Source organism: Arthrobacter sp. TJ-263 (assembly GCF_058269155.1).
In genome coordinates, this window is sequence record NZ_JBZCNE010000001.1 from 686,590 (window position 1) to 742,389 (window position 55,800).

At 69.3% G+C, this 55,800-nt stretch carries 53 protein-coding genes, 5 tRNA genes and 1 other RNA gene (2 of these 59 cut by a window edge); 25 read left to right on the top strand and 34 right to left on the bottom strand.

The genetic code is table 11. The features are described from left to right. A protein-coding gene (gene valS, locus AC4D2F_RS03200; protein ID WP_490909470.1) for a valine--tRNA ligase crosses the window boundary here: on the top strand, positions 1–1,886 show its 3' portion. 739 nt of this gene lie to the left of the window's left edge; only the last 1,886 of its 2,625 coding nucleotides appear in the window; its start codon lies beyond the left edge, outside the window; its stop codon occupies positions 1,884–1,886. 65 nt (positions 1,887–1,951) lie between these two features. Here valS and AC4D2F_RS03205 read toward each other — a convergent pair whose 3' ends face one another. Beyond that, positions 1,952–2,569 carry a mycothiol-dependent nitroreductase Rv2466c family protein gene (locus AC4D2F_RS03205; protein ID WP_490909471.1) on the bottom strand — a complete coding sequence of 206 codons (618 nt, stop codon included), beginning with the start codon at positions 2,567–2,569 and terminating at the stop codon, positions 1,952–1,954. A 273-nt stretch (positions 2,570–2,842) separates the two neighbouring features. Between AC4D2F_RS03205 and AC4D2F_RS03210 the strand changes: the two genes are divergently transcribed. Beyond that, a complete protein-coding gene (locus AC4D2F_RS03210; RefSeq protein ID WP_490910513.1) occupies positions 2,843–4,255 on the top strand; it encodes a glyceraldehyde-3-phosphate dehydrogenase in 1,413 nt (470 codons plus the stop codon). Between the two features lie 55 nt (positions 4,256–4,310). On the opposite strand, the gene clpX is transcribed toward AC4D2F_RS03210, so the two are convergent. The 5 genes from clpX to AC4D2F_RS03235 all read right to left on the bottom strand — a co-directional run bounded on the left by clpX (position 4,311) and on the right by AC4D2F_RS03235 (position 9,041). Next, a complete protein-coding gene (gene clpX / locus AC4D2F_RS03215; protein ID WP_490909472.1) occupies positions 4,311–5,603 on the bottom strand; it encodes an ATP-dependent Clp protease ATP-binding subunit ClpX in 1,293 nt (430 codons plus the stop codon). A gap of 162 nt (positions 5,604–5,765) precedes the next feature. Beyond that, positions 5,766–6,440: an ATP-dependent Clp protease proteolytic subunit gene (locus AC4D2F_RS03220; RefSeq protein ID WP_490909473.1), complete on the bottom strand. Its 675-nt coding sequence runs from the start codon at positions 6,438–6,440 to the stop codon at positions 5,766–5,768. Between the two features lie 46 nt (positions 6,441–6,486). Continuing rightward, a complete protein-coding gene (locus AC4D2F_RS03225) occupies positions 6,487–7,113 on the bottom strand; it encodes an ATP-dependent Clp protease proteolytic subunit (RefSeq protein WP_306738385.1) in 627 nt (208 codons plus the stop codon). A 246-nt stretch (positions 7,114–7,359) separates the two neighbouring features. Continuing rightward, a complete protein-coding gene (tig, locus tag AC4D2F_RS03230; RefSeq protein ID WP_490909474.1) occupies positions 7,360–8,898 on the bottom strand; it encodes a trigger factor in 1,539 nt (512 codons plus the stop codon). 69 nt (positions 8,899–8,967) lie between these two features. After that, positions 8,968–9,041, bottom strand: a tRNA-Pro gene (locus tag AC4D2F_RS03235). A 114-nt stretch (positions 9,042–9,155) separates the two neighbouring features. Here AC4D2F_RS03235 and AC4D2F_RS03240 point away from each other — a divergent pair. Next, positions 9,156–9,226: transfer RNA gene (locus AC4D2F_RS03240), tRNA-Gly, on the top strand. A 55-nt stretch (positions 9,227–9,281) separates the two neighbouring features. Here AC4D2F_RS03240 and AC4D2F_RS03245 read toward each other — a convergent pair. Continuing rightward, positions 9,282–10,163 (bottom strand): Fpg/Nei family DNA glycosylase, encoded by an 882-nt coding sequence (locus AC4D2F_RS03245; RefSeq protein ID WP_490909475.1) that lies wholly within the window; start codon positions 10,161–10,163, stop codon positions 9,282–9,284. After that, complete coding sequence (locus AC4D2F_RS03250) at positions 10,156–10,626, bottom strand: ribose-5-phosphate isomerase (RefSeq protein WP_104166680.1); 471 nt, start codon at positions 10,624–10,626, stop codon at positions 10,156–10,158. Before AC4D2F_RS03250 ends, AC4D2F_RS03245 begins: the two co-directional genes overlap by 8 nt. Before the next feature lie 217 nt (positions 10,627–10,843). On the opposite strand from AC4D2F_RS03250, the gene pepN reads away from it, so the two are divergent. From pepN to AC4D2F_RS03270, 4 genes are all read left to right on the top strand, one after another. Then, a complete protein-coding gene (pepN, locus tag AC4D2F_RS03255; protein ID WP_490910514.1) occupies positions 10,844–13,396 on the top strand; it encodes an aminopeptidase N in 2,553 nt (850 codons plus the stop codon). 80 nt (positions 13,397–13,476) lie between these two features. Beyond that, on the top strand, positions 13,477–13,956 hold the full coding sequence (locus AC4D2F_RS03260; protein WP_104165307.1) for an OsmC family protein: 480 nt from the start codon (positions 13,477–13,479) through the stop codon (positions 13,954–13,956). A gap of 110 nt (positions 13,957–14,066) precedes the next feature. Further along, positions 14,067–14,702: a mechanosensitive ion channel family protein gene (locus AC4D2F_RS03265; RefSeq protein WP_490909476.1), complete on the top strand. Its 636-nt coding sequence runs from the start codon at positions 14,067–14,069 to the stop codon at positions 14,700–14,702. Continuing rightward, positions 14,699–15,193 carry a globin gene (locus AC4D2F_RS03270; protein ID WP_490909477.1) on the top strand — a complete coding sequence of 165 codons (495 nt, stop codon included), beginning with the start codon at positions 14,699–14,701 and terminating at the stop codon, positions 15,191–15,193. Before AC4D2F_RS03265 ends, AC4D2F_RS03270 begins: the two co-directional genes overlap by 4 nt. 10 nt (positions 15,194–15,203) lie before the next feature. Here AC4D2F_RS03270 and AC4D2F_RS03275 read toward each other — a convergent pair whose 3' ends face one another. Together AC4D2F_RS03275 and AC4D2F_RS03280 are read right to left on the bottom strand one after the other, a co-directional pair. After that, positions 15,204–15,860 carry a DUF8185 domain-containing protein gene (locus AC4D2F_RS03275; protein ID WP_490909478.1) on the bottom strand — a complete coding sequence of 219 codons (657 nt, stop codon included), beginning with the start codon at positions 15,858–15,860 and terminating at the stop codon, positions 15,204–15,206. Further along, positions 15,857–16,330, bottom strand: a complete 474-nt coding sequence (locus tag AC4D2F_RS03280; protein WP_490909479.1) for an acyl-CoA thioesterase — start codon at positions 16,328–16,330, stop codon at positions 15,857–15,859. The genes AC4D2F_RS03275 and AC4D2F_RS03280 overlap by 4 nt, the downstream gene beginning before the upstream one ends. A 179-nt stretch (positions 16,331–16,509) precedes the next feature. Between AC4D2F_RS03280 and tesB the strand changes: the two genes are divergently transcribed. Further along, positions 16,510–17,430 (top strand): acyl-CoA thioesterase II, encoded by a 921-nt coding sequence (gene tesB, locus AC4D2F_RS03285; protein WP_104165316.1) that lies wholly within the window; start codon positions 16,510–16,512, stop codon positions 17,428–17,430. 105 nt (positions 17,431–17,535) lie between these two features. Here the strand turns inward: tesB and ettA are convergent, their stop codons facing one another. From ettA to ssb, 3 genes are all read right to left on the bottom strand, one after another. Next, positions 17,536–19,218 (bottom strand): energy-dependent translational throttle protein EttA, encoded by a 1,683-nt coding sequence (ettA, locus tag AC4D2F_RS03290; RefSeq protein WP_104165318.1) that lies wholly within the window; start codon positions 19,216–19,218, stop codon positions 17,536–17,538. A 117-nt stretch (positions 19,219–19,335) separates the two neighbouring features. Beyond that, positions 19,336–19,878 carry a DUF6993 domain-containing protein gene (locus AC4D2F_RS03295; protein ID WP_490909480.1) on the bottom strand — a complete coding sequence of 181 codons (543 nt, stop codon included), beginning with the start codon at positions 19,876–19,878 and terminating at the stop codon, positions 19,336–19,338. Positions 19,879–19,914: 36 nt separating this feature from the next. Beyond that, a complete protein-coding gene (gene ssb / locus AC4D2F_RS03300) occupies positions 19,915–20,505 on the bottom strand; it encodes a single-stranded DNA-binding protein (protein ID WP_490909481.1) in 591 nt (196 codons plus the stop codon). A 239-nt stretch (positions 20,506–20,744) separates the two neighbouring features. Between ssb and AC4D2F_RS03305 the strand changes: the two genes are divergently transcribed. Then, entirely contained in the window at positions 20,745–21,725 is a 981-nt protein-coding gene (locus tag AC4D2F_RS03305) for a glycosyltransferase family 2 protein (protein WP_490909482.1), read from the top strand. Here AC4D2F_RS03305 and AC4D2F_RS03310 read toward each other — a convergent pair. The 4 genes from AC4D2F_RS03310 to mptB form a co-directional block, all read right to left on the bottom strand. Continuing rightward, positions 21,631–22,398 (bottom strand): DUF8692 domain-containing protein, encoded by a 768-nt coding sequence (locus AC4D2F_RS03310; protein ID WP_490909483.1) that lies wholly within the window; start codon positions 22,396–22,398, stop codon positions 21,631–21,633. The genes AC4D2F_RS03305 and AC4D2F_RS03310 overlap by 95 nt on opposite strands. A gap of 139 nt (positions 22,399–22,537) precedes the next feature. Next, positions 22,538–22,610: transfer RNA gene (locus tag AC4D2F_RS03315), tRNA-Arg, on the bottom strand. A 68-nt stretch (positions 22,611–22,678) separates the two neighbouring features. Then, positions 22,679–23,098 carry a DUF3224 domain-containing protein gene (locus AC4D2F_RS03320; RefSeq protein WP_490909484.1) on the bottom strand — a complete coding sequence of 140 codons (420 nt, stop codon included), beginning with the start codon at positions 23,096–23,098 and terminating at the stop codon, positions 22,679–22,681. A 49-nt stretch (positions 23,099–23,147) separates the two neighbouring features. After that, a complete protein-coding gene (mptB, locus tag AC4D2F_RS03325; RefSeq protein ID WP_490909485.1) occupies positions 23,148–24,668 on the bottom strand; it encodes a polyprenol phosphomannose-dependent alpha 1,6 mannosyltransferase MptB in 1,521 nt (506 codons plus the stop codon). 260 nt (positions 24,669–24,928) lie between these two features. Here mptB and orn point away from each other — a divergent pair, with 260 nt between their 5' ends. The 4 genes from orn to def all read left to right on the top strand — a co-directional run bounded on the left by orn (position 24,929) and on the right by def (position 27,645). After that, positions 24,929–25,531, top strand: a complete 603-nt coding sequence (gene orn / locus AC4D2F_RS03330; RefSeq protein WP_104165327.1) for an oligoribonuclease — start codon at positions 24,929–24,931, stop codon at positions 25,529–25,531. 138 nt (positions 25,532–25,669) lie between these two features. Then, positions 25,670–25,742: transfer RNA gene (locus AC4D2F_RS03335), tRNA-His, on the top strand. A 152-nt stretch (positions 25,743–25,894) separates the two neighbouring features. Next, positions 25,895–27,067, top strand: a complete 1,173-nt coding sequence (locus AC4D2F_RS03340) for an acyl-CoA dehydrogenase family protein (RefSeq protein ID WP_104165329.1) — start codon at positions 25,895–25,897, stop codon at positions 27,065–27,067. Positions 27,068–27,072: 5 nt separating this feature from the next. After that, positions 27,073–27,645, top strand: a complete 573-nt coding sequence (gene def / locus AC4D2F_RS03345) for a peptide deformylase (protein WP_490909486.1) — start codon at positions 27,073–27,075, stop codon at positions 27,643–27,645. A 29-nt stretch (positions 27,646–27,674) separates the two neighbouring features. Here def and AC4D2F_RS03350 read toward each other — a convergent pair whose 3' ends face one another. Further along, positions 27,675–28,967, bottom strand: a complete 1,293-nt coding sequence (locus AC4D2F_RS03350; RefSeq protein WP_104165333.1) for an MFS transporter — start codon at positions 28,965–28,967, stop codon at positions 27,675–27,677. A gap of 562 nt (positions 28,968–29,529) precedes the next feature. Next, positions 29,530–29,928, bottom strand: an RNA gene (gene rnpB, locus AC4D2F_RS03355) — RNase P RNA component class A. Between the two features lie 80 nt (positions 29,929–30,008). Here rnpB and AC4D2F_RS03360 point away from each other — a divergent pair. Next, positions 30,009–30,770 (top strand): YaaA family protein, encoded by a 762-nt coding sequence (locus AC4D2F_RS03360; RefSeq protein ID WP_490909487.1) that lies wholly within the window; start codon positions 30,009–30,011, stop codon positions 30,768–30,770. Positions 30,771–30,778: 8 nt separating this feature from the next. On the opposite strand, the gene AC4D2F_RS03365 is transcribed toward AC4D2F_RS03360, so the two are convergent. The 3 genes from AC4D2F_RS03365 to AC4D2F_RS03375 all read right to left on the bottom strand — a co-directional run bounded on the left by AC4D2F_RS03365 (position 30,779) and on the right by AC4D2F_RS03375 (position 33,491). Beyond that, on the bottom strand, positions 30,779–31,750 hold the full coding sequence (locus tag AC4D2F_RS03365; RefSeq protein WP_306738388.1) for a reverse transcriptase-like protein: 972 nt from the start codon (positions 31,748–31,750) through the stop codon (positions 30,779–30,781). After that, a complete protein-coding gene (locus AC4D2F_RS03370; RefSeq protein ID WP_104165337.1) occupies positions 31,747–32,496 on the bottom strand; it encodes a zinc ribbon domain-containing protein in 750 nt (249 codons plus the stop codon). The genes AC4D2F_RS03365 and AC4D2F_RS03370 overlap by 4 nt, the downstream gene beginning before the upstream one ends. Positions 32,497–32,582: 86 nt before the next feature. Continuing rightward, the gene (locus tag AC4D2F_RS03375; RefSeq protein WP_104165339.1) at positions 32,583–33,491 is read right to left on the bottom strand and encodes a Nif3-like dinuclear metal center hexameric protein; all 909 of its coding nucleotides are present in this window, start codon (positions 33,489–33,491) and stop codon (positions 32,583–32,585) included. A 105-nt stretch (positions 33,492–33,596) separates the two neighbouring features. On the opposite strand from AC4D2F_RS03375, the gene msrA reads away from it, so the two are divergent. From msrA to epsC, 3 genes are all read left to right on the top strand, one after another. Beyond that, on the top strand, positions 33,597–34,121 hold the full coding sequence (gene msrA, locus AC4D2F_RS03380) for a peptide-methionine (S)-S-oxide reductase MsrA (protein WP_104165340.1): 525 nt from the start codon (positions 33,597–33,599) through the stop codon (positions 34,119–34,121). A 111-nt stretch (positions 34,122–34,232) separates the two neighbouring features. After that, positions 34,233–35,168: a cysteine synthase A gene (gene cysK, locus AC4D2F_RS03385; protein ID WP_104165342.1), complete on the top strand. Its 936-nt coding sequence runs from the start codon at positions 34,233–34,235 to the stop codon at positions 35,166–35,168. Between the two features lie 45 nt (positions 35,169–35,213). Then, positions 35,214–35,801, top strand: a complete 588-nt coding sequence (gene epsC, locus AC4D2F_RS03390) for a serine O-acetyltransferase EpsC (protein ID WP_104165343.1) — start codon at positions 35,214–35,216, stop codon at positions 35,799–35,801. Between the two features lie 77 nt (positions 35,802–35,878). Here epsC and gnd read toward each other — a convergent pair whose 3' ends face one another. Then, positions 35,879–37,315 carry an NADP-dependent phosphogluconate dehydrogenase gene (gnd, locus tag AC4D2F_RS03395; protein WP_490909488.1) on the bottom strand — a complete coding sequence of 479 codons (1,437 nt, stop codon included), beginning with the start codon at positions 37,313–37,315 and terminating at the stop codon, positions 35,879–35,881. 229 nt (positions 37,316–37,544) lie between these two features. Here gnd and rlmN point away from each other — a divergent pair, with 229 nt between their 5' ends. After that, positions 37,545–38,771, top strand: coding sequence for a dual-specificity RNA methyltransferase RlmN (gene rlmN, locus AC4D2F_RS03400; protein ID WP_490909489.1), 1,227 nt, complete (start codon positions 37,545–37,547; stop codon positions 38,769–38,771). Between the two features lie 90 nt (positions 38,772–38,861). Beyond that, positions 38,862–38,937 (top strand) — tRNA-Val (locus tag AC4D2F_RS03405). Between the two features lie 90 nt (positions 38,938–39,027). On the opposite strand, the gene AC4D2F_RS03410 is transcribed toward AC4D2F_RS03405, so the two are convergent. From AC4D2F_RS03410 to AC4D2F_RS03435, 6 genes are all read right to left on the bottom strand, one after another. Then, positions 39,028–40,059 carry an acyltransferase family protein gene (locus AC4D2F_RS03410; protein ID WP_490909490.1) on the bottom strand — a complete coding sequence of 344 codons (1,032 nt, stop codon included), beginning with the start codon at positions 40,057–40,059 and terminating at the stop codon, positions 39,028–39,030. A 511-nt stretch (positions 40,060–40,570) separates the two neighbouring features. Continuing rightward, complete coding sequence (locus AC4D2F_RS03415) at positions 40,571–40,783, bottom strand: hypothetical protein (protein WP_146067370.1); 213 nt, start codon at positions 40,781–40,783, stop codon at positions 40,571–40,573. Between the two features lie 46 nt (positions 40,784–40,829). Continuing rightward, complete coding sequence (locus tag AC4D2F_RS03420; protein ID WP_490909491.1) at positions 40,830–41,426, bottom strand: hypothetical protein; 597 nt, start codon at positions 41,424–41,426, stop codon at positions 40,830–40,832. 115 nt (positions 41,427–41,541) lie between these two features. After that, entirely contained in the window at positions 41,542–42,477 is a 936-nt protein-coding gene (locus tag AC4D2F_RS03425) for an NAD-dependent protein deacetylase (protein WP_104166688.1), read from the bottom strand. A 23-nt stretch (positions 42,478–42,500) separates the two neighbouring features. Continuing rightward, a complete protein-coding gene (locus AC4D2F_RS03430) occupies positions 42,501–42,965 on the bottom strand; it encodes a redoxin domain-containing protein (RefSeq protein WP_104165355.1) in 465 nt (154 codons plus the stop codon). Positions 42,966–42,968: 3 nt separating this feature from the next. Then, complete coding sequence (locus AC4D2F_RS03435) at positions 42,969–43,388, bottom strand: DUF3052 domain-containing protein (RefSeq protein ID WP_104165356.1); 420 nt, start codon at positions 43,386–43,388, stop codon at positions 42,969–42,971. Positions 43,389–43,735: 347 nt separating this feature from the next. Between AC4D2F_RS03435 and aceE the strand changes: the two genes are divergently transcribed. The 6 genes from aceE (at position 43,736) to fabF (ending at position 51,690) form a co-directional block, all read left to right on the top strand. After that, complete coding sequence (gene aceE, locus AC4D2F_RS03440; RefSeq protein ID WP_490909492.1) at positions 43,736–46,489, top strand: pyruvate dehydrogenase (acetyl-transferring), homodimeric type; 2,754 nt, start codon at positions 43,736–43,738, stop codon at positions 46,487–46,489. A 115-nt stretch (positions 46,490–46,604) separates the two neighbouring features. After that, a complete protein-coding gene (locus AC4D2F_RS03445; RefSeq protein ID WP_490909493.1) occupies positions 46,605–47,921 on the top strand; it encodes a PucR family transcriptional regulator in 1,317 nt (438 codons plus the stop codon). 78 nt (positions 47,922–47,999) lie between these two features. Next, the gene (locus AC4D2F_RS03450; protein WP_490909494.1) at positions 48,000–48,965 is read left to right on the top strand and encodes an ACP S-malonyltransferase; all 966 of its coding nucleotides are present in this window, start codon (positions 48,000–48,002) and stop codon (positions 48,963–48,965) included. Continuing rightward, positions 48,962–50,017: a beta-ketoacyl-ACP synthase III gene (locus tag AC4D2F_RS03455; RefSeq protein ID WP_104165363.1), complete on the top strand. Its 1,056-nt coding sequence runs from the start codon at positions 48,962–48,964 to the stop codon at positions 50,015–50,017. Before AC4D2F_RS03450 ends, AC4D2F_RS03455 begins: the two co-directional genes overlap by 4 nt. Before the next feature lie 76 nt (positions 50,018–50,093). Continuing rightward, positions 50,094–50,339 (top strand): acyl carrier protein, encoded by a 246-nt coding sequence (locus AC4D2F_RS03460; protein WP_104118510.1) that lies wholly within the window; start codon positions 50,094–50,096, stop codon positions 50,337–50,339. Positions 50,340–50,454: 115 nt separating this feature from the next. Then, a complete protein-coding gene (gene fabF / locus AC4D2F_RS03465; protein WP_104165365.1) occupies positions 50,455–51,690 on the top strand; it encodes a beta-ketoacyl-ACP synthase II in 1,236 nt (411 codons plus the stop codon). 71 nt (positions 51,691–51,761) lie between these two features. On the opposite strand, the gene AC4D2F_RS03470 is transcribed toward fabF, so the two are convergent. The 5 genes from AC4D2F_RS03470 to AC4D2F_RS03490 form a co-directional block, all read right to left on the bottom strand. Beyond that, positions 51,762–52,265 carry a DUF3145 domain-containing protein gene (locus tag AC4D2F_RS03470; protein ID WP_104165366.1) on the bottom strand — a complete coding sequence of 168 codons (504 nt, stop codon included), beginning with the start codon at positions 52,263–52,265 and terminating at the stop codon, positions 51,762–51,764. Positions 52,266–52,490: 225 nt separating this feature from the next. Beyond that, positions 52,491–53,423 carry a tyrosine recombinase XerC gene (locus AC4D2F_RS03475; RefSeq protein WP_490909495.1) on the bottom strand — a complete coding sequence of 311 codons (933 nt, stop codon included), beginning with the start codon at positions 53,421–53,423 and terminating at the stop codon, positions 52,491–52,493. Positions 53,424–53,574: 151 nt separating this feature from the next. Next, on the bottom strand, positions 53,575–54,198 hold the full coding sequence (locus AC4D2F_RS03480; RefSeq protein WP_490909496.1) for a methylated-DNA--[protein]-cysteine S-methyltransferase: 624 nt from the start codon (positions 54,196–54,198) through the stop codon (positions 53,575–53,577). A gap of 93 nt (positions 54,199–54,291) precedes the next feature. Next, positions 54,292–55,491, bottom strand: coding sequence for a DNA-processing protein DprA (gene dprA, locus AC4D2F_RS03485; RefSeq protein ID WP_490909497.1), 1,200 nt, complete (start codon positions 55,489–55,491; stop codon positions 54,292–54,294). Then, on the bottom strand, positions 55,488–55,800 hold the final stretch of the coding sequence (locus AC4D2F_RS03490; protein ID WP_490909498.1) for a YifB family Mg chelatase-like AAA ATPase. 1,223 nt of this gene lie beyond the right edge of the window; the window shows 313 of its 1,536 coding nt (coding positions 1,224–1,536); its start codon lies beyond the right edge, outside the window — the gene reads right to left on this strand; its stop codon occupies positions 55,488–55,490. The genes dprA and AC4D2F_RS03490 overlap by 4 nt, the downstream gene beginning before the upstream one ends.

A 55,800-nucleotide genomic window follows, 5' to 3' on the forward strand; every position in this document is an offset into this window, starting at 1 on the left:
TCCACATCGAGACCACGCGCCCCGAGCTGCTGCCCGCCTGCGTGGCCCTCGTGGCGCACCCCGACGACGAGCGCTACAAGCCGCTCTTCGGCACCAGGGTCACCAGCCCGCTGTTCGACGTCGAGGTCGAGATCAAGGCGCATCCCCTGGCGAAGCCCGACAAGGGCAGCGGTATCGCCATGATCTGCACGTTCGGCGACCTGACCGACGTCACCTGGTGGCGGGAACTGCAGCTGCCCACCCGCGCCGTCGTCGGCCGCGACGGCCGGCTCCGCGCCGAGGCCCCCGAGTGGATCACGACCGAGAAGGCCCGCGAGAACTACACCCGGCTGGCCGGCAAGACCATCTTCAGCGCCAAGGAGGCCGTCGTCGCCCTGCTCCGCGAGAGCGGGGACCTCGAGGGCGAGCCGAAGAAGATCATGCACCCGGTCAACTTCTACGAGAAGGGCGACAAGCCCCTCGAGGTCGTGACCAGCCGCCAGTGGTACATCCGCAACGGCGGGCGCGACGCCGGCAAGCGGGAGGCGCTGATCCAGCGGGGTCGCGAGATCGATTTCCACCCCTCCTTCATGCGGTCCCGCTACGAGAACTGGATCGAGGGACTGAACGGCGACTGGCTCGTCTCGCGACAGCGCTTCTTCGGCGTCCCCGTCCCCGTCTGGTACCGCCTCGACGGCGACGGCGAACCGGAGTACGAGGACCCGATCATCCCGGCCCTCGAGTCCCTGCCCGTCGATCCGGCCGCCGACCCGGCTCCGGGGTTCGAGGAATCCGCCCGCAACCGGCCCGGCGGCTTCATCGGCGACAGCGACGTGCTGGACACCTGGGCGACGTCGTCCCTGACCCCGCAGATCGTGGGCGGCTGGGCGCGGGACGAGGATCTCTTCGGGAAGGTGTTCCCGTTCGACCTGCGCCCGCAGGGGCACGACATCATCCGCACCTGGCTGTTCTCGACGGCGGTCCGCGCGGATGCGCTCCAGGACTCGGTGCCCTGGAAGCATGCGGCCCTGTCCGGCTGGATCCTCGACCCCGACCGCAAGAAGATGTCGAAGTCCAAGGGGAACGTCGTGGTCCCCACGGACGTCCTGGAGCAGTTCGGCGCTGACGCCGTGCGGTACTGGGCCGCGTCGGCGAAACTCGGCGCGGACACCGCCTACGAGGTGAACCAGATGAAGATCGGCCGCCGCCTGGCGATCAAGCTGCTCAACGCCTCGAAGTTCGTCCTCAACCTCGGCGTCACCGAGGCGTCCATCGGCTCCGGTGCACTGGACCGTGTCTCGAACGCGCTGGACACCTCCCTGCTCGTCCAGCTCCGCACGGTGACCGAGCAGGCCACGGCAGCCTTCGAGAAGTACGACTACGCCCGTGCCCTCCAGCTCACGGAGTCCTTCTTCTGGACCTTCACGGACGACTACGTGGAACTGGTCAAGGACCGTGCCTACGGCGACGCGGGTGACGCCGGGACGCAGTCGGTCCAGGCCGCGCTGGCGACGACGCTGGACGCCCTGCTGCGCCTGTTCGCGCCGTTCCTGCCGTTCGCCACCGAAGAGGTCTGGAGCTGGTGGCGCGAGGGATCGGTGCACCAAGCGGCCTGGCCCGGCGCCGACGCGCTCACGGCCCTGCCGGACACGGCCGACGCCGGCGTCCTCACCTCCGTGGCCCTGGCCCTCGGGGGTATCCGCAAGGCCAAGTCCGAGGCCAAGGTCAAGCAGCGCACCGAGGTGGAGCGCGCCGTCGTCACGGCGTCCGCCGCCCAGGTGGGGCAGATCCGTGCGGGCCTGGCAGACCTCCTCGCGGCCGGCAACGCCCGGGACCTCCAGGTCGTCGAAGGGGACGGCGCACTGAGCGTCTCCGAGGTCGAACTGGTGCCGCAGCCCGCGGAGTAGCCACCCGACGCAGGAAGGGACCCGCCGGTGGGCGGGTCCCTTCCTGCGTTCAGGCCGACTGGAGGCTAGTCGAACCGCGGGCTCTCCGTGCGGGAGCGCTTGAGTTCGAAGAATCCGGGGAACCCGGACATCAGGACGGCGCCGTCGAAGATCCTGCCGGCCTCCTCGCCACGGGGGATCCTGGTGAGGACCGGACCGAAGAACGCGGTGCCGTTGAAAGCCACGACGGGCGTGCCGACCTCGTCACCCACACGGTCGATGCCGTCCTTGTGGGACGCGCGCAGCTGCGCGTCGTACTCGTCGGTGTGTGCGTAGGAGGCGAGGTCGGCCGGCAGGCCCACCTCGTCCAGCGACTCCCGGATCACGACGTCGAAGTCCCTGTTCTGGCCGATGTGTATGCGGGCCCCCATCGCGTCGTACAGCTTCTTGATGTACTCGTCGCCGTGCAGCTCGGCTGCGGCGATGATGACGCGCACCGGGCCCCAGCCCTGCACCATCATGGCCTGGTACTCCTCGGGGAGGTCCCGTCCTTCGTTGAGGACGGACAGGCTCATGACGTGCCAGGCGACCGAGATGTCACGCACCTGCTCCACCTCGCCCATCCAGCGGGACGTGATCCAGGCGAAGGGACACAGGGGGTCGAACCAGAAATCGGCCTTCTCGACGGTCGTGGACGCGCTCATAGGGTGCTCCTTGCAGGGTTGGTGAGGCCGAGGCCTTTCCGGGTGCAACCCGCCCCGGCGGCCCGCTATTCCGGCCGAATTGGTGCAGGCCCGCAGGAGGCGGTCTAATGAGAGGACACGACCAGTCGAGGATGCCTGGCGCTATCCCTGCGTCGCCATCGGGCTGGATGAGCTCGCACCGGCCACCCCGGTGCCGAAAAGGATGCCGCTGTGCAGCACCACCGGACCGAGACCCACGACACCTGGCTCGAACGCGAGGCACTCGCCGAAGCCATGATCCCGCTCATCGGACGCCTGTACCGCGAGAACAATGTCGTGACGAGCATCCATGGACGCAGCCTCATCAACAAGTCCACGATGAACATCCTCAAGGCGCACCGCTTCGCGCGCCGCATCACCACCGAGGAGCTCCTGCTCGAGGACACCGCTCCCCTGCTGCAGGTCCTCGTCGACCTGGACCTCGGAGCAGCAGCGATCGACATCGGACGCCTCCGCCTCGCCTACGACCGCGCCGGGGACGGCCTGACCCTCGAGGAGTTCCTTCGCGCGGAGCTCGCAGACATCGTCGGCCATGGCGGGCGCGACGAACGCACGAGCACCGACGTCGTCCTGTACGGTTTCGGGCGGATCGGGCGCCTGGTGGCCCGCCTCCTCATCGAGAAGGCCGGCGGAGGCCACGGGCTGCGGCTGCGCGCCGTCGTCGTCCGCCGCGGCTCGGACAACGACCTCGCCAAACGCGCGAGCCTGCTGCGCCGCGATTCGGTCCACGGGTCCTTCGAGGGGACCATCCAGGTGGACGAGGCCTCGAACACGATCACCGCCAACGGGATCCGCATCCAGGTCATCTACTCCGACGATCCCGCGACCATCGACTACACGGCCTACGGCATCCACGACGCCATCGTCGTGGACAACACGGGCCGCTGGCGCGACGCCGACGGGCTGTCCCAGCACCTGAGGAGCCGCGGCGTGGCCAAGGTGCTGCTGACCGCGCCCGGCAAGGGCAGCCTGAAGAACATCGTGCACGGCATCAACCACGCCGCCATCGAGGACACCGACCGCATCATCACGGCCGCATCCTGCACCACCAACGCGATCACGCCCGTCCTCAAGGCGGTCAACGACCGCTTCGGCGTCATCCACGGGCACGTGGAGACCGTCCACTCCTTCACGAACGACCAGAACCTGATCGACAACTTCCACCGCGGCGACCGGCGCGGGCGCTCGGCGGCACTCAACATGGTCCTCACGGAGACGGGAGCGGCGACGGCGGTGGCGAAGGCGCTGCCCGAACTGGCGGGCAAACTCACCGGCAGTTCCATCCGCGTGCCGACCCCGGACGTCTCGATCGCCATCCTCAACCTGACCCTCAAGCACGGGACCACGAAAGAGGAGGTCAACACCTACCTCCGCGAGATGTCCCTCCACTCGGGCATGCGGAAGCAGGTGGACTACATCGACAGCCCGGAGGTGGTCTCGACGGACTTCGTCGGCTCACGACGCACGGGCATCGTCGACGGCCTCGCGACGATCGCCGACGGCACCTACCTCGTCCTGTACGTCTGGTACGACAACGAGTTCGGGTACAGCTGCCAGGTGGTGCGGGTGCTGGAGGAGATGGCTGCGGTGCATCCGCCGTCGTACCCCGTCGCCGCCCTCGACGCCGCGGTGGCAGCGAACCCCTGACCTGCGGACATGCGAAAGGCCCGGCCGTCCGGCCGGGCCTTTCGCATGGGGACTATCAGGCGGACTTGTTGCGGCGCTTGGACGCCACCTCGTGCGAGATGAGGGTGGGTTCGGCGCGCTTGGCGACGACGTCGTCGGTGATGACCACCGTCGCGATGTCCTCGCGGCTGGGGAGGTCGAACATGACCGGCAGGAGGACTTCCTCCATGATGGCGCGAAGGCCCCGCGCGCCGGTCCCGCGATCCAGCGCGAGGTCGGCGATGGCCTCGAGGGCCTTCGGTTCGAGGACGAGCTCGACGCCGTCGAGCAGGAACATCTTCTGGTACTGCTTGAGCAGGGCGTTCTTCGGCGCGGTCAGGATCTGCATCAGGGCCGGGCGGTCGAGGTGGCTGACGGTGGTGATGACGGGCAGCCGGCCGATGAACTCGGGGATGAGGCCGAACTTCAGCAGATCCTCCGGCATGACGTCCCCGTAGCTCGCCTCCTCGTTCTTCAGGGAGCTCAGCGGGGCGCCGAAGCCGATGCCCTTGCGGCCCGCACGTGAACCGATGATCTCCTCGAGACCGGCGAAGGCGCCGGCGACGATGAAGAGGACGTTCGTGGTGTCGATCTGGATGAATTCCTGATGCGGGTGCTTGCGCCCGCCCTGCGGCGGAACGGAGGCGACGGTGCCCTCGAGGATCTTCAGCAGCGCCTGCTGGACGCCCTCACCCGAGACGTCACGCGTGATCGACGGGTTCTCGCTCTTGCGGGAGATCTTGTCGATCTCGTCGATGTAGATGATGCCCTGCTCGGCCTTCTTGACGTCGTAGTCGGCGGCCTGGATCAGCTTCAGCAGGATGTTCTCCACGTCCTCGCCGACATAGCCCGCCTCGGTGAGAGCCGTTGCGTCGGCCACGGCGAAGGGCACGTTGAGCCGCCGGGCGAGGGTCTGCGCGAGATAGGTCTTGCCGCATCCGGTGGGCCCGATGAGCAGGATGTTGGACTTCGCGATCTCGACGTCCTCGGTCTCGACGGCGTCGGCCAGGGTACCGGCCGCGCGGGGCCCGTTACCCGACTGGATGCGCTTGTAGTGGTTGTACACGGCGACGGCGAGGGAACGCTTCGCGGGCTCCTGGCCCACCACGTACTCCTGCAGGAAGTCGAAGATCTCGCGGGGCTTCGGGAGCTCGAACGTCCCGAGGTCGGCGACCTCGGACAGCTCCTCCTCGATGATCTCGTTGCACAGGTCGATGCACTCGTCGCAGATGTACACGCCGGGGCCCGCGATCAGTTTGCGGACCTGCTTCTGGCTCTTCCCGCAGAAAGAGCACTTGAGCAGATCCGTGCTCTCACCAATGCGAGCCATGGTCCAGTCCCCTTAGGTATATCGCGATTGCTATCACCACTCTAGGCCACCCGGGCGCGGGAGCCAGTATCAAAAGGCCCGTGGTGCCATGCGGCACCACGGGCGCGGAACGGACCGGGCGGCGGGATCCGGGCCCGGTCCGCCCCCGGATCCGCCGTCCTGCTACGGGGTGTTGATCTTCGGCGGGGTGATCTTCCGCGAGGTCAGGACCTCGTCGACCAGTCCGTACTCGACGGCGTCGGCCGCCGTGAGGATCTTGTCGCGCTCGATGTCGATGTTGACCTGCTCCGAGCTGCGACCCGAGTGGAGGGCCAGGGTGTCCTCCAGCCAGGTGCGCATGCGCATGACCTCGTTGGCCTGGATCTCCAGATCGGAGGCCTGCCCGCCCTGTCCTCCGGAAAGGGCCGGCTGGTGGATCAGCACGCGCGCGTTCGGCAGGGCCAGCCGCTTGCCCGGGGCTCCCGCGGCCAGCAGGACCGCCGCGGCACTGGCAGCCTGGCCGAGGCACACGGTCTGCACCTCGGGCCGGATGAACTGCATGGTGTCGTAGATCGCCGTCATGGCCGTGAACGAGCCGCCGGGCGAGTTGATGTAGAGCGTGATGTCGCGCTCGGGGTCCGTGGACTCGAGGACGAGCAGCTGGGCCATGACGTCGTCCGCTGAGGCGTCGTCCACCTGCGTGCCGAGGAAGATGATGCGGTCCTCGAACAGCTTCGTGTACGGGTCCTGGCGCTTGAAGCCGTAGGGCGTGCGCTCTTCGAACTGGGGAAGGATGTAGCGGCTGGTCGGCAGGTTCTGCGCCGTCGATCCCGCTGCTGCCTGGAATACGTGGTTCATGGTGTCTCCTGTAGGACGACTGGTGAAGATAGGGGCTGGGCGCGGACTAGGAGGTCTGGTCGGTTCCGCCGCCGCCGGCCACGGAGCCCGAGTGCGCGGAGATGTGGTCGAAGAACCCGTAGTCGAGGGCCTCCTGGGCCGTGAACCACTTGTCGCGGTCGTTGTCCTTGAGGATCTTCTCGACCGTCTGACCCGTCTGCTCCGCCGTGAGCTCGGCCATGACGCGCTTCATGTGCAGGATCAGCTCGGCCTGGATCCGGATGTCCGTCGCGGTTCCGCCGATGCCGCCGGACGGCTGGTGCATGAGGATCCGGGCGTGGGGGGTGGCGTAGCGCTTGCCCTTGGTGCCCGAGGAGAGCAGGAACTGGCCCATCGAGGCGGCGAGGCCGGTGGCCACCGTGACGACGTCGTTGGGGATGAACTGCATGGTGTCGTAGATCGCCATCCCGGCGGTCACCGAGCCACCCGGCGAGTTGATGTAGAGGAAGATGTCGCGCTCGGGATCCTCGGCCGACAGCAGCAGGAGCTGAGAGCAGATGGCGTTCGCGTTGTCGTCGCGGACCTCCGAACCGAGCCAGATGATGCGCTCCTTGAGGAGCCTGTTGTAGATGTAGTCGTCACGACCGCCCATCTCGGGGCCGGCCATGCTCGGGGTGCTTGGTTCGGTTGCCATTGACGTTAACCTCTCACTCTGGCGGGCCGCTGCCGCTTCGGCCGACCCGTCCGTTTGTCTCTCCTTGGACACTAACCCGCTGGCGTGACGAATTGCTCCCGCTCCGGGAACTGTTCGCTGACGGCGCACGGTCGCGCCGCGGCCCTCCGGATGCCGTTCGCCGAGGGCTTTCGCCCGTCTCCTCAGGGCTTAAAAAACAGCGGTGCCGCCGCCCGGAGGCTGCGGCACCGCTGGTTGCACTGCTGACTACTCGGAGGCCGCCTTCTTGCGCGGCGCCCTCTTCTTCTTCGGTGCCTCCGCGGCCTCGGGCTCCTCGGCAGCCTCCGGCGCTGCAGCCTCCGGCGCTACGGCCTCGGGGGCTTCGGTCCCGGTCTGCTCGACGTCGGCTACGTCGCCCTCGGGCGCCTCTGCGACCTCGGTCGCCTGGCCGTCCTCGACGACGTCCTGCTCGGTCTCGAGGTCCTCCGCGCTGATGGTCTCGGTGTCGTCGCCGACGGGCCGGACGAACTCGCTGAGGTCGACGGAGGCGCCGTTGGTGTCGGTGACCGTGGCGTACTCGAGGACCTTGGCGAGGGCCTTGCGGCGACGCACCTCTCCGACGATCATCGGGACCTGGCCGCTCTGGTCCAGCATCTGGGCGAACTGGTTCGGCTCCATGCCGTACTGACCGGCCGTCGAGACGATGTAGTCGATCAGCTCGGCCTGGCTGACGCCGACCTCTTCCTTCTCGGCGACGGCGTCGAGGATGACCTCGTTCTGGAAGGCACGCTCCGTGTTCGTGCGGATCTCCGCGCGGTGCTCCTCGGTGTCGTGGTCCTCGCCGGCGCTGTGGGCGTTCTCGCCGTTGAAGTGCTGCTCGAGCTGCTCGTCGATGACGCTCGCGGGGACCGGCACGGCGACGAGCTCGACGAGCTTGTCGAGGACCTTGTCGCGCGCCTCGACGCCCTGGTCCATCAGCTTGGACTCGGAGGCCTGCTTCGACAGATCGGCGCGCAGCTCCTCGGCGGTGTCGAACTCCGACGCCAGCTGGGCGAACTCGTCGTCGACCGCGGGGAGCTCGCGCTCCTTGACCGCCTTGACGACGACCTTGACCTGAGCGTCGGCACCTGCGTGCTCGCCGCCGGCCAGCTTGGTCTCGAACGTGGCGTCCTCGTCGGTGGAGAGTCCGGTGACGGCCTCGTCCATGCCCTCGAGCATGGTGCCCGAGCCGATCTGGTAGGACAGGTCCTGGGCGGAGTCGACCTCGTCGTCGCCGACCGACGCGGTCAGGTCGATGGTGAGGAAGTCGCCGTCCTGGGCGGGACGGTCCACGGCGGTCAGGGTGCCGAAGCGACCGCGCAGCTCGTCCATGGCCTTCTGGATGTCCTCGTCGGAGGCCTCGACTGGCTCGACGGTGACCTCGATGCCCTTGTAGTCGGGCAGCTCGATCTCGGGGCGGATGTCCAGTTCGACGCTGAACGTCAGCTGGCCGTCCTTCTTCGCGGGATCGGGGACCTCGGTGATCTCGACCTCGGGGCGGCTGAGCGGGCGGATGCCCGTCTCCTGCACGGCGCTCTGGTAGAACCCGTTGAGGCCGTCGTTAATGGCGGTCTCGATGACGTAGCCGCGGCCGACGCGCTGGTCGATGAGCTGCGTGGGAACCTTGCCCTTGCGGAATCCTGGAACCTGCACCTGGGTCGCGATGGTCTTGTAGGCCTCGTCGATGCTGGGCTTCAGTTCCTCGAAAGGTACCTCGACGTTCAGCTTCACCCGGGTGGGGGAAAGGGTTTCAACAGCGCTCTTCACAGCGTAGGACTCCTGAAATGATTGGGATTGGTTCTGCAGCGGAGGCACTTTCCTCATCACACAACAGAGTCGGGGTGACAGGAGTTGAACCTGCGACTTCCTGCTCCCAAAGCAGGCGCTCTACCAAGCTGAGCTACACCCCGTAAGTGCGAGTGCCAGTCTACGCACCTTTACGCTGACCTCGCACATTTGGCGATAGCGCGCCGGCTGTGATGTAGTTATAGGCGTTCCACGGGGCACCGAAAGGCGCCCGTTGCGGGGATGTAGCTTAATGGTAAAGCCTCAGTCTTCCAAACTGATTACGCGGGTTCGATTCCCGTCATCCCCTCTTCTCCCGGCCCTCAAGGCCGCATCACCCGGACCCTGGGTCCGGGTTCTTCTCTTTAAACCTCCTGGCACCGCGGGCACCAATAGACGTTCCGGGCCGCCATCACCGCGGTGAGGATGGGGGTCCCGCAACGACGGCACGGCTGGCCCGGCCGCTTGTAGACGTAGTGCGGGGCCGAACGCTTCGGCCGCCCGTTCCGCGCCTCCGGGGTCGTCGTGACGATGCGCCCGTCCCGGACCCCGTCCTTCATCAGTCGCACCGTCTCGGCCCAGAGGCCTGCCGCTTCGTCGTCGCGGACCTGCTTGCCCGGTCGCCATGGGTTGATGCCCTGAAGGAACAGGACCTCGGCCCGGTAGATGTTGCCGATCCCTGCGATCACCGCCTGGTTCATCAGCTGGGTGCCCACGGGGGTGATGCTGGACAGGAGTCTCTGCGCGAACCGCGTGCCGTCCGACCGCGGCTGGAGCGGGTCGGGACCCAGTTTCGCGCGGGCCGCCTTCTCCTCGGCCTCCGTGATCACCTCGCACGCGGTGGGTCCCCGGAGGTCCGCCCAGCCGTGCGCCGACACGAACCGGACACGGACGGCGCCGACAGGGGCGGGAGGGCCTGCGTAGCCGAGGGCGACGCCGTCCTCGGAGGGCTGCTCCGACTCCCCCACCCGGCGCGGGGCCCCGATGCTCGAGGCCCCGCGGAACGTCTCGTCGCCGCCGAAGGTCCACGCCCCGTACAGGCCGAGGTGCACGCGCAGGACGCGGCGGTTGTCGAACCGCAGGAACATCTGCTTGCCGTGCGCGAGCGCGCTGACCAGCGTGGCGCCGTCGAGCTGCGCGGCTCCGGCGGCGAAGCGTCCCTGCGGGCTCGAGACGGCGAGGCGCTCACCGGTGAAGACGGAGCCGAACTGCCGGGCGAGCCGGTGGACCGAGTGGCCCTCAGGCAACGCTTCCCGTTTCCTCGAACCGGGCCACCTGAGCGATCCTGCGGCTGTGCCGCTCGGCGCCGCTGAAGGGCTCGGAGAGGAACGCCTCGATGATCGCGGTCGCCTCCTCCACGGAGTGCTGCCGGCCGCCGACCGCGACGACGTTCGCGTCGTTGTGCTGGCGTGCCAGGCGTGCCGTGTCGAGGCTCCAGGCGAGGGCGGCCCGGACGCCGCGCACCTTGTTCGCGGCGATCTGCTCGCCGTTCCCGGAGCCTCCGAGGACGATCCCCAGGGCCCGGGTGCCCGCAGCCTGGTCCGCGACGACGGCCCGCGCGGCGTCGATGCAGAACGAGGGGTAGTCGTCCTCGGGATCGTAGGACGTTGGACCGTGGTCGACGACGTCGTAGCCTGCCGCGGTGAGGTGCGAGAGCAGGTGGGCGCTCAGCTCCATGCCGGCGTGGTCGGTGGCGAGGTGGACGCGCATCATGATCGGTTCCTTCTGGATGGTGCCGGGGAGCGGGCGATGGTCACTGCGGGAGATGTCCGCGCAGCAGGACGGGAGAGTTCCAGCCTAGACCGCGGGGCCGGAGGGGTCGACGTGCGCGGCCGCGCCGGGTGGAGTGAGAGAATCGAACCGCTGCGTAACCCCCATCACATGCGGAGTATCCGTATCCCACCCCTGGAGGCGATCCTTGCCCGGTCTGAACCTGACGCGCGACGAAGCACGCACGCGCGCCGATCTGCTCACCGTCCACTCCTACGAGGTCACCCTCGACCTCACGCGCGGCGAGCGGGTGTTCCGTTCGACGACGGTGGTCTCCTTCGACGCACGCCAGGGCGCCTCGACGTTCATCGACGCCGTGACGGACACCGTGTACCGGGTGGAGCTGAACGGCGTCGCACTGGACCCGGCGGAGGTCGCCGACGGCGTCAGGATCCAGCTTCCCGTGCTGGCCGCCAGCAACGTCCTCGTGGTCGAGGCCGACATGCTCTACATGAACACCGGGGAGGGCCTCCACCGGTTCACCGATCCCGTGGACGGGGAGGTCTACCTGTACACGCAGTTCGAGGTCCCGGACTCCCGCCGCGTGTTCACCGTCTTCGAGCAGCCCGACCTGAAGTCGACGTTCCGCTTCTCGGTCACCGCGCCCTCGCACTGGGACGTCATCTCGAACACCGCCACCCCGGAGCCCGTCCAGGCGGGATCCGACGCCGACGGCGGCGCCGCCTCCACGTGGTCCTTCGAGCCCACACCGGTCATGTCCTCCTACGTGACGGCGCTGATCGCGGGGCCCTACCAGTCGGTGCGCAGCGAGCTGACGAGCTCGGACGGCCGCACCATCCCGCTCGGGGTGTTCGCTCGCAAGTCCCTCATGCAGTACCTGGACGCGGAGAACATCTTCGCCCTGACGCGCCAGGGCTTCGCGTTCTACGAGGAGCAGTTCGGCGCCCCGTACCCGTTCGCGAAGTACGACCAGCTGTTCGTGCCCGAGTTCAACGCCGGCGCCATGGAGAACGCGGGCGCCGTCACCTTCGTCGAGACCTACGTCTTCCGGGGACGCGTCCCCGACGCGACCGTCGAGCGGCGCGCCATCACGATCCTCCACGAACTGGCCCACATGTGGTTCGGCGACCTCGTCACCATGCGCTGGTGGAACGACCTCTGGCTGAACGAGTCCTTCGCGGAGTTCATGTCCACCCTCGCGGCCGCCGAGGCCACGGAGTTCGAGCAGGCGTGGACCACGTTCGCGATCCTCGAGAAGGGCTGGGCCTACCGCCAGGACCAGCTGCCCTCCACCCATCCGATCGTCGCGACGATCAACGACCTCGAGGACGTCCAGGTCAACTTCGACGGCATCACCTACGCGAAGGGCGCGTCGGTGCTCAAGCAGCTGGTGGCCTGGGTGGGCCAGGAAGAATTCATGCAGGGCGTGCGCCAGTACTTCGCGAAGCACTCCTGGAAGAGCACCGAGCTGGTGGACCTGCTGTCCGAGCTCGAGGCAGCCAGCGGCCGCGACCTGAAGGCGTGGTCCGCCCTCTGGCTGGAGACCGCCGGCGTCAACACGCTCCGCCCCGAGTTCACCACGGACGGGACCGGTACGATCACCTCGTTCGCGATCCTCCAGAGCGCGGTCGAGGCGTTCCCGACCATCCGGCCCCACCGCCTCGCGGTCGGCTTCTACGACCACGACGACGACGGCGCGCTCGTCCGGGTGCACCGGCTGGAGCTCGACGTCGACGGCGAGCGCACGGAGGTCGCGGATCTCGTGGGACGCAGGCAGCCGGCCCTCGTGCTCCTGAACGACGACGACCTCGCCTACGCGAAGATCCGCCTCGACCCGGCGTCCCTGCGCACCTCCGTGCGCCACGTCAGGGATTTCCGGGACTCACTCCCCCGCACCCTCGTCCTCGCCTCGGCGTGGGACGCGGCCCGCGACGGCGAGACGCCGGCACGCGACTACGTGGAGCTCGTGCTGCAGAACATCGGGGCGGAGTCGGATTCGTCCGTGGTGCTCGTGCTGCTCCGGCAGCTCGCCTCGACCCTCGCGTTCTACGTCACCCCGAAGGACCGGGAGCCGATGGGCGACGCCGCGGCGGACAGCCTGCTGGAGCTCGCCCTCGCCGCCGAGGCGGGCTCCGATGCCCAGCTGCAGTTCACGAAGGCCTTCTCGGCCCACGCCCGCACGGCCCCCCAGCTGGACACCGTCGCGGCGCTGCTCTCCGGTGAGCGCGTCCCCGAGGGGCTCAGCGTGGACCAGGACCTGCGGTGGGAGCTGCTCACCAGCCTGGTGGCCGGCGGGCGCGCCGGGGAGCAGGAGATCGACGGGGAGCTCGCGAAGGACTCGACGGCCACCGGCCAGCTCGCGGCGGCCGCGGCCCGCGCGGCCGTGCCGACGCCGGAGGCCAAGGAGGCCGCCTGGGCGGCACTCGTCGATTCGGCGGACCTGCCGAACGCCGCGCAGCGGTCCATGATCGGCGGGTTCACGCGCGTCCACGACCGGTCGCTGCTGGAGCCGTTCGTCGGGCGGTACTTCGCCTCCATCCAGGAGGTCTGGGCGACCCGCACGCACGAGATCGCCCAGCAGATCGTCGTGGGCCTCTACCCGTCGCTCCTGACCACGCAGGACACGCTGGACCGCACCGACGCCTTCCTCGCCGCGCTCGGCGACGAGTCGCCGTCGCTCCGGCGCCTCGTGCTGGAGAGCCGGGACGGCGTCGTCCGCGCCCTGAAGGCGCAGGCCGCCGACCGCTAGGTACTCGCCGGCGGGGAGGACCATCGTCCTCCCCGCCGCGCGTTCCGCGCGGTCCGGGGCGCCGGCGCTAGGGTCGTGTCATGAACCTGCAGGAACACCACTACACGGCGCGCGTCCGCTGGACCGGGAACCTCGGCACCGGGACCTCCGGATACCGTGCCTACAGCCGCGACCACGAGGTGGACGTGGACGGCCCGGGCCTCCTCCTGGGGACGGCGGACCCCACGTTCCACGGGGCGAAGGACCGCTGGAATCCCGAGCAACTGCTGCTGACCGCCGTCGCGCAGTGCCACATGCTGTCCTATCTCCACGTCGCGGTGAGGGCTGGCGTCGTCGTCACGGGCTACCGGGACACGGCGACGGGCACCATGCGCCTGAACCGGGACGGCAGCGGCGAGTTCACCGGGATCGTGCTGCACCCCGCCGTCGACCTGCAGGACGCGGGCCAGAGCGGCCTCGCGGATTCCCTGCACGCGGAGGCGAACCGCCTGTGCTTCATCGCGCGGTCCCTGAACTTCCCGGTCCACCATGAACCCACCTCCGGCGCGGGCCCGGGCTGAGGACGACAGGCCCACAGGGCAACCCCCTCCGCTGTAGCCTGTTAAGGCATCCCCGCGCCTACCGCGCCCACCTTCGGCGGACCCCGGATGCCCGCACGAAAGCGATTCCCATGACATTCCTCACCTCCCTCGGCTATGGCGGCCAGGTCATCTCCGCGCTGGTCATCCTGCTCGGCGCCCTGATCCTGTGGCTCGTGATCCGCGCCGTGATCAACCGCTCGGTCAAGCGCGTCCAGAGCGGCTACAGCGTCTTCAAGAAGCCGCACTTCAAATGGGCCCAGCCCGCGCTGCGCCCCTTCGACGGCGCCCGGCGCGTCCAGCGTGCGGAGACGATCGGCGGCCTGCTCTCCAGCGTGGCGGCCCTGACCATCGCGATCATCGCGGGCCTGATGGCCATCGACACACTCGGCTTCAACATCGGGCCCATCCTCGCGAGCGTCGGCATCGTCGGCATCGCCATCGGTTTCGGTGCGCGCGAGGTGATCCGCGACGCCTTCCTCGGGTTCTTCATCACGATCGAGGACCAGTACGGCATCGGCGACACCATCGAGGTGGGAGAGACCGTCGGCGTGGTCCAGTCCCTCGGCCTGCGCATCACCCGCATGGTCGATAAGGACGGAGCCATCTGGTACGTGCGGAACGGCGACATCACCAAGGTGGGCAACCGGTCCCAGGGCGACTACGTGGAGCCGACCCCCGAACCCGCCGTCCCGGCAGCACCCGCCCTCGTCCAGGAGCAGTCATGAGCGCGCAGGAGAACCCGGCACAGACACCGGACGGGACTCCCCCCGCAGGGGCACGGACGGCCCTGCCCGTGGAGCGGCTCGTCGCCGCCGGGCAGGGCTTCACCCAGCCGCAGTACACGGACAACTTCTACGAGGCCGTCGGAGGCCACCCCACGTTCGTACGGCTGGTCGACGCCTTCTACAACGGCGTGGCGGCCGACGACGTGCTGCGTCCCATGTACCCGGAGCAGGATCTCGGTCCGGCGAAGGAGCGCCTGCTGCTGTTCCTCGAGCAGTACTGGGGCGGGCCGAAGACCTACGGTGAGCAGCGGGGCCATCCGAGGCTCCGCATGCGGCACATGCCGTTCCGGGTGGGGCCGCAGGCACGCGACCGGTGGCTGCAGCACATGCGCGCCGCCGTGGACACCCTGGACCTCGCCCCCCTGCACGAGACGACCCTGTGGGACTACCTCGAGCGCGCCGCGCATTCGATGGTGAACGCAGCGGACTGACGTCAGCCGGTCAGAGGACGGCGGCGGCGCGGACGAGGACGTGGCCGCGCGCAGTGCTGACACGTGACCAGCGCCCGTTCGTGTGGACGGTCGCCGACGTCCCGGGCTGGAGGAAGCCGAGGCTGAACGCGCCGAAGGCCGCCCCGGCCGGGACCGCGCCGGGCACCCCCGCCAGGGGGCGCCCCCATACCGCGATCCTCGCGCTGCTCACCAGGGGTGCGCCCGCGCGCTCGGGCAGGCTGCGGGCCACCTCCCCGATGCCCTGCTGCGCAGCCTGGTCCAGGACCTCGACCGCCACGGTCCCCGCCGCTTCCCATCCCGACCGCGGAGGAAGGACGCCTGCCCAGTTCTCGGTGACCGTCACGGTGGGGACGGGGAACAGGACGTCGCCGTCGGGCATGCGGGCGAGCCGGTCGAGGACCGAGCCGAGCGCGACCGTGGTGTCGACGTCGGCCTCCTCCGCGAGGGCCATGGTCCTGAGCCCCAGCACGGTGGGGACGGCCTCGCCGAGCACGGTGGGGCGGAGCGTGCACACGTACGCGGCGAGCACCCGGCCGGCGCCCACGAGCCTCATCCCGCCGTCGTCGTTGGCGCGGGCACGGGCGGTGAAGGTGCGGAGGTCGGCGACGGTGTGCGGGTCCGCGAAGCGCAGGGACGAGGAGGTCATACCCGCGTGCCGCCCCGCGCACGGCGGAAGGGAACGGGCGGTCCCTGCCAGGACAGGAGGATGGCCTTCTGCGTGCCGGACAGCCTCACGGGACGACCGGTGCTGCGGCTGACCATCACCATGGTGGTCGCGGCGATCGCACTCACGGTGCTCCCGTCCACCGCCACCCGGTCCCGGACCGCGTAGCCGAGGTCGAAGCTGGAGCCGCCCACTGCGGTGACCCAGAGATCGACGGCGGCCGGCTCCATGCTCACGGTCAGCGGCGAGCGGTACTCGATCTCCTGGCGGCCCACGAGCGTGTAGTGGTCGGGGTCGATGAGCTCGATGAACGACCCCTCGGGCCGCGGCTCGTGCATCAGCGACAGGCGCGCGTCCTCGAGGAACTGGAGGAAGCGGACGTTGTTGACGTGGCCGTAGGAATCCTCGTCGCCGAACCGCAGCTGGAGGGGGAAGGTGTGCACCGGGGACATAGCGCCATCCTCTCAAACCCGGCCACCACCCGACGATTCGCCGTGGCCCGCGGACCAGGGTGTGAGGAACACCATGGGCGGGGCCGCGTGCCCGTATTGAGTGCGCATGGAGCGGCGTCTACTGTCAGTAGATGCCCGGGAGCGCACCGCTTCCCCGCCCTACGAGGAGACACCGAACCATGGCAGAACACGCGCCAGCATCAGAGGCACCGGCGCGGGGAGCGCAGGCGAAGGACCCCACCCGGGCCCTCCTGGATCTGCTCGACCTGAGCAGCGCGGAGGGAGCGCAGACGGACGAGGAGATCTTTGTGGGGAGCTCCGCCCGGCAGCCGAGCCGGCGCGTCTTCGGCGGCCAGGTGCTCGCGCAGTCGCTGATCGCGGCGATGCGGACGGTCGAGCCGACGCGGGACGTCCACTCCATGCACGGCTACTTCCTGCGGGCGGGCGACGCCGACCAGCCCATCACGTTCGGCGTCCAGCGCCTGCGTGACGGGCGGTCGTTCTCCGCCCGCCGCACGCACGCCTACCAGAACGGCGTGCCCATCCTGTCCATGATCGCGTCCTTCCAGGAGCCCGACGAGGGCATCACCCACCAGGACACGATGCCCGCCGGCATCCCCGACCCCGAGAGCCTGCCGTCGACGGCCGAACTGCTCGGCGCCTTCGACCACCCTGTCGCGCAGGCGTGGGCCTTCGACCGGCCGTTCGACATCCGGCACGTCGACGCCCCGCTCTACCTGTCCAACGAGGGGTCACGGGAACCCCGGAACGCGGTCTGGATGCGGAGCCTCGGACCCATGCCGGACGATCCGAACATCCACCGGGCCGCCCTCGCGTACGCGAGCGACTACACCCTGCTCGAATCGATCCTGCGACCGCACGGCCTGAGCTGGATCCATCCCGGCATGAACGTGGCAAGCCTCGACCACGCGATGTGGTGGCACCGTCCCGTGCGGGTGGACGACTGGCTGCTCTACGTGCAGAGCTCCCCCAGTGCGTCCGGCTCGCGCGGGCTCGCCGCCGGCCGCATCTACGATCGCAGCGGTGCACTGGTCGCGAGCGTGGCCCAGGAGGGCATGGTCAGGATCCCGCCCGGCTGACCTCCACGCCTGCACCACTTAGAGAAGAAGGGACACGGCCGGAGCCGTGTCCCTTCCGCTGTCCGCTTCCGCCGGTCAGCTGCTTCCGGCCGGTGCGGGCTCCTGCTAGTCGCGCGTGAGGCGGCGGTGCGTGACGCGATGCGGCTTCGCGGCGTCGGCTCCGAGCCGTTCCACCTTGTTCTGCTCGTAGGCGTCGAAGTTGCCCTCGAACCAGTACCAGTGGTCCGGGTTCTCCTCGGTGCCCTCGTAGGACAGGATGTGGGTGGCCACCCGGTCGAGGAACCAGCGGTCGTGCGAGACGACGACGGCGCAGCCGGGGAACTCGAGCAGGGCGTTCTCGAGGCTCGAGAGCGTCTCGACGTCGAGGTCGTTGGTCGGTTCGTCGAGGAGCAGCAGGTTGCCACCCTGCTTCAGGGTCATCGCGAGGTTCAGCCTGTTGCGCTCACCACCGGAGAGGACACCGGCCTTCTTCTGCTGGTCCGGTCCCTTGAAGCCGAACGCCGACACGTACGCGCGCGAGGGCATCTCGACCTGGCCCACCTGGATGAAGTCGAGGCCGTCGGACACGACCTCCCACAGGCTCTTGTTGGGGTCGATGCCGCCGCGGGACTGGTCCACGTAGGAGATCTTCACCGAATCGCCGATCCGCAGTTCGCCGCCGTCGAGGGGTTCCAGACCCACGATGGTCTTGAACAGCGTCGTCTTGCCGACGCCGTTCGGGCCGATGACGCCGACGATCCCGTTGCGCGGCAGCGAGAAGGACAGGCCGTCGATGAGGATGCGCTCGTCGTATCCCTTGCGGAGGTCGTGCGCCTCGATGACCTGGCTGCCGAGCCTGGGGCCCGGCGGGATCTGGATCTCCTCGAAGTCGAGCTTCCGGGTACGCTCCGCCTCCGCCGCCATCTCCTCGTACCGGTTCAGGCGTGCCTTGGACTTCGTCTGGCGTCCCTTGGCGTTCGACCGGACCCATTCGAGTTCCTCGGTCAGGCGCCGGGAGAGTTTCTGGTCCTTCTTGCCCTGCACCTCGAGGCGCGCGCGCTTCTTCTCGAGGTAGGTCGAGTAGTTGCCCTCGTAGGGGTACAGGTGACCGCGGTCCACCTCCGCGATCCATTCGGCGACATGGTCGAGGAAGTAGCGATCGTGGGTGACGGCGAGGACGGCGCCGGCGTAGGACTTCAGGTGCTGCTCCAGCCACAGCACGCTCTCGGCGTCGAGGTGGTTGGTGGGCTCGTCGAGGAGGAGCAGGTCCGGCTTCTGCAGCAGCAGCTTGCAGAGCGCCACCCGGCGGCGCTCACCACCGGAGAGGACACGGACGTCGGCCTCGGGCGGCGGGCAACGGAGGGCGTCCATGGCCTGCTCGAGCTGGGAGTCGAGGTCCCACGCGTCCGCGGCGTCGATGGCCTCCTGCAGCTTGCCCATCTCGTCGAGCAGTGTGTCGTAGTCGGCGTCCGGGGAGGCCATCTCCTCGGAGATCTCGTTGAAACGCTGGATCTTCCCGAAGATCTCGCCGACGCCCTCCTGGACGTTGCCGAGCACGGTCTTCTCCTCGTTCAGCGGTGGCTCCTGCAGGAGGATGCCGACCGTGTACCCGGGGCTGAGGCGCGCTTCGCCGTTGGACGGCGTATCCATGCCTGCCATGATCTTCAGGATGGTGGACTTACCCGCACCATTCGGCCCCACGACACCGATCTTCGCGCCAGGGAAGAACGACATGCTGACGTCGTCGAGGATTACTTTGTCGCCAACGGCCTTGCGGGCCTTGCTCATTGTGTAGATAAATTCCGCCATGCACCTAAGGCTAGTGGTTGGCCGGACCGATCTCACACTCGGGTGGTCCGGGCGGGTGACCGTCGGGCCGCCCGGGTCCCCGAATCGGCGCCGCTCCGGATCGGCGCCCTCCCCGGATCAGCGCTGGTCACCGACGAAGCACAGGCCGGAGGCGAGCGCGGGAAGGACCGCGACGGTCACCGTCCCTTCGCGCACCTCCCCGAAGACGCAGCTCCCGTCGATCAGACCGGCGCCCTGGATCGCGTCGACGTCCAGCCCGGTGGGCGTGCTGTCGATGGACACCTCGACTGATGCCGGAGCCGCGCCCGCCTCCGCGAAGCCCCGCTCGATGGCGGCCCGGACCCCCTCACGGGTGACCGCGTCTCCACCACTCGCCAGGCTGGTGAGCTCGCCTTCGACAGCGCGGGCGATGCCCGGTGTGTCCCCGTCCGGAGCGGCCGGTGCGGACGCCGAGGAGGGCGTCGCGGATACGCCGTCGCCGGGCGACGTCGGGGCCGGGCGGAGTTCCGCTGCCCCGGAAGTGGGTGCGGTGCCCGATGGGTCCGGCGCCCCGACGGGCCTGTCCGTGCAGGAGGTGAGGCCGAGGGTCAGTCCGACAGCGAGCGCCACGATCACCCGAACCGTTCGGTCGGGCCAGGTATGAGGGAAGTCAGCAGGCACCCGCTCATCCTGCCACCGATCGCCCGTCGGCCCCGGCTAGAACGGGACGGACTCCTCCTCGCGGGTGTCCTCGTCACCGCCCGCCTCCTCCGCCGGAGGACTGTCCCCCGCGCCCGAGCCGTCGTCGTCCCGATCCCCGTCGAGACCCGAAGCCGGCCCGAACAGCTCCCCCGTGGCCGCGTCCATGCCGGCGGGAAGGGCTTCCCCGGCCGGATCACCGCCGGCGGGATCGTCCGGGCCGGCGTCGGTGTGCGCCTCGCTGCGGTCGGCCGTGGTGCGCTTGAAGTTCGCGGTGCCCCACATGAGGTCGTGTCCGGCGGTGTCGGCATCGATGTCGACGGACGTCCCCGTCCGGCCGTCCGCGTTGATCCACGGGCGCACCTTGAGCCGACCGGTGACGATCACACGATCGCCCTTCTTCAGGCTGGCACCCGCGTTGGTGGCGAGCTGGCGGAACATGGATACCGAGTACCAGTTCGTGTGTCCGTCCACCCAGGCGTTCGACTCCCTGTCGAAGCGGCGGTCGGTGGAGCACATACGGAACCCGGCGACGGCCAGTCCGCTCTGCGCCGAGGTGAGCCGCACGTCCGTGGCGACGTAGCCCCGCACGGTGATGATGTCGGTCATGATTCGTCCTTCCGTAGATCCCGGTAGGCGGCGTCCGGTGCCGGCCCCGACCAAGTCTTCGGACGGGAAGCCTCCGACGGGGAGGCTGTCGGCCCTATGTGGACAACCACCTTCGAAGTGTGGCGAACCCCCATCTGGCTCCTGGCATCGACGGGGTCATTTCGGAGTCCGGGCTCGGAGTCCCCATAGGATGGAGCAGCGGAGGTGGCATCGGAGCCCCTGCCCTAATCGAGGAAACGATGCTGAAACACGATTACCAGGCGCAGGTTGCAATCATCATGCGGACCAAGAATCGGGGCACCCTGCTCGAGCGTGCGGTCACGGATGTTCTGGCACAGACGTACCGGAACTGGTTCCTGGTAATCGTCAACGATGGCGGGGTCGCCTCCGACGTCGAGCGGGTGGTGGCGCGGCACTCGGCGCGACTCGCGGATTCCGTGCTTGTCCTCCACAATCCGACATCGCTCGGTATGGAAGCGGCGTCCAACCTCGGGATTCGCGCATGCGATTCGACGTTCATCGCGATCCATGACGACGACGACGAATGGCGGCCCGACTTCCTCGCTACCACTGTCGACTACCTCGAGTCCTCCGACGACGAGGGAGTCATGGTGCGCACGGAAGTGGTTTACGAAGAGATCACCGGCAGTACCATCGAGGTCGTAGGACGGGAGATCCTCGAACCGGAGCTCACGAGGATCACGCTCTCGGCCCTCATTCACCACAACCGGGGGGTCCCTATCTCCTTCCTCTACCGGCGCCGGGCCCATGACGAGATCGGTTTCTACGACGAGGCGCTCGAGGTGGTGGGCGACTGGGAGTTCCACCTCCGTTTCGCCCGGAGGTACTCGATCGGGTTCATCGACGGGGAACCGCGCGCCTACTGGAACCAGCGGCTCGGTGTGAGCGGCGATCTTGGGAACAGTGTTCTCGACCGGGCGGAAGATCACCGGGGCTTCGATGAACTGGTGCGGGAGAACTACCTCAAGCAGGACGTGGCCGACCATGGCCTCGGGATGATGATGTACGCCAGCTCCATGCATCGGGAACTGCTCCATACCCAACGCCAGATCCAGGACCAGCTGCACCAGCAAGGACACCGCCTGATGCAGCTGGAGGCTGCCGTCAGTGACGCCTCGCTCGTGAGCCTCCTCCGCCGCCGCTACCGAAGGCTGAAGGACCGGCTCGCAGGGAGATCTGTACCACCCGTAGGAGGATGAGCGCCATCACGCCCAGCTCCCCCGCCGTCTCGACCAGCGCGAAAATACTGTTGGCTCGCTGGCTGATTCCGGATTCGACGGCGATATGGACCATGTCGATGAGAACCGCGAAGAGGGCCAGGACGACCATCAGGGCAAGCAGGCTCCAGGAATCCCGCCGGACGCTGTGGGAACTCGCCGCATGCGCGAGAATCAGCACCATTCCGAGGATCGCCGCCTCGGCCGCCCATACCAGGAGTTCACCGAGGTCCACGGGCCGGAGATTCAGTACGGACGGTAGGGACAGTGCGGCCGCGAGGTGCTCGCCTCCACGCTCATGGAGCAGGAAGAAATCATCGACCGCGAGCCCTGCGAGGACGAGTGCCCAGGCGCCGTACGCCCAGCCTGAACGGAGCCGGAGGGCGAGTGCTACCAACAGGAGCGAAGCGATCACCAGGATCCCATGGCCCGCCAGTTCGGCGTAGGAGCCGTCAAGGTCCCCGTTCCACCGGGGATCGTCGAAGCCCGGGACCCTGCGTAGGTGCTGCACATTCCCGAGGAGCACACCGAAGCCCACGGCGAAGAGGATGCCGGCCACCAGCCACGCCGGGAGGCCCGGGCGGACAACGAACGGCAGAGACACCCGCTCCCGTTCGTCCGTCCTGACCACGTTGTTCTCTCCTTCGGCTTCCACCGCACTCACCGTCTGATACATGGCGTTCCGGAACCGACGCCCGAGGGCACCTCGAGGACTCCTGCGGCTCGCGCTCCCCGGCAACTCACTGACGATTCAGGCGAAGGGCCGGACGCCTCGGCGTCCGGCCCTCATGCTGTGCCCCCGGCAGGATTCGAACCTGCGACCAGAGGATTAGAAGGCCCCTGCTCTATCCCCTGAGCTACGGAGGCAGTCAAGCCAGTTTACTATGGGTGGTCCGGCGCTGGACCGACCGCGATCGCGGGCCTGCCCGGAAGCCCTACTCGGTGTCGGCGGGGAAGCTGACCCTCAGTTCCAGCCGGTGCTGCCCGTCCGGGTCCTGGGAGTAGATGGCCTTGCCCGCGATGCCGCGGAGCCCGTCCGTCCCGGAGCCGGGGATGATGTGCCCCGAACTCGCGGCATCGGCGCCCTCGGCGACGCCCCAGTGCTGAACCGTCATGGCGCCCGTCCGGTCCCCGACGGTCCCGACGAACTGTTCGGACGCGACGTAGCCCGCGCCGACGTCGTTCCCTGCCATCAGCAGTTCCGCCGTGCTGGTCCCGGTGATCTCGCCCTCGAAGACCTTCGAGGCCCGAACGCGGGAGAGCTCGCCCGTGCTGCCGGGCTCCGCGTACGGCTCGGCATCCCAGTGGGTGATCTCGAACTCGCCGTTGTACGTCGTCGTTCCTGTTTCAATCATCTGTTCAGTATCGCCGTTCAGGGCCGGTCCCGCACGCCGGGATGCGGGGTCAGTGCGTCAGGCCGGGCGTGGACGGCCGATACCGCCGGAGGAACAGGACCTTGGTGCTGCGGTCGATGAACACGAGGTAGAGCGCGAATCCGAGCGCGATGACGGCCGCGATCTGACGCGCCATCATGAGGCTGAAGTCGAAGTACGGGAAGATGTCGAGCTGGTCCGAGATGGCGTACACCATGAAGAACGCGACCGTGAAGTAGAGGAACTTCACCTGCCAGTCGTCGCGGATGCCGGTGACCGCGAAGAGCGGGATCAGCCAGACCACGTACCAGGACTGGATCATCGGCGCCAGCAGCACGATGGCCGCGAACGCGATGGCGAGCCGGTGGACGAGGCGGCTGTGGTCGCCGCGGAAGATCTGGAGGGCGATGATCGCGAGCGAGGCCACCCGGGCGAGGGTGTGGAAGGCGCCGGCGAGGTCCCAGCCGGGCAGGCCGACGGCGTCGCCGAGCGAGGCGATGACGAGGCCGATGAAGCCGACCGGCGCGTACCAGATCCAGACGCTGCCCGGGGTGCTGAGGGCGCCGACCCAGCCGAACCCGAAGGTGTTCACCAGCCCCATGATCCAGAGGAGCCCGAGCGACATGCCGGCGGTGAGGAACCAGTAGAGGAACCGGCGTGGCCAGGAGGCACCCCTGCCCGCCCACATCAGGCCGACGAAGGGCAGGAAGATCAGCGTGATCGGCTTGATGCCGATCGAGAGCGTGATCAGGAGGATCCCGAGGACGGGCCTTTTCGTCGCTGCCAGGTACAGCCCCGCCAGGGCGAGGCCGATCATGAGCGAATCGTTGTGGATGGCCGCCACGAAGTTGATGAGGAACAGCGGGTTGGCGGCGGTGAGCCAGAGGGCGCGATTCGCATTGATGGAGTGGAGGGCCGCGAGCTTGGGGATGACGTAGACACACAGGGCCACTCCCACGAGCGCGACGACGCGGAACAGGATGATCGAGGTATCCGGGTGGCCGCCCGTGATCCTGACGATGCCTTCCTCGATCCAGAGGAAAACAGGCCCGTAGGGTGTGGGGCTCTGCGCCCACAGGTCGTCGGCACCGATCTGCAGGTAGTTCGAGATCTGCGAATACCCGTCGACATAGGGGTTGAGCCCGGCCACCATGACCTGGCCCTGGGCGATGTACGCGAAGACGTCGCGACTGAAGAGCGGTAGCGCGGCAGCGAGCGGGATGGTCCACGCGACGATGGCGGTCATCAGGTACGGTCTCGTGTCGTCCGACCAGCCGTTCAGTCGCTGTCCCAACCGCAGCCAGGAGCGGACGAGGAGCATGCCGCCGAGCGCCAGGAGGAGCACGGAGAGCACGGCGCCGGCAGGCTCGAAACGGAGCCAGATGATGATCGGGGTGCGCCTCAGTTCGGCGGACGCGAGCGACAGCCACCCGACGCCGAGCGACCCCATCCACATGAGGAGTGATCCGACGAATCCCTGCACGATGGCGATGTTCGGTCGGTCCGGTCCCTGCTGCGTCGCGACCTCGGAGAGCGGGACCTGGGAGGGCATCGGGGAAATCCAATCGTCGGCAGGCAGAAGTCGGCGTCGAACGCCCCGTCCTCGGGCCGTCGGCCGGTGACGACCCGACGGCGGGCGGCCCGCGAGCGGTGCCCTTACCGGAAGCGGCAGGGTTTCCCAGATCTCCCCGCAGCCCTGAGCGAACTGTTCGAATATTAGCACCGGGCCCCGAGCGCGACCCTGTACGAGCCGCGGTGAGGGCGTGCAGGGTCGGGCACGGGAGCAGGGGTGCCGGGCGGTACATTGGTCGAATGCCGATATCGAATGACCCCATCGTCTGGATCGACTGCGAGATGACGGGGCTGGACCTCATCAACGATGCCCTGATCGAGGTCGCCGTCCTCGTGACGGATTCCGAGCTCAATGTGCTCGGGGACGGCGTGGACGTGGTGATCAAGCCCACACCCGAGGCCGTCGCCCAGATGGGTGACTTCGTGCGGACGATGCACACGACGTCGGGCCTGCTGGAGGAGCTCGACGGCGGCATCACCATGGAGGACGCCGAGCAGCAGGTCCTCGCGTACATCCGGAAGTGGGTCCCCGAGCCCCGCAAGGCCCAGCTGGCAGGCAACTCGGTGGGCACGGACCGGAACTTCCTCGTCCGGGACATGCCGCTGGTCGTCGACCACCTGCACTACCGCGTCATCGACGTGTCGACCATCAAGGAACTGGCCCGTCGGTGGTACACACGCGCCTACTTCCAGGCTCCCGCGAAGACCGGCGGCCACCGGGCCCTGGGGGACATCGAGGATTCGATCAGGGAACTGCGGTACTACCGGTCGGCGGTCTTCGTGCCGTCCCCCGGACCCGACTCCGCCACGAGCAAGAACATCGCGCGCACCATCGCGTCCTGAGGGCTCCGGCGGCGCCCCCGAGGTGCACCTGCGGCGTTGTCAGGACCACACCGAAAAGTGTGTAAACTTGTATCCGCTGCCTTCCACGGACAGCCCGGCGGGGTCACCCGGCACCGGGGTGCGCTGTGGAGACACATGGTGGGTATAGCTCAGTTGGCAGAGCGCCTGGTTGTGGTCCAGGAGGTCGCGGGTTCAACCCCCGTTACTCACCCTCAGTCGTCAGGGATGATCCTGACCACGTATGCCGTCCCGGAGATCGTCCGGGGCGGCATACGTCATTCAGGCCCCATCAAGCCCAAGCCCTGGAGAACGGCCGTCCCGGCCTGCGCCTTCACGGCTGCGAGCATCCGAAGGACCCACGTCATGGAACGCACAGTGTTCGAAGAAGATCACGAGCTCTTCCGCGATGTCGCCCGCGAGTTCAACGACCGCGCCGTCGCTCCCCACTACGCCGACTGGGACCGGCAGCACCTGATGGACCGCTCGGTCTGGACCGCGGCGGGTGAACAGGGACTGCTCGGGCTCGCCGTCCCCGAGGAGTTCGGCGGAGCGGGGATGCCGGACTACCGGTTCCGGACGGTGCTGGACGAGGAGTTCGCCCGCAGCAATCACCTCGCCGTCGGCCTCGCCTTCCACCTGCACGACGATCTCGTCCTCCCGCACCTGCTCGCCTACGGTTCGGACGACCTCAAGGAGCGGTGGCTGCCGGGCATGGTCTCCGGTGAGATCGTGACGTCCTGCGCGTGGACCGAGCCGGGAGCCGGCAGCGATCTCCGTGGCATCCGGACCAGGGCGGTACGCGACGGCGACGACTGGCTGATCAGCGGTCAGAAGGTGTTCATCGGCAACGGGATCAGCGGGGACGCGTCCCTCGTGCTCGCGCGCACCGATGGCAGCTCCGGACGGGGCTCGAGCGACTCGTTCTCCCTGTTCATGGTGAGCAAGGGCGAGGGCTATGCGCCCGGCCGCCAGCTGGACAAGATGGGCCTCCGCGCATCCGACACCGCCGAGCTCTTCTTCGACGACGTGCGCGTACCCGGCGCCGATCTCGTGGGCGAGGTGGGCCAGGGCCTGCGCTACAGCCTGGAGCAGATCCCGCAGGGCCGCCTCGGCATCGCCGTCGCCTCCGCTGCGCTCGCGCGCGCAACCTACGAGCAGACGCTGCGGTACGTGACCGAGCGAAGTGCGTTCGGCGAGCGGGTGCTCGATTTCCAGAACACCCGCCACGTGCTCGCCGACATCCTCACCGAGGTGCAGGTGACGGAGACCTTCGTCGATCAGGCGGTGCTGGCCTTCAACGCCGGCGCACTGACGCCCACGGGCGCCGCCCAGGCCAAACTATGGGCGAGTGAGCGGGCCAAGTCCATCACGGACCGCTGCCTCCAGTTGCACGGCGGGTACGGCTACATCCTCGAATACCCGGTCTCGCAGGCGTTCCTCGCCGCGCGGCTGCTGACGATCTTCGGCGGGACCAGCGAGATCATGCGCGAGTCCATCGGCCGATCGATCGCTGACCGCCCCACCCAGAACAGGTAGGTTCCATGACCGTCCACCCCATCACGATCGCCGGCGAGCCGGTCCTGCACCGGCGCGCCCTCCCTGTGGAGGCGTTCGACGACGCGTTGCGCGCCCTCATCGCCGACATGTTCGAGACGATGGACGTCGCCAACGGGGTGGGCCTCGCCGCCCCGCAGATCGGCGTGGGGTTGCGCGTCTTCGTCTACGGGATGGAGAACGACGACGACGTCGCCCCGCGCGGTGTCCTCGTCAACCCGACGCTCGTGACCTCGAAGGTTCCCGGATCCGATCCCGATCCTGAGGATGAGGCGGAGGGCTGCCTGTCCGTCCCGGGCGAGTCCTTCGCCCTCAAGCGGGCCGACTGGGCGCGGGTGTCCGGGTTCGACGGCGACGGCGTGCCCGTCGAGTTCGAGGCCACGGGGTGGTTCGCCCGCTGCATGCAGCACGAGTACGACCACCTGGACGGCCGGCTCTACGTGGATCGCCTCGACAACCGGCAGGGACGCAAGGCGAGCAAGGCGATGAAGAACAACGGCTGGGGCGTGCCCGGCCTCACCTGGCTGCCCGGCGTGGACCCCGACCCGTTCGGTCACTAGCAGGACCGGATCGGGGTCGGGTTCCGGCGTCAGGGCTTCCTCGCCGCTTCGACCCGGGCTGCCGGAGCCGGGGCCTGGGCGAGGTCCTCCAACCGCTTCACGCCGCGCAGGGGGCCCAACAGCGCCACCAGCGGAGCGGTGCACGCGATGAGGACCCCGATCAGGACCGCATCACGGATGCCGACGGTCTCCGCCAGGACTCCCGCCAGCAGGCTGGCGAGCGCGAGCATGCCCCAGCTCACCGTGCGCGACGCAGCCCCGAGACGGCCCATCATGTCCGGCGGGCACACGCGCTGGCGGAAGCTCGTACCGACGACGATGTTCCAGGAGACACTGGCGCCCATCACGAACATGCCGAGGAGTCCCCAGAGCATCCCGGCGCCGGGCGTGAGGATCAGGAGGGAGGCGTAGCCGAGCACGCCGGGCACCATGGACCAGCGCCACAGCGGCCCCGACCCGAAGCGCTCGCCCAGGGAGTTGGCCGTGACCCCGCCGACGGCTCCTCCGACGGACGACGCGGCCAGCAGCAGGCCCAGCCACAGTTCCGACTCCCCCAGGGTCCTCAGCACCAGCAGCACGAGCAGGGACGCGGAGATGTTGCCGCCGAGGTTCCAGAGCGCGGCGTTGAGCAGGAGGGCGCGCAGCGGGGCCGTGCTGAAGGTGTAGCGCAATCCGTCCCACATCTCCCGGACGATCCGAGGATCACTCCGCGGGCGAACCACTTCCTTCACATCGAGGCGCTGGATGGCCGCAAGCGCGATGACCGACGTCGTCACCTGAACGATCAGCGTGTTGGAGGCGCCGACCGCACCGGTGAGCCACCCCCCGGCGGAGCGTCCTGCCGCGTCCGCCGCGGCACCGGACCCGGTGATCAGGCCGTTGCCCTCCATGAGCTCGTCCGGGGTGACGGCCTGCTGCACCAGGGCGGCGTCCGCCAGCTGGAAGAAGACGCCGGCCACACCCGCGACGAAGGCGGCGGCGAACAGCAAGGGAGTGCTGAGGAAACCCCACCAGTAGCCGACGGGCAGGAGGGCGAGGACCAGGACGCGGACGGAGAGGGACGCGAGCATCACCGGCTTACGCGGCAGCCTGTCGACCCACACGCCGATGAGCAGCCCGCAGAGGAGCCAGGGCAAGAAGGTCATGCCGGCGAGGGCGGCGACCTCGAAGTTGCTGGCATCGAGTTCCACCGCGGCGATGACGGGCAGCGCCACCGCTGCGACGGCGTTGCCGAGCACACCGAACGTGCTGGAGACCATCAGCGCGCGGAAGTTCCCGTTGCGCACCAACAGGTGTCGTTCGGCAGCGCCCCCAGTGCTCATCCGATCACCCTAAGCCAGAGCTCCCCGTGTGACAGGCAGGCCGTGACTACTTGCCGGCCGATGGTTCATCGGGTCTTGACGAGTTCCCGGAGACCACCGATAATGTTTCGCCTGGGCAACGGATAAGTGGGACCGTTGTTCCCGATTCCTCCCTCGGCTTAGCCGGGGCCCTGCGATTGCAGCGTGATCGGCGGAAGCGCACCATGGAGGTGGGAGTGCGTCCCGCGGTCGTTCCCCCAGCAGTATCGCGGTCGACGAGCTCCCGAGGCGGCTATAGACGCCGGGCGGTCCCCCTACCTCTTGAGACCGGGTACGGGGGACCGTTTAATGACGGTGACCGCGCAGCCGGGTCGAGGCGAACGGGCCGACCCCGAGCCCCAGCAGAAGGCCGACCCGTTCATACCGCAGCGCTTGCGTACGAGACCCGCAGCGATGTTCACACAGTAGGACGAGCGGGGTCCCGCGACAACGTATGACGCGCCGGAGACCGTGCCGTGCTTCCGGATCGCACGGGGACCGCATCCGATCCGGGGAGCCGGCCGATGGGTGGACGGCAGGTCGAGGGATGGGTCGACCGATACGCCGGGTTCTGTCATCGCGCGCCGTCACCGACGCGCGAGTAGCGACCATCCATCTACGGACGCCGTTGCCGACGCCCTCCAGCGGCCTACCCGTGCACTCGGGCGGGCAGCCCTCGAGCGCGCACTGTCTGGCCTTGCTCCGGGTGGGGTTTACCGAGCCGCGCCGGTCACCCGGCACGCTGGTGGTCTCTTACACCGCCTTTTCACCCTTACTGCCCGCGCCGGCCGAAGCCTGCGGCGGGAGCGGTCTCTTTTCTGTGGCACTGGCCTGCGGGTTACCCCGAGTGGGCGTTACCCACCACCCTGCCCTGCGGAGCCCGGACGTTCCTCGGTGGAGCGGGTGCTCTCGCACCGTCCAACGCGGCCGCCTGGTCGACCCATCCAGCTCCCATTCTAGGTGACCGGGACACCGCCGGCTGCCGCGCACGGACGGCCTGCCCGGGTTGGATACAGTGGATCGGTGCTGATCCTGCTCCCCCCGTCCGAAGGCAAGTCCGCAGCCCGTACGGGTGCACCGCTCCACCTGGACGACCTCCACTTCCCCGAACTCAACGACGCGCGCAGGGCCGTGCTCGGCGCCCTGAGGGCCGCCAGTGCTGCAGACGACGCGCATGCGGTCCTCGGCGTCGGGGCATCCCTCGCCGAGGACGTGGCGAGGAACCTGGTGCTCGACCTCGCGCCCGCCGCTCCCGCCCACGACATCTACTCGGGGGTCCTGTACGACGCCCTCGGCTACGCCGGGATGACCGCCGTGCAGAGACGCAAGGCACGGGAGCAGTGCGTCGTCGTCTCCGCCCTGTGGGGAGCCGTGGCGTTCGGCGACCGGATCCCCGCCTACCGCCTGTCGATGGCGGTGGACCTCCCGGGCACGGGGCGGCTCGCCACCTACTGGAGGAAGCACCTCGCGGCTCCCCTGGCGCTCCACGCGGGCGACGGCCTGATCGTCGACTGCCGGTCCAGCACCTATGCGGCGGCCTGGACCTCGCCACCGCAACAGAGCGCCGCCGTCAACGTCTTCCAGATCCGGGACGGGAAGAGGACGGTCGTCTCGCACTTCGCGAAGCACACGCGGGGCGAGCTCGCCCGGCACCTGCTCACGCGGCGCGGCGCCGTCCCCGCGACGCCGGCTGCCCTGCTCGGGGCGGCCCGCGAGAAGTGGACGGCCGACCTGCAACCGGCCACCTCGCGGAAGCCCGCGCAGCTCGACATCATGCTCGACTGACGCCCCGCTCAGTCGGCGACGAGCTCCACCTCGAACCCCTCGGCGTTCTCGAGGTACGCGGCGTAGTGGTCGGGGCCGCCCGCGAAGGGATGACGGTCGGCGAACAGCAGCGACCAGCCGTGACTGGCTGCGCGGCGGACCAGGAGGTCGACGTCGGCGCGTGAGCCCGCGCGGAACGCGAGGTGGTTCACCCCTGGATGACGGCGGTCGTGGCCGCCCGCCGCGACATCCGGGCCGCTCTCCAGGACCACGTAGAACTCCTCGGAGCCGAAGCTCACGCCGTTCTTCCACGACTCCCTGCGGGGGAAACCGAGCCGCTCGAGCAGCCAGCCCAGGCTGGCGTCCGCCGCGGGAAGATCCCTCGTCCATACCTCGACGTGGTGCAACCGACCTGCACGGCGGGGCGCCTCCTGCACGGGGGCGTCGCGCGCCGTCGAGGGTGCGCTCGACGCCGCGGTCGAGGCCCCGGCGGTGGCGCGGGGCTTCCAGTCGACGCCGGCCATCCCGGCATCCATCGCCTCGTTGGAGAGCCGGTCGGCGTCCTTGTTCCGCTCGCGCGGGATCCATTCGTATGTCACGCGCCGCGGATCCAGGACCTTCCGCGCCCTCGCCGCCAGGACGCGCATGTCCGCGTGCTTGATCTGCCAGCGCCCCGACATCTGCTCGACGACGAGCTTGGAATCCATCTTCACGTGCACGGCCGCCTGCGGGTTGATCTCCCGGGCGAGCTCCAGTCCGGACACAAGTCCGGAGTACTCGGCGACGTTGTTGGAGGCCTTGCCGATGTAGGCCGCCTTCTCCACGAGGATGCGGCCCGTGTCGGGATCGCGCACGAGGGCGCCGTATCCGGCGTGTCCGGGATTGCCCCGTGACCCGCCGTCGGCCTCGACGACGAGGCGCGCGGGGAGGTCCTGCCGCACGTGGTCCTGGGCCGCGTCCTGGTCCTGCGCATAGGGGTCGAACAACTGCTGATCCGTCACGGCTGCTGGTTTCCCCAGTCACTCGAGCGGACGAGGATGCAACCCGAGTCGGGGCAGAGGACGACGTCGTCGGGCGCGGCCGCGGAGATGTCGGCGAGATCGCCGGGGCTCAGTTGCATGCCCGATCCCTCGGACTTGCCGTGGAAGAGCCGCGCGGCACCCACGCCGCGACGGGCGAGGATCCGCTCGTAGATCGTCAGGAGCCCTGCGTCGAAGGTGGCGGCGAGCTCGTCCCGCTGCGCCTGCACCCGGGCGCGCTGGGCATCGACGTCGGCCAGTTCGGCGTCCCGGGCGTCCTCGAGGGCCTTGAGCTCGGCGCGGACGCCGTTCGTGCGCCCCTGCACCTCGGCCTGCGCGGCCCGCGCCGTGTCCACCCGCTCCATGACATCGAGTTCGACGTCTTCGAGGTCCGACCGCCGCTTCGTGAGGGTGGCGACCTCGTGCTGCAGCGCGGTGAGGTCCTTCGAGGTCCCGGTTCCGCTGTTGAGCCGCTTCTCGTCGCGTTCGAGCCGGTTGACGACGGACTGGACCTCGTCCTCCGCGCGGGTGAGCTCGCGCTGCAGGTCCCCGAGCTCGGTGGTCGCCCGGACGAGTTCGGCGTCCACGTCCGCCACCCGGCCGGCGACGATCCCGATCTCGGGATTGCTGCGCGCGGCGGCGGCCTGGCGGGCAAGCTTGTTGAGGGTCGAATCGAGGGCCTGCAGGTCGAGCAGGCGGAGTTGTTCCTCGGGTGCAGCCTTGGCCACGGTAAACCTCCAGGATGGGTCGGATGGGGCACGACGAGCGGGGGTGGGCGTCGTCCCAGCCTAGGCCACGCCGCCCGGGGCGGCGGTCAGTGACCGGGTGTGAGGACGAAGTCCCAGGGGTCGGTGTTGACCCCGCTCACCCGGATGTCCGTGGTGAAGCCCTGATCGGTGAGGACGCCGGCGAGGGCTTCGGCGGCGGGCGTCAGCCACAGCCACTCGCTGCCGAAGTGCGAGACGTCGATCAGGTAGGGCGTGGCACCGGCCGCTGCCTCCCGAACCTCCGACGCCGGGTGGTGCCGGAGGTCCGCGGTCACATAGACGTCGGCCCGGCTCGACCGGACGCGGTCGAACAGGGAATCGCCCGCGCCGCCGCAGACGGCGACCCGCCGCACCAGCGCGTCCTTGTCGCCGGCGACCCGCACACCGCCCGCCACGGCGGGAAGGATGGAGAACACCACTTCCGCGAAGTCACCGAGCGTCACCGGCGATCCGAGGTTCCCGACCCGGCCGATGCCCTCCTCGGGCAGCCCGTCCGCCGCCGGGGTGAGAGGCTGCACGTCCTGCAGGCCGAGGGCGTCCGCCAGCACGTCGGACACTCCGCCCACCGCGCTGTCGCCGTTGGTGTGGACCGTGACCAGGGCGCAGCCTGCCTCGATCAGCCGATGGATGGCTTCCCCCTTGAACCCCGACGCCGCGACGGAGGAGACGGGCTTGAGAAGCAGCGGGTGGTGGGACACGATCATCGTCGCGCCCCAGTCGAGGGCCTCGTCGAGGACGGCCGCCGTGGGATCCACGGTGAAGAGGATCCTGTCCGCCCGCTTCCCCGACCGGCCGGCCACGAGCCCCACCTCGTCCCAGTCCTCCGCGAGGCTCTCGGGCCATAGTTCCTCGATGGCCAGGAGTACGTCGCCGACGGTCGGAGCATGCATGCCCGGTGGTTCGGGTGCGTCGATGCCGGACGGAGCGACGCCGGAGTCGTGCTCGTTCTGGTCCATGACACCAGTAATACCCGCCGAAGCAGGGCCCGCCAAGTCCGCCCCGTCCACCGGCGGCGGAACAGGCGCGGGAATCATCGGCACGTGGCGCGCATTGACACAGTCATGAAGACTTTTGTGCTTGGAGGGGGCTGCTTCTGGTGCCTCGATGCCGTCTACCAGAAGACCCGCGGCGTGACGGAGGTCGTCTCCGGATACACCGGCGGCCATACGAGGCACCCGGACTACGACAGCGTGTGTTCGGGGATCACGGGACACGCCGAGGTGGTCGCGGTCAGCTTCGACGAGGACGTCGTGCCCGAGGACGTCATCCTGGACATGTTCTTCGTGTCCCACGACCCCACCACCCTCAACCGGCAGGGCTACGACGTCGGAACCCAGTACCGCAGCGTCATGTACTACCAGGACGCCGCGCAGAAGGAACTCTTCGAGGACGCCATCCGCCGCAACCAGGAGAACTGGAAGAACCCGATCGTCACGGAGGTCAGCCGGCTCCCCCATTTCCACGTCGCCGAGGACTGGCACCAGAACTACTACGCGAAGCACCCCGAGCAGGGCTACTGCCAGGTGATCATCAACCCGAAGCTCGCGAAGGCCCGGAAGTATTACGCCCAGTGGCTGGCCGCGTAGGAGCACCGGCGCCCGGCCGTTAGGCTGACCGCCGTCGCCCCGGGGCGCGCCCGCGCCGCCCCACCCACGACGACACCCCGTACGCTGAACCCCCGAAAAGGCAGGCTCCCCATGGCAAAGATCTACGACGACGTCACCCAACTGGTCGGGCGCACCCCCCTCGTCCGCCTCAACCGGCTGACCGAGGGACTCGGGGCGCAGGTCGCCGTCAAGCTCGAGTTCTACAACCCCGCCAACAGCGTCAAGGACCGCATCGGCGTCGCCATCATCGACGCCGCCGAGAAGGCGGGCGCCCTGCGCCCCGGCGGCACGATCGTGGAGGGGACCTCCGGCAACACGGGGATCGCCCTGGCGATGGTAGGGGCGGCCCGCGGGTACAAGGTGGTGCTGACCATGCCGGAGACCATGTCCACCGAGCGGCGCGTCATGCTCCGGGCCTACGGCGCCGAGATCGTCCTCACCCCCGGATCCGAGGGCATGCGGGGCGCCGTCGACCGCGCCAAGGAGATCGTGGCGACGACCGAGAACGCCATCTGGGCCCAGCAGTTCGCGAACGCGGCGAACCCCGAGATCCACCGCACCACCACCGCCGAGGAGGTCTGGGAGGACACCGACGGCGAGGTGGACATCTTCGTGGCCGGTGTGGGCACCGGCGGGACGATCACCGGCGTGGGCCAGGTCCTCAAGGAGCGCAAGCCCGGCGTGCAGATCGTCGTCGTCGAGCCCGCCGACTCGCCCATCCTCAACGGCGGCGCCCCCGGCCCGCACAAGATCCAGGGCCTCGGCGCCAACTTCGTCCCGGACAACCTCGACCGCGACATCTACGACGAAGTGATGGACGCGACCGTGGAGGACTCCGTGCGGGTGGCCCGCGCGCTCGGGACCCAGGAGGGCATCCTCGGCGGGATCTCGTCGGGGGCCATCGTCTGGGCGGCGCTCGAACTCGCGAAGCGCCCCGAGAACGCCGGTAAACTCATCGTGGCCGTGGTGTGCGATTTCGGCGAGCGCTACATCTCCACCATCCTGTTCGACGACATCCGCGGCTGATCCCGCCGCGACGTCCGTCCCAACCACTCCACGAAAAGGTAGCCGGTGAGCTTTCTAGAACGACTGCGTGAGGACCTCGAGACCGCGCGCACCCACGATCCGGCTGCGCGTGGCCCGTTCGAGACCACCGTCGTGTACTCGGGGCTGCACGCCATCTGGGTCCACCGCCTGACCCACCGCATGTGGCGCGACGAGAGGCTCCGATTCCCCGCTCGCGCGCTGGCCCAGCTGGCGCGCGCCCTCACCGGCGTCGAGATCCACCCGGCGGCCACCATCGGTCGTCGGTTCTTCATCGACCACGGGATGGGGGTCGTGATCGGGAGCACCGCGGAGATCGGCGACGACGTCATGCTGTACCAGGGCGTCACCCTGGGCGGACGCTCGCTGGAGAAGGTCAAGCGCCATCCCACCATCGGGGATCGCGTCACGATCGGCGCGGGCGCGAAGGTCCTCGGGCCCATCACCATCGGTGCGGGCAGCGCGGTCGGCGCGAACGCCGTCGTGGTCAAGGACACGCCCCCGGACTCGATCATCACCGGCATCCCGGCGACGTTCCGCCACCGGGACTCGCGCCGGGAGACACAGCCGGCCGTCGACCCCGCGGAGTACGTGGACCCGGCCATCTACATCTGACGCGGCACCGTCGGACGACGAGAGCCCCGGACCTCGGTCCGGGGCTCTCGTCGTCCGTGCCGTCGCTGACGGCCCGGTCAGTGGGTGTCGACGGCCTCGATCTCGGACTTGTCCTCGCCCCACAGCGTGTGGAAGGTGCCCTCGCCGTCGACCCGGTTGTAGGTGTGCGCGCCGAAGAGGTCGCGCAGGCCCTGCGTCAGGGCGGCCGGCAGGCGCTTGCGGCGCAGGCCGTCGTAGTAGGCCAGCGACGCCGAGAAGACCGGTACGGGGATGCCCAGCTGGACGGCGGTGGCGACCACGCGGCGCCAGGCCGGCACGGCGCCGGCGATCGCCTCGGCGAAGGCGGGGGCCAGCAGGAGGTTGGCCGGGCGGTCACTGCCGGCGTACGCCTTCATGATGTCGTCGAGGAGCTCGGCGCGGATGATGCAGCCGGCCCGCCACAGGGACGCGATCTCGTCGAGCCTCAGGTCCCAGCCGTACTCCTTCGCCGCGGCCGTGAGCATGTCGATGCCCTGCGCGTAGCTCACGAGCTTCGAGGCATACAGCGCGAGTCGGACATCCTCCACGAACGTGTCCGGGAGCTCCACCGTCCCCTCATGCCCCTGCAGGACGTCCTGGGCCTGGAGGCGCTGCTCGAGCTGGGAGGACAGGGCGCGCGCGAAGACGGACTCGGCAATGCCCGACGTCGGGCTGCCCAGTTCCAGCGCCGACACGACGGTCCACCGGCCGGTCCCCTTCTGCCCGGCGGCATCGACGACGACGTCGACGAACGGCCTGCCGGTGCGCGCGTCCGTGTGGCCGAGCACCTCGGCGGTGATCTCGATGAGGAACGAGGACAGCGTCCCGGCGTTCCAGTCCGTGAAGATCGTCGCCTGGTCGGCCGGCTCGATGCCGGCGCCGGAGCGCAGGAGGTCGAAGGCCTCCCCGATGACCTGCATGTCCGCGTACTCGATGCCGTTGTGCACCATCTTCACGAAGTGGCCGGCGCCGTCCGTGCCGATCCAGCGGCAACAGGGCTCCCCGTTGTACTTGGCGGAGATCTTCTCGAGCATGGGACCCAGCGAATCGTAGGCCTCGCGGGACCCGCCGGGCATGATGGACGGGCCCAGGAGCGCACCCTCCTCCCCGCCGGAGACACCCACACCGACGAAGTGCAGGTCGTGCGCGGACAGGGCCGCCTCACGGCGGCGGGTGTCCTCGTAGTGGGAGTTGCCGCCGTCGATCACGATGTCCCCGGGCTCCAGCAGCGGCACCAGCTGCTCGATCACGGAGTCCACCGGCTTGCCGGCCTTCACCATGATGAGCACCCGGCGGGGCTTCTCCAGCGCGTCGACGAGTTCCTGCATGGTCTCCGTGCGGATGAACTCGCCGTCCCCGCCGTGCTTCTCCAGCAGGGCGTACGTCTTCTCGTTGGATCTGTTGTGCAGGGCCACGGTGTAGCCGTTGCGGGCCAGGTTGCGGGCGAGGTTGGCTCCCATGACTGCCAGGCCCGTGACGCCGATCTGTGCGCTCAATGTGTTCTCCGTCGTTGGTCGACTGCATGCAACGCGCTGCATGTGCCGGTGCTTCGGGCGCGTTCCCACGCGGCTCCTCCGGTCGCTTTCACACTATTACCGTCGCGCTGCGCGCCGCCACACCCGCGGGCCCCCGCGGCGTTATGTGTCGCCCGGCTCACGCATTCCGTGAGCTGTCCACCGTGCCCCCGGCTGGGACGCTGGTGCCATCCGTGAAAGAATGATAAGGATGTCCGACGTTACCGTTACCCCTCCTGCCCTTGCCCCCGCCTCCTCGCGCCCCCAGGTGCGCCCCGAGGTGGAGGGCGCCCAGCCGATCGTCGCCAGCGACGGCAGGCCGCTCCTGCAGTTCAAATCCCCGCGGGTCAGCCAGCCGCCGGTACACCTGGCGGACCTGACCCTGCCGGAGCGGCAGGAGCGGTTGAAGGAACTGGGACACCAGGGCTTCCGCGCCAAGCAGCTGTCCACTCATTACTTCTCGCATTACAGCACCGACCCCGCGGCGATGAGCGATCTGCCGAAGGCCGGGCGCGAGGAACTGGTCGCGGCCATGTTCCCGCCGCTGCTCACCGAGGTGAAGCGCCTGACCACGGACAACGGCGACACCATCAAGTTCCTGTGGCGCCTCTTCGACGGCGCCCTCGTGGAGTCGGTGCTGATGCGCTACCCGGGCCGGGTGACGCTCTGCGTGTCCTCCCAGGCCGGCTGCGGCATGAACTGCCCGTTCTGCGCGACCGGCCAGGCGGGCCTGACGCGCAACATGTCGACCGCGGAGATCGTCGACCAGGTGGTCGCCGCGAACCGCGCCCTGGCCGAGGGCGCCCTCGGCGACCTGCGCACGGACGGCGGGCACGACGCCGACCGCGTCACCAACATCGTCTTCATGGGCATGGGTGAGCCGCTGGCGAACTACAAGCGCGTCATGGCCGCCCTCCACCGCTTCGTGGACGACTCCCCCGAGGGCCTCGGCATGTCCGCACGCAACATCACGGTGTCGACGGTCGGCCTCGTGCCGGCGATCAACAAACTCGCCGCGGAGTCCCTCCCGGTCACCTTCGCGCTGTCCCTCCACGCGCCCGACGACGAGCTCCGCGACGAGCTGATCCCGGTCAACACGCGCTGGAAGGTCGACGAGGCGCTGGACGCCGCCTACAACTACTACCGGGTCACCGGACGGCGCGTCAGCATCGAGTACGCGCTCATCAAGGACATGAACGACCACCCCTGGCGCGCGGACCTGCTGGCGAAGAAGCTCAACCAGCGCGGGCGCGGCTGGGTGCACGTCAATCCGATCCCGCTCAACCCCACGCCCGGATCCATCTGGACGGCCTCCGAGAAGAGCGTCTCCACCGAGTTCATCAACCGGCTGCGGGACGCCGGTATCCCGACGACGCTCCGCGACACCCGCGGCAAGGAGATCGACGGCGCGTGCGGCCAGCTCGCCGCCGAGGAGTAGGCGTGCCAGGATTGGCGCGGACGATCGGCGAGCCGGTATAGTCGATCCTCGTGATGCCGCCCTGGCCGATGGTCCGGTGTCACGGGATGAGGGTCTTTAGCTCAGCTGGTAGAGCGCCACGTTTACACCGTGGATGTCATCGGTTCGATCCCGGTAGGACCCACCACTCGAAACCCCGCCATTCCTGGGACGACTCCCGGGATGGGCGGGGTTTTCTGCTGCCCGCGTCATTCCCGGGCAGCAGGAAACCCCGCGATCAGGTGGCGCGTGGCATCCCGAGAAACACCTGGGAGAGTGGTGTCCGATGGAGGATCATGGCGACAGCCCACGGCAGGACCAGCGCCGCAACCAGTACCCAGAACGACCTCTCCGTGTCCGGTACGGCAAGGAGCCACAGAACGTAGGTGTGGGTCAGCACCACCATCAGGCAGCCCGCAGCAAACCTTTCGGACAGGACATGGACCGATCCGGGCAGCAGGGGAAAGACGCCCTCGAGCATCAACAGGAGGCCGACGGTGATCAGCACCGCTACGACAACACTGAGAACCGGCGTGCCGAGCTCGCCGTACTTCATGTCCAGTGGTGCCGACACCCCAGCGACGACAGGCACGACCCCCACGACGAGGCACACCGCCCCGACCCGGACCGGCCGGCGCACCCGACTGCGGAGGTGCTGCAGTGCCTGACCCGCGAGCATGAAGACGAGCGCGGCGCCGGCCACCCCGATGGACAAGGGCAGCGGGGCGAGGACCTCCCTGAACACGTGCGTGACGACCGCAAGACCGACGATGAGCGCGGTCCGGAGGACGAGGGGGACACGCTCTAGTGCCCGGAACATGAGGGCCGAAAGAAACAGCGCGGTCATGAACCAGTACGCACCGAACGGTCCCGCGTTGAGGGACCCGCCCATGAGAGGCAGGATCACGGCTTCGGGTGCCAGCGACCCGCGCTGACGAAGGATGCCGACATGAACGATCAGGGTCACGGCCAACCATGCCAGGTACGGCGTCATGATCGTCCGGAAGCGTTTCTTCGCCTCCGTCACCTCCGCCCGTCGAGCACCCGGCCGCCGAGTCCTCCAGAGGTATCCGGCGAGCAGGAAGAACACAGGGACGTGCCACGTGTAGAGCCCTGCGTCGACGAGCGGACCCGACCAGACATGCCCGGCGACGACACCGACGACCGCGAGGACACGCAGAGCGTCAATGGCTCCGGATCGGGTCGCTGTGGCGCCTGGTGCTGGTGCGCGCAGGGTCGCCACGTGCTCCTCCCGGTCGAAGTGGTCCATCCCAAGGTAAGCGTGGCCCCTTGAGGTGCGGGTTCACAACCTTCGCTGCCGCGAAGGTGGAGTAGCGCTTTCGTCGTCGCCGTGTCTACGGTGCCGGATTCTCTCCGCTGCCTCCCGTCCACCGCAGGTCTGGGCGAAGTCCGCGATCGGCCGGCCCTGCCCATGGGGTGAGGACACGACGGCACGGACCACGCCCGCGGCGTCGGACAGTTCCAGACTGTCCCGGAGCCGACCGAACGCGTCGGTACAGCATACGAAAGGAGCCCCGCACGGGCGGGGCTCCTTCTGCGTTCCAGGTGCACGGCTGCAGTCAGCGAGCGGCCTGGAGTTCGTGGGCCTGGCAGTCCTCGCAGAAGAGTGTCTCGCAGAGCTCTCCGCAACACTGGCAACGGTGCTCTGTGTAGCTCATAGGTGCGACAGTAATGGCTCGGCCGGTGCACCACCCGAGAAGCGGGTACTCGACCTGCACACCGCGGGGACAAGTAGTCCGGGGTCCCCGCTGCGGCGACGGTCAGCGCTTCTTCAGAACGGCAATCAGCCTCCCGGCCAGGACGATGAGCATCAGGGACGCGCCGACCACGAAGAGAAGGGCGAGCCACAGAGCCGGCCCGCCGTCGTCGTCGACGCCGAGACCCAGCCTGCGGGCGGCGATGCACAGAGCGATCATGCTCGCGCCCGCCACGAAGACCGCCGTCCTCCGATCCCACCGCCACTGTCCCAGCACGCCGTCCACTCTAGCCGCAACCTGACCGCAACGGGCTCGCGCGCTCCTACCGCTGCGCCTCGACCACGCCGACCGGCCTGCCGTCGGCGAAGGTGACCACGTAGTCCTGGCCCATGATGCCGACGACGCACTCCTGCGCCCCGGTGAGGCGGCAGTCCTCGCCCGCATCGGGCGACGTCGGCGGGTCCTCGAAGATCGGTTCGAGGAGCTCGGGCGCGATGCCGGGGGGCGTGGGCTCGAAGAACGGGATGGACCCGGGCCGCAGGCAGGTATGGGGATCGGCGGGATCGGTCCACCAGGCGCCCTCCTCGGTGATCGGGCACTGCGGGGAGGGAGGCGGAGGCGGGACCTCCGACAGGAGGTCGCCCTCCGGTCCGGCGTCGACGGGAGGCGGAACCTGGACCGTCGTCGTGGTCACCGGAACCACCTCGACCGGGTCCTCGGTGGATGCGCCTACGGCAGGAGGACCATCCGCGGCCCCGGGGACCGCAGGAATCGCCATCGACGGGGTGGTCGCCGCGCCGGGGCCTGCCACGGCGTGGTCCGCGACCGTCCCGCCCTGGACGTCCAGCGCCAGGGGTGCCGCGACCAACGCCGCGGCGGATCCGAAAGCCAGCAGAAGAGATCGTGTCGTGTGCCGCATTGTTCCACCTTGCTTGAGAGACCTGATGGACCGACGCTACAGCGGTGCGTGCGGTGCCGACACCGAAGCCACTACTCGGACGGAAAGTTGACTACCTGGGGACGCAGTGCTCTCCCTACGGCTGCGTCAGGTCCGGGAGCCGTCCGGCGAGGTAGGTGAGCGCCTCGGAGACACCCGCCTCGATCTTGAGCGAGGCGAACTCGTCCCCGCGCGTCCATCCGCGGTTGATGATGACGACGGGCTTGCCCGCCTTCGCCGCGTGGCGGACGAACCGCAGCCCGCTCATCACGGTCAGCGAGGAACCGGCGACCAGCAGCGCGGCGGCGGCGTCGACCATGGCGTACGCGTCGGCGACGCGGCCCTTGGGAACGTTCTCGCCGAAGTACACGAAGTCGGGCTTGAGCATGCCGCCGCACGCGGGGCACGGGGCCATCAGGAAATCGCCGGTGTCGTCCACGTCGGCATCGGCGTCGGGGGCGATGTCCCCGGCGCCGGACTCCCGCTCGAGGTAGCCCGGATTCAGTGCCTCGAGGATCTCCGCGATCCGGGACCGCGCAAAGAGTGAGGCGCACTGCAGGCACACCACGCGGTCGAACGTCCCGTGCAGGTCGATGACGTTGATGCTGCCGGCCGAGGAATGGAGCCTGTCGACGTTCTGCGTGATGAGGCCGGACAGCAGGCCCCGCTGCTCCAACCGGGCGACGGCGGCGTGCCCCGCATTGGGGTCGGCCCGGCGGAGGTGCCGCCACCCCAAGTGGTTGCGCGCCCAGTAGCGGCGCCGGAGCGCCTCGTCACCGACGAACTGCTGGTAGGTCATCGGGTTCCGGGGCACCGACTGCGGGCCGCGGTAGTCCGGGATGCCGGAGTCGGTACTGAGCCCGGCACCGGTCAGCACGACCAGTCGCAGCCCGCCGAGCAGGGCGACGGCCTCGTCGAGGGGGCCGAGCTCGGCCGGCTGCAGCGCCGGGAGGACCGACGCCGGGGGCTCGCGCACGAACCCCGTCAGCCCGAGCCCCGGGTTCGATTCCGGTCCGGGCAGGTCGTCACGCATCCGCATGCCGCCGCCCGGACCGGTCACAGGGCCGCTTCGACCGAGCTCAGCGCCTGGGCGTAGTCGGCGATCGGCCGGCCCTGCCCATGGGGTGAGGACACGACGGCACGGACCACGCCCGCACCATCGAGCACGTAGCTGACGCGTTCGGCGTAGCCCTGCTCCTCGTCGAACGCCCCATAGGCGCGCGTGGTCGCGCCGTGCGGCCAGAAATCGGCCAGGAGGTCGAAGGAGATGTCATTCGCGTCGGCGAAGGCCCGCAGCGTGTACTTGTGGTCCACCGAGACCGCCACGAGCGTGACGCCGGCGGCGTCGAACAGTTCCAGACTGTCCCGGAGCTGGCCGAGCTCGTCGGTGCAGACGCGGGAGAACGCGAAGGGGAAGAAGACGACGACGGAGCCGCCGACAAGGGACGACCGCGTCACGGTCTCGCCGAACTGGTTCGCCAGGGCGAACCCGGGTGCCACCGTTCCGACGTCGAGGGGCACGTCCTACTGCTTCCGGCGGTTGACGAGCCGGGTGGCGGCCCATTCCTTGGACACACCGGCGGAGGACGTGGAGTGCAGTCCTGCCGTCGGGGCGGCTTCCTGGATGTCGGCGGGCGGTACGTATCCGGGCCGGCCCGACTTCGGGGTGAGGAGCCAGACGACCCCGTTGCCGCCCAGCGAGGTCAGGGCGTCCACGAGAGCGTCCACCAGATCGCCGTCGCCGTTCCGCCACCAGAGGAGGACACCGTCGACGACGTCCTGGTCGTCCTCCGTGAGCAGTTCGGACCCGATGCCGTCCTCGAGGGTTTCGCGGAAGTCGAAGTCGACGTCGTCGTCGTACCCGAGTTCCTGGACAAGATCCCCCTGCTTGAAACCCAACTTGCCTGCCACGTCGACCGCGGTGGCGGCTTCAGCCTCGCTCACTTGTCTCCTCCTGGAAAGACGGGACTGTCGCCCGACGGGTCCTGCTATAGATGTGCATGTCTACCAGCCAACACCTTTCTGCGCCCAGCATCAAGCCAGCGGGCGGATTTCGGGTGCGGCGCCGCCGCGCACGCCCGGCTCTCCTGCGGGGACGCCCCCTACACGCCCTCGGCGTAATCTGTCCGGCGGCCCGGCTCCCGCTACGCATCGGGCGCACGGCGGCGATAGAGTAAGGCACTATATGGCCTGGGTGGCTTACGCCGGGCATACATCTCTGCGCGGGCCTACGAGCCGTGTGCAGGCATAAAGCGACACAGACAGAATCTGTGGAAGTGGAGAGACATCACGTGGCTGCAGAACAAGGTACGGCGGACATCCTCAGCGGTCTGACCGTTGGCAAACCCGACGGGGACCCCGAGGAGACCGCCGAGTGGATCGAATCCCTCGACGAGCTGATTCGCGTCCAGGGCACCGAACGTGCGCAGTACATCATGCGCTCGCTCCTCCAGCGGGCCGGCGCCCAGTCCGTCGGCGTGCCGATGGTCACGACGACCGACTACGTCAACACGATCCCGGCGGACCAGGAAGCGGAGTTCCCGGGCGACGAGGAGATCGAGCGCAAGTTCCGCGCCTGGATGCGCTGGAACGCGGCCGTGATGGTGCACCGTGCGCAGCGCCCCGAGATCGGCGTCGGCGGTCATATCTCGACGTACGCCGGCGCGGCGACCCTCTACGAGGTGGGCTTCAACCACTTCTTCAGGGGAAAGGACCACCCGGGCGGCGGCGATCAGATCTTCTTCCAGGGACACGCCTCCCCCGGCATGTATGCGCGTGCCTACCTCGAGGGACGCATCACCGAGGAGGACCTCGACGGGTTCCGTCAGGAGAAGTCGAAGGAGGGCCACGCCCTCTCCTCCTACCCGCATCCCCGCCTGATGCCGCACTTCTGGGAATTCCCGACCGTGTCGATGGGCATCGGCCCCATGAACGCCATCTACCAGGCGCAGTCGAACCGCTACCTGCACAACCGCGGCCTGAAGGACACCTCGGAGCAGCAGGTCTGGGCGTTCCTCGGCGACGGCGAGATGGACGAGCCCGAATCGCGCGGCCTGCTCCAGCTCGCCGCGAACGAGAACCTGGACAACCTCAACTTCGTGATCAACTGCAACCTGCAGCGCCTCGACGGGCCGGTCCGCGGCAACGGCAAGATCATGCAGGAGCTCGAGGCCTTCTTCCGCGGCGCGGGCTGGAATGTCATCAAGGTGGTCTGGGGCCGCGAGTGGGACTCGCTGCTCGCCAAGGACCACGAGGGCGCGCTGGTGGACATCATGAACCAGACGCCCGACGGCGACTACCAGACCTACAAGGCCGAGTCCGGCGGCTTCGTCCGTGACCACTTCTTCGGCAAGTCGCCCGAGACCAAGGCCATGGTCGAGGACCTCACCGACGCCGAGATCTGGAACCTCAAGCGCGGCGGCCACGACTACCGCAAGGTGTACGCGGCGTACAAGGCCGCCACCGAGTTCAAGGGCAAGCCGACGGTGATCCTGGCGAAGACGGTCAAGGGCTACGGCCTGGGCCCGCACTTCGAGGGCCGCAACGCGACCCACCAGATGAAGAAGCTCACCAACGCCGACCTGAAGGCGTTCCGCGACCACCTGCGGATCCCGGTCACCGACGAGCAGATCGACGACGACCTCTACAACGCCCCGTACTACCACCCGGGCGCCGACGCACCCGAGATCAAGTACATGCTCGAGCGCCGCCGTGAGCTCGGCGGCTTCGTCCCCGAGCGCCGGACCAAGCACGCGGACGTCGTGCTGCCCGGCGAGAAGGCGTACGAGACCGCCAAGAAGGGGTCCGGGAAGCAGATGGCCGCCACCACCATGGCGTTCGTGCGCATCCTGAAGGACCTCATGCGCGACAAGGAGTTCGGCAAGCGCATCACGCCGATCATCCCTGACGAGGCACGCACCTTCGGCATGGACTCGTTCTTCCCGACGGCCAAGATCTACAACCCCAAGGGCCAGAACTACCTGTCCGTGGACCGCGACCTCGTCCTCGCCTACAAGGAGTCGATCCAGGGCCAGATCCTCCACGCCGGCATCAACGAGGCGGGATCCATGGCAGCCTTCACGGCCGCCGGCACCGCCTACGCCACCCAGGGCGAACCGCTGATCCCGATCTACGTCTTCTACTCGATGTTCGGTTTCCAGCGCACAGGCGACTCCATCTGGGCCGCAGCCGACCAGATGGCGCGGGGATTCATCATCGGGGCGACCGCCGGACGCACCACGCTGACCGGTGAGGGCCTCCAGCACGCCGACGGCCACTCGCCGATCCTCGCCTCGACGAACCCCGCCGTCATCACGTACGACCCGGCGTTCGGCTACGAGATCGGGCACATCGTCCGCGACGGGCTCAACCGGATGTACGGGGACATCGGCGACAAGCCGGAATCCTTCCGCAATGTCATGTACTACATCACGGTGTACAACGAGCCGTTCCAGCAGCCCGGCGAGCCGGAGGAACTGGACGTCGAGGGCCTGCTCAAGGGCATCTACCTCCTGAAGCCCGCGAAGGTCGACGGACCGAGGACCCAGCTCCTCGCCTCCGGTGTGGCCGTTCCGTGGGCCCTCGAGGCGCAGCAGATCCTCGCCGACGAGTGGGGGGTCTCGGCCGACGTCTGGTCCGTGACCTCCTGGAACGAGCTGCGCCGCGACGGCCTGGACGCCGAGGAGGAAGCCTTCCTCAACCCGGGCGCCGAGGCACGCAAGCCGTTCGTCACGCAGCAGCTCGAAGGCGCCACGGGTCCGATCGTCGCGGTCTCCGACTTCATGAAGGCCGTCCCCGACCAGATCCGGCAGTTCCTGCCGAACGAGTTCGCGACCCTCGGAGCCGACGGCTTCGGCTTCTCGGACACCCGCGCGGCGGCACGCCGGTTCTTCAAGATCGACAGCCACTCCGTCGTGGTCCGGGCGCTCGAGATGCTCGCCCGCCGCGGCGAGGTCGACGCCAACGCGCCGAAGGAAGCGATCGAGAAGTACCGGCTGCTCGATGTGAACGCCGGAACCACCGGCAACACGGGTGGCGACGCCTAGGTCCCGGTTCCCCAGGGGGCGACGGCGGGAGCAGTGCATACTGCGCCCGCCGTCGCCCTTTTTGTAGCCTTCACACAAATGGGAGGCCACGGGCCGGAGACCGTATGCTCGGAGGATGCCGCAGCTTGACGACGTCCCTCCCAGCGTCCCGACGACGGGAGGGGCGACGAACGCGGGCGCCGCTCCCCCGGATCCGGCGACCGTCGAGAAGCTGCGCGCCACCATCGGGTCGCTGTCCACCGCGACGCTGCGGCAGCTCGACGCCGACCTGCCGTGGTACCGCGGACTGCGGCCCGACGAGCGCTCCGCGCTCGGGATGGTGGCGCAGAAGGGCATCGCGTCCTTCGTCAACTGGTACCAGAAGCCCGTCTCACCGGCCTGGGTCCTCAGCGACGTCTTCGGCACGGCGCCCACGGAGCTCACCCGTTCCATCAGCCTCCAGAAGGCCCTGCAGCTCATCCGCGTGGTGGTGCAGGTCGTCGAGGACCACGTGCCGTTCCTCGCGCCCGCCGCCGACCAGGGGCCCCTGCGTGAGGCCGTGCTCCGCTACTCGCGCGAGGTCGCCTTCGCCGCGGCCGACGTCTACGCCCGGGCCGCCGAGACCCGCGGATCCTGGGACACGCGGCTCGAAGCGCTCGTGGTGGACGCCATCCTGCGCGGCGAGAGCTCGGACGCCCTCCGCTCCCGGATCGCCGCCGTCGGGTGGAAGTCCCAGGCCCGCATTACGGTGATGGTCGGCAGCGCCCCGCAGGAACCCAACGCCGGCTTCCTCAACGAACTCCGCCGCGTGACCGGTCGGCTGGCCGAGGACGTCCTCGTGGGTATCCAGGGAGAGCGGCTCATCCTCGTGCTGGGCGGTGTCCGCGACGCGGACAAGGCGTATCCGAGGATCAGCGAACTCTTCGGCGACGGCGCCGTCGTGTTCGGCCCCGAGGCGGAATCGCTCGTCGCCGCGAGCAGCTCGGCCCAGGCGGCCTTCGCCGGGCTGACCGCGGCCCGCGCCTGGCCGGGCGCACCCCGGCCCGTCTCCTCCGAGGACCTGTGGCCGGAGCGCGTCATGTCCGGCGACGACACCGCGCGGCGCGCCCTGATCAGGATGATCTACCGCCCGCTCCTCGCGGCCTCAAACGGGCTGGAGCAGACATTGTCCGCCTACCTCAGCCTCGGGCACTCGCTGGAGGCCACCGCGCGGTCCCTCTTCGTGCACGCGAACACCGTCCGGTACCGGCTCCGCCGCGTCTGCGACGTGACCGGCTGGGATCCTCTCGTCCCCCGCGAGGCGTACGTCCTCCAGACGGCGCTGGTCGTCGGCCGCCTCGCTCCCGCCCAGGCGGCCGGCCCGGGAGCGGTGCTCGCAACGGGGCGTGCGGCACGTGCCGCACCCGCCGACCAGGGAGCGACGACGGCCGCCCCGCGCGCGGTGTCCTTGTAGACTTCCCACAAAGACCATCAGTGAGCTTGGTTCGGCCGAACACCCGATAATGCTCCGCCCATTTGGAAAGCTGGAAGAGTGCTTGCAATTGCCTGCCCCGGACAGGGCTCACAGACACCGGGCTTCCTGAGCCCCTGGCTCGAGCTCCCGGGAGTCCGCGAGCACCTGGAACAGCTCAGCGACCGCGCCGGCACGGATCTCATCCGTCACGGCACCGTCTCCGACGAGGAGAGCATCAAGGACACCGCCGTCGCCCAGCCGCTGATCGTCGCGGCCGGCCTCGTCACCGCGCGCCTGCTCCTCCAGGACCACCCGCTCACCGCGGCCACCGTGGTCGCAGGGCACTCCGTGGGTGAACTGACCGCCTCGGCCGTCGCGGGAGCGCTCAGCGAGGACGACGCCGTCGCCTTCGTCCGTGTGCGTGCCAATGCCATGGCCCAGGCCGCCGCCGCCCTGCCGACGGGCATGAGCGCCGTCCTGGGCGGCGATCCCGACGAGGTGGCCGCCGTGCTCGCGGACCTCGGGCTCACTGCCGCGAACGCCAACGGAGGCGGGCAGGTCGTCGCCGCCGGGACCCTCGAGCAGCTGGCGGCCCTCGCCGACGCTCCCCCGGCCAAGGCCCGCGTCATCGCCCTGAAGGTCGCCGGGGCCTTCCACACCGCTCACATGGCCCCGGCCGTGACGGCCCTCGAGGCACTGCGCCCCAGCCTCACGCCCAGCGACCCGCTCGCCACCCTCGTGTCCAACTATGACGGCCGGCCGGTCGCCGCCGGGGAGGGCAACCTGGACAGCCTGATCGCGCAGGTGTCGCGCCCGGTGCGCTGGGACCTCTGCATGGAGTCGATGCAGGCGATGGGTGTCACCGGGATGGTCGAGCTGTCGCCCGCGGGCACGCTGACCGGTCTGGCCAAGCGCGGAATGCGCGGTACGGCGGCACTCGCAGTAAAGTCGCCCGAGGACCTCGACGCCGCCCGCAGCTTCATCACGGAGCACTCGCGGACCCCGGACCTGGATCCGTCCCTTACCTCCGAAGGACCTCAGTGAGCATCACCGCCATCAAGCAAGCCCCCCTCCGCGAGCACACCCGCATCCTCGGCGTCGGCGCGTACCGGCCGGAGGTCATCGTCACCAACGAAGACGTGTGCCAGTGGATCGACTCCTCCGACGAGTGGATCCGGCAGCGGACCGGCATCGTCACCAGGCACCGTGCGCCCCGCGATGTCAGCGTCATCGACATGGCGGAGGCCGCCTCCCGTGAGGCGCTGGAAGCCGCGGGGATCGACGCGTCACAGCTCGGCGCCGTCCTCGTCTCGACGGTGACCCACCCCTACGCCACGCCGTCGGCGGCCGCGCAGCTGACCGACCGGCTGGGGGCGACGCCGGCACCGGCGTTCGACATCTCCGCGGCCTGCGCCGGCTACTGCTACGGCATCGCGCAGGGTGACGCCCTGGTGCATGCCGGCACTGCCGAGTACGTCCTCGTGGTGGGCGTCGAGAAGCTCTCCGACTTCATCGACAACGCCGACCGCACCATCTCGTTCCTCCTGGGCGACGGCGCCGGAGCCGTGGTGATCGGCCCCGGCGACACCGCGGGCATCGGCCCCTCCGTGTGGGGATCGGACGGCAGCAAGCACGAGGCCATCCGCATGAACCGATCCCTCATCGACGTGCGCGACTACGCCATCGGTGCCGTCGCCACGGACGCGGAGCGCGAGGCCGACGCCGACCGCCAGAGCCTGTGGCCCACCATGGTCCAGGACGGCCCCACGGTGTTCCGCTGGGCCGTCTGGGAGATGGCCAAGGTCGCCCAGAGAGCCCTCGACGCGGCCGGCGTGACCGCGGACGACCTCGCGGTGTTCCTCCCCCATCAGGCCAACATCCGTATCATCGATGAGATGGTGAAGCAGCTGAAGCTCCCCGAGCACGTCTACGTGGCGCGGGACATCGTGGACGCCGGCAACACCTCGGCAGCCTCGATCCCCCTCGCCATGCACCGCACCCTCAAGGAACAACCGACGCTCAGCGGGAAGCTCGCCCTGCAGATCGGCTTCGGCGCGGGCCTCGTGTTCGGCGCGCAGGTCGTCGTTCTCCCCTAGTTTTCAAGCCCAAACCGCGAGAGTGCGGTTTGACCATCCCCGCCGGTGCACCGGCAAGAACAGAAAAGGAGCCACCATGGCTAGCAACGAAGAAATCCTGTCCGGTCTCGCCGAGATCGTCAACGAGGAGACCGGTCTTGCCCCCGAGTCCGTGGAGATGGACAAGTCCTTCACCGATGACCTGGACATCGACTCCATCTCGATGATGACCATCGTCGTCAACGCCGAGGAGAAGTTCGGCGTGCGCATCCCGGACGAGGAAGTCAAGAACCTGAAGACCGTCGGCGACGCCGTCAACTTCATCTCGGGCGCACAGGCCTAGTTCCTGCGGTTCCGAGCGCTGCGGCCGCTCCCGGCGTCCCCGCCGTGAGCGGCCGTACTCGTAATCCCCCCGCCCCGGTCGTGCCGGCGCACCTCCCAGCTTCGAAAGAGTGACCATGCCACGCAAAGTCGTCATCACCGGACTCGGTGCCACCACCCCTATCGGCGGGGACGTCCCGACCATGTGGGCCAACTCCCTCAAGGGGGTCTCGGGCGCACGGACCATCGAAGCCGACTGGGTGCAGAGGTACGAGCTGCCGGTCACCTTCGCCGCCCAGATCACGACCCCCGCGTCGGAGGTCCTCACCCGGGTCGAGGCCAAGCGGATGGACCCCTCCACCCAGTTCGCCGTCGTCGCCTCCCGCGAGGCGTGGCGGGACTCGGGCATCGAGGAGGTCGACAAGGATCGCCTGGCCGTCGCGTTCGCCACCGGCATCGGCGGCGTGTGGACGCTGCTCGACGCCTGGGACACGCTGCGCGAGAAGGGCCCCCGGCGGGTCCTGCCGATGACCGTGCCCATGCTGATGCCCAACGGTCCCGCGGCAGCCGTCAGCCTCGACCTCGGCGCCCGCGCCGGCGCCCACACCCCGGTGTCCGCCTGCGCCTCCGGCACCGAGGCACTGCACGTCGGCCTCGACCTGATCCGGTCCGGCAAGGCCGACGTCGTCATGTGCGGTGGCGCGGAGGCCGCGATCCACCCCATGCCGATCGCCGCGTTCGCGGCCATGCAGGCGCTGTCCCGGCGGAACGACGAGCCTGAGCTGGCATCGCGCCCCTACGACACGGACCGTAACGGCTTCGTCATGGGCGAGGGTGCGGGCGCACTCGTCATCGAGGCCGAGGAGCACGCCCTGGCCCGCGGTGCCCGCATCTATGCCGAGCTTGCCGGCACCTCCGTGACCGCGGACGCCTACCACATCACCGCCCCCGATCCCGAAGGCCTGGGCGCGACCCGCGCCCTCAAGGCGGCCCTGTTCGATGCCCGCGCCCAGGCGGAGGACGTCGTTCACGTCAACGCGCACGCCACCTCGACGCCGGTCGGCGACAAGCCCGAGTACACCGCGCTGAAGGCGGCCCTCGGCAGCCACGTGCATGACGTGGCGGTCTCGGCGACGAAGTCGCAGACCGGTCACCTGCTCGGGGCCTCCGGTGCCGTGGAAGCCGTCATGACGGTCCTCGCCATCCACGAGCGCAAGGCCCCCGTGACGATCAACCTCGACAACCAGGACCCCGAGATCCCCCTCGACGTCGTCACCGCCCCGCGCGACCTGCCTCAGGGCGACATCGTCGCCCTGAGCAACTCCTTCGGGTTCGGCGGCCACAACGCCGTCATCGTGGTACGGAACGTCTGACCCCGGACAGCAGGAAAGGCGCCACCCGCGCGGGTGGCGCCTTTCCCGTGTGTGGGAGCGTATCCGGGCGGTCAGCCCACCTGATGCAGCCAGCGCACGGGGGCACCCTCGGCGGCGTGGCGGAAGGGTTCGAGTTCCTCGTCCCACGACTCCCCGAGTGCGAGGGACAGTTCGTGGTAGACGGCGGCGGGATCGCCGGCTCCCGCCTCGTAGGCGTAGCGGATGCGGTCCTCGGTCACCATGATGTTGCCGTGGACGTCCGTCGTGGCGTGGAAGATCCCGAGCTCGGGCGTGTGCGACCACCGGCCGCCGTCAGCACCGGCGCTCTGCTCCTCGGTGACCTCGTAGCGCAGGTGCGCCCAGCCACGGAGGGCGGAGGCGAGTTGCGCGCCCGCTCCCTGGGGGCCCACCCAGGAGAGCTCCGAGCGCAGCATTCCGGGCGCGGCAGGCTGCGGTGTCCACTCCATGTCGATGCGCTTGTCGAGCACCGAGCCGATTGCCCATTCGACATGGGGGCACAACGCAGTAGGGGCTGAGTGCACGTACAAGACACCGCGCGCCATCACAACAGACATTCCATCCTCCATAGCTGTAGGTACGTCTTCCCCAACGACCTGCAACGGATGATGACAGTGCGATGAACCTGGCAGAGCTTCCCGAGACCCTCCCGCGATACCACGCGGGATCCGCCTGACTCCTGCTCATTCTGCACGAGAGGAGTGAATTTCGCCACTTCGGCGCCCGCGCGCCCATCCCGTGGACAGGGTGCGTCGGGCGCGGCGCCCCCGGGCGTCGGTGCGTCAGGCCCTGGGATGCGCCTGTTCGTAGCTGCGGCGGAGCCGGTCGACGGATACATGCGTGTACAGCTGCGTGGTGGCCAGGCTGGAGTGTCCGAGGATCTCCTGGACGGCACGGAGATCGGCACCGCCGTCGAGCAGATGGGTCGCAGCGCTGTGGCGCAGGGCGTGCGGCCCGCGCGCGGCGGTGTCGCCCAGCGCGTCGAGGGTCGTCCTGACCTGGGCTCGCACGGCGCGCGGGTCGATGCGTCCTCCGCGCCGTCCGAGGAAGAGGGCGGGACCGCTCTTCGACGTCATCCACTGCGGCCGTCCGCGGCGGAGCCAGTCGTCGACGGCGTGCGCGGCAGGGACGCCGTAGGGGACGGTGCGCTCCTTCGCTCCCTTGCCGAGCACGACGAGCGTCCGTCGCTCGGTGTCGAGGTCGTCGATGTCGAGACCCACCAGCTCGCCGACCCGGACACCCGTCCCGTACAGCAGCTCGAGCATCGCCCGCAGTTGCAGTTCGTGCGGGTCCCCCGGCCCGGTCCGCTCGGCCGCGTTCGTGAACATCGCGGCGGCCTGCGGCTGGCTGAGGACGGCGGGCAGGCTGCTGGTGCGTTTGGGGGCGCGGAGGCGGAGGGCCGGGTTGGCGGGGATCAGTTCCTCGCGGACCGCCCAGTCCATGAAGGTGCGGACGGATGCGGCGCGCCGGGCGATCGTCGCCCGGGACAGCCCCGCGGTGTCGAGCGCACCGAGCCACGCGCGGAAGTGCCGCAGTTCCAGCTGCACCAGCGTGGTGACGCCCGAGTCCCCCGCGTGCAGCAGGAAGAGTTCGATGTCCTTCAGGTATGCCCGCACGGTGTGCTCCGAGCGGTTGCGCTCCCGCGTCAGGTAGTCCCCGAATCCTTCGAGGCCCGCGCGGAGCTCGCCCGCCAGTACCGCGCTGCTGTCTGCCATGAAATCCTCCGCTCCCCAGTATCCACGGCATTCCGCGTCCCCTGGGTGCTCCGACACGGCGGGGCGTCCGCGGTTCCGGCGGCGGCCGGCCGGATGGCCACCGCGACCCGCCTCGGCCCGGCGGTCCGGACCACCACGGCCCCGGGCCGGATCACGGCCGGATGTCTGCCGCGGCCACCGGATCGGGAGGCGCACCGTGGGCGCGTTCCAGCTCCAGCAGCGCGGTCTTGGTCGCGGTTCCCGCGGCATATCCGACCACGGCGCCGGTGCTGCCGACCACCCGGTGGCCCGGCACGATGATCGATACGGGATTGCTGCGCACTGCCGCCCCGATCGCGCGACCCATGCGGGGGTTGCCGAGCCGGGTGGCGATGTCGCGGTAGCTGCGGGTCTCTCCGTAGGGGATCGCCCTCAGTGCGGCCCAGACCCGTAGCTGGAAGGTCGTGCCGTGGAGTTCGACCGGGGACCCGAAGGCGCGCCGCGACCCTGCGAAGTACTCACCCAGCTCCCGGTCCGCCCGGAGGAGCAGAGCGACGGTAGCGGCGGGAGGGGTGAGCGCCCGGTCCTCTGCTGTCGGCGGGGCACCCCGCCCGCCGAGCTGATCAGCGACGACGCGGTGCCCGAGACGCACCGGGTCCGGCGCCGGGGCGTGCCCCGCGTGATAGAGACCGACGATCGCTCCGGCACCGGCGACGATCACCAGGGGCCCCACCTGTGACTGGAGCTCATGGTGCCACCGGTCGGTCCCCGGGTCGGCGGGACGGGTGCTGGTCATGGGAGTCCTCCTGGGGAGTGGGGTCTGGACGGCGGGGTCTCAGCGGCGGTGTCGGCTGCGGCACGCGCCGGTGGGTTCGGCAGTGCGAGGGCGTCAGGGTCTCCGGCGGCACCACCCGCCACCGGCCCTGACGGCGAGTCCTGCCAGTTCGAGTCGCGCGAGTCCGCTGATGACCTCCCGCGTGGAGAGACCCGCGACGACGGACAGCCTGTCCACCGTCGTCGGCGCCCGCACAGGGAGGCCGTCCAGCAGCAGCAGGTCCGGGATGGTCAGGCCGTCGTGGTCCAGGACGGGAGCGGCGTCGGCTCGAGCCCGGTCGCCGAGCGGCTCGGCGCCGAGGGGGCCGGCGAGCTCGACGACGTCGGCGGCGTCCGTGACGCATACCGCCGTACCGTCCCTCAGCAGGCGGTGGCACCCTGCGGAGTTCGCCGACTGCACGGAGCCCGGTACCGCTCCGACCGGCCGGCCGAGCCCGGCGGCATGATGGGCCGTGTTGAGTGCCCCCGAGCGCCACCGCGCCTCGACCACGACCGTGACCGCGCTGAGCGCCGCGATCAGCCGGTTGCGTTGGAGGAACCGCCAACGCGTCGGGGAGCTGCCGGGCGGGACTTCCGAGACGAGGACGCCCTGGTCAGCGATCGCACGCAGCAGGTCCTCGTTCCCGGCCGGATAGTACCGGTCGATACCGCAGGCCAGGATGGCGATCGTGGCCGCGTGGTCCCCACCCCCTGTGGTGGCGAGCGCGGCCCGGTGCGCCTGAGCGTCGATGCCGTAGGCGCCGCCGGAGACGAGGGTGTAGCCGCGGGTGGCGAGTCCCGAGGCCAGGTCGGCGGTGACGAAGGAGCCGTAGGCGGTGCTGTCCCGCGACCCGACCAGGGCGGCGAGACGCGCGGACGGCGGCATCTCGTGCCGGCCCCGCACCCAGAGGCACAGCGGTGCCGCCTGCTGCAGGTCGTCCAGCGCCGCCGGCCAGTCGGCGGACTCCGGCACGACGAGGCGTCCGCCGAGCCGGTCCAGGGTCGCCAGATCCCTCTCGGGTGCGAGGTCGCGGAGGCGCGGCGCCCATCGTTCCAGCCCGTCCTCCAGGGGACGGCGTCCGCCGTCCGGGACGTCCAGGGATTCGCCCAGCCGGCGGTGGACATCCACACCCACCCCGGTCTCGCGGCGGGCAATGCGCAGGGCATCCCGGGGTCCGACGACCGACACCAGGGCCAGGCCGACGGTGTCCGAGGGTTCGAACAGTCGTGACAGTGCAGCCCTGGCCAGACGGAGATCCTGCTGCGCCCCACTCACGCGGCACGCTCCTGCAGGCGGAAACCGAGGGCGGTGACGACGTCGTCCGCGTCCGGACGGGAGCGACCGCCGAGGTCCGCGATGGTCCACGCGACGCGCAGGACCCTGTCCCACCCGCGCGCACTGACGAGGTTCCGGTCCAGCGCCCGGTCGAGCGAGGCCGTGACGGCCCGCGGGAGCGCCAGCTCACCCCGGAGGATCCGGCCCTGGACCTCCGCGTTGGTCGCGTAGTTCCATCGGAGGAGGCGTTCCCGTTGGGCGGCACGCGCCTCGGCGACCCTGCCGGCGACAGCGGCGGAGGTCTCCGGC

What these genes read in the sequence shown, in the direction of transcription:
- AC4D2F_RS03205 (WP_490909471.1), bottom strand. Translation starts at nt 2,569, where the DNA reads ATGAGCGCGTCCACGACCGTCGAGAAGGCCGATTTCTGGTTCGACCCC.
- AC4D2F_RS03210 (WP_490910513.1), top strand. Translation starts at nt 2,843, where the DNA reads ATGATCCCGCTCATCGGACGCCTGTACCGCGAGAACAATGTCGTGACG.
- clpX (WP_490909472.1), bottom strand. Translation starts at nt 5,603, where the DNA reads ATGGCTCGCATTGGTGAGAGCACGGATCTGCTCAAGTGCTCTTTCTGC.
- AC4D2F_RS03220 (WP_490909473.1), bottom strand. Translation starts at nt 6,440, where the DNA reads ATGAACCACGTATTCCAGGCAGCAGCGGGATCGACGGCGCAGAACCTG.
- AC4D2F_RS03225 (WP_306738385.1), bottom strand. Translation starts at nt 7,113, where the DNA reads ATGGCAACCGAACCAAGCACCCCGAGCATGGCCGGCCCCGAGATGGGC.
- AC4D2F_RS03250 (WP_104166680.1), bottom strand. Translation starts at nt 10,626, where the DNA reads ATGCGCGTCCACCTCGCCACCGACCACGCCGGCATGGAGCTGAGCGCC.
- AC4D2F_RS03260 (WP_104165307.1), top strand. Translation starts at nt 13,477, where the DNA reads ATGAACCTGCAGGAACACCACTACACGGCGCGCGTCCGCTGGACCGGG.
- AC4D2F_RS03265 (WP_490909476.1), top strand. Translation starts at nt 14,067, where the DNA reads ATGACATTCCTCACCTCCCTCGGCTATGGCGGCCAGGTCATCTCCGCG.
- AC4D2F_RS03270 (WP_490909477.1), top strand. Translation starts at nt 14,699, where the DNA reads ATGAGCGCGCAGGAGAACCCGGCACAGACACCGGACGGGACTCCCCCC.
- AC4D2F_RS03275 (WP_490909478.1), bottom strand. Translation starts at nt 15,860, where the DNA reads ATGACCTCCTCGTCCCTGCGCTTCGCGGACCCGCACACCGTCGCCGAC.
- AC4D2F_RS03280 (WP_490909479.1), bottom strand. Translation starts at nt 16,330, where the DNA reads ATGTCCCCGGTGCACACCTTCCCCCTCCAGCTGCGGTTCGGCGACGAG.
- tesB (WP_104165316.1), top strand. Translation starts at nt 16,510, where the DNA reads ATGGCAGAACACGCGCCAGCATCAGAGGCACCGGCGCGGGGAGCGCAG.
- ettA (WP_104165318.1), bottom strand. Translation starts at nt 19,218, where the DNA reads ATGGCGGAATTTATCTACACAATGAGCAAGGCCCGCAAGGCCGTTGGC.
- ssb (WP_490909481.1), bottom strand. Translation starts at nt 20,505, where the DNA reads ATGACCGACATCATCACCGTGCGGGGCTACGTCGCCACGGACGTGCGG.
- AC4D2F_RS03305 (WP_490909482.1), top strand. Translation starts at nt 20,745, where the DNA reads ATGCTGAAACACGATTACCAGGCGCAGGTTGCAATCATCATGCGGACC.
- AC4D2F_RS03320 (WP_490909484.1), bottom strand. Translation starts at nt 23,098, where the DNA reads ATGATTGAAACAGGAACGACGACGTACAACGGCGAGTTCGAGATCACC.
- mptB (WP_490909485.1), bottom strand. Translation starts at nt 24,668, where the DNA reads ATGCCCTCCCAGGTCCCGCTCTCCGAGGTCGCGACGCAGCAGGGACCG.
- orn (WP_104165327.1), top strand. Translation starts at nt 24,929, where the DNA reads ATGCCGATATCGAATGACCCCATCGTCTGGATCGACTGCGAGATGACG.
- AC4D2F_RS03340 (WP_104165329.1), top strand. Translation starts at nt 25,895, where the DNA reads ATGGAACGCACAGTGTTCGAAGAAGATCACGAGCTCTTCCGCGATGTC.
- def (WP_490909486.1), top strand. Translation starts at nt 27,073, where the DNA reads ATGACCGTCCACCCCATCACGATCGCCGGCGAGCCGGTCCTGCACCGG.
- AC4D2F_RS03350 (WP_104165333.1), bottom strand. Translation starts at nt 28,967, where the DNA reads ATGAGCACTGGGGGCGCTGCCGAACGACACCTGTTGGTGCGCAACGGG.
- AC4D2F_RS03375 (WP_104165339.1), bottom strand. Translation starts at nt 33,491, where the DNA reads ATGGACCAGAACGAGCACGACTCCGGCGTCGCTCCGTCCGGCATCGAC.
- msrA (WP_104165340.1), top strand. Translation starts at nt 33,597, where the DNA reads ATGAAGACTTTTGTGCTTGGAGGGGGCTGCTTCTGGTGCCTCGATGCC.
- cysK (WP_104165342.1), top strand. Translation starts at nt 34,233, where the DNA reads ATGGCAAAGATCTACGACGACGTCACCCAACTGGTCGGGCGCACCCCC.
- rlmN (WP_490909489.1), top strand. Translation starts at nt 37,545, where the DNA reads ATGTCCGACGTTACCGTTACCCCTCCTGCCCTTGCCCCCGCCTCCTCG.
- AC4D2F_RS03410 (WP_490909490.1), bottom strand. Translation starts at nt 40,059, where the DNA reads ATGGACCACTTCGACCGGGAGGAGCACGTGGCGACCCTGCGCGCACCA.
- AC4D2F_RS03420 (WP_490909491.1), bottom strand. Translation starts at nt 41,426, where the DNA reads ATGCGGCACACGACACGATCTCTTCTGCTGGCTTTCGGATCCGCCGCG.
- AC4D2F_RS03425 (WP_104166688.1), bottom strand. Translation starts at nt 42,477, where the DNA reads ATGCGTGACGACCTGCCCGGACCGGAATCGAACCCGGGGCTCGGGCTG.
- AC4D2F_RS03445 (WP_490909493.1), top strand. Translation starts at nt 46,605, where the DNA reads ATGCCGCAGCTTGACGACGTCCCTCCCAGCGTCCCGACGACGGGAGGG.
- AC4D2F_RS03460 (WP_104118510.1), top strand. Translation starts at nt 50,094, where the DNA reads ATGGCTAGCAACGAAGAAATCCTGTCCGGTCTCGCCGAGATCGTCAAC.
- fabF (WP_104165365.1), top strand. Translation starts at nt 50,455, where the DNA reads ATGCCACGCAAAGTCGTCATCACCGGACTCGGTGCCACCACCCCTATC.
- AC4D2F_RS03470 (WP_104165366.1), bottom strand. Translation starts at nt 52,265, where the DNA reads ATGTCTGTTGTGATGGCGCGCGGTGTCTTGTACGTGCACTCAGCCCCT.
- AC4D2F_RS03475 (WP_490909495.1), bottom strand. Translation starts at nt 53,423, where the DNA reads ATGGCAGACAGCAGCGCGGTACTGGCGGGCGAGCTCCGCGCGGGCCTC.
- AC4D2F_RS03480 (WP_490909496.1), bottom strand. Translation starts at nt 54,198, where the DNA reads ATGACCAGCACCCGTCCCGCCGACCCGGGGACCGACCGGTGGCACCAT.